This is a genomic window from Roseateles sp. GW835-FHT13E02, assembly GCF_058794035.1.
The window spans coordinates 56,504-113,140 of record NZ_JBXAGJ010000014.1 but is presented as its reverse complement, the minus strand read 5'-3'; the positions used below and the strand labels follow the sequence as shown (position 1 = coordinate 113,140).

The following is a 56,637-nucleotide window of genomic DNA, read 5'->3' as shown; positions in this document are numbered from 1 at the left end:
AAAGCGAACACCAACCCCTTTGCGCCCACGCCCGCCTACCCGCCCCTGGTCGCCATCTTGCGCGGGCTGCAGCCCGAAGAAGCGGCCGAAGTCGGCCTGGCCCTGTACGAGGCCGGCCTGCGCCTGATCGAAGTGCCGCTAAACCGCCCCGGCGCCTTGCAGGCCCTGAGCCTGATGCGCCAGGCCCTGCCGGCCGACGCCCACCTGGGCGCCGGCACGGTGCTGAGCCCCGAGCAGGCGGACGCTCTGCGCGAGGCGGGTGGTCAGTTGGCCATCTCCCCGCATCTGGACCCCGATCTGCTGCGCCACAGCGTGGCCCTGGGCCTGTGGACCATGCCCGGCGTGGCCACGGTCAGCGAGGCCTTTGCCGCGCTGCGCGCGGGCGCCCATGCGCTCAAGGCCTTTCCCAACGACGCTCTGCCGCCCGAGGCCTTGCGGGCCTGGCGCACGGTCTTGCCCGAGGCCCTGATCTACCCGGTCGGCGGCATGGGCCTGCACAACCTGGCGGCCTACCGCCGCGCCGGTGCCACGGGCGCCGGCCTGGGCTCGGCGATCTACCGCGCGGGTGACAGCGCAAGCATGGTGGGCGAACGCGCGAAAGAGTTGGTGCAAGCCTGGCAGGCGGCCGAGCGCTGAGCAGCCTGCAGCGCCAGCATCGCCGGCCCCAAAAGACAAAGCCCCGGCATGCCGGGGCTTTGCTACTTGCTTAGGCCTTCACCTGCAACACCCGAGGGTGCCGCAAGCGGAGGAGCTCATCAGGTACCGATGCGGCCGCCGTCGTTCTTGGTGATGACGATGGTGGCCGAGCGCGGACGCTTGCCGGCGCCGTAGCCGGCGTTGCTGGGCCACTGGCTCAGGTACTTGGTCGGATCAGCAGCGTCAGCGGACTTGATGGTTTCGCCCGGGTGCTGGATGTTGACGAACAGCGCCTTGCCATCAGGCGTCTCGCAGCAACCGGTCAGCTCGCAATCCACCGGACCGACCAGGAAGCGCTTCAACGTATCGGCCGTGGGCGTCTTGCCTGCGTAGGTGTCGACGGTCACGACGCTGCCGTCCTTCTTGGTGTAGCTCAGCGTCTTCTTGCTGCCGTCGCCCACCTTGCCGGGGATGCCAGCCAGCATCATGCAGTTGGTCTTGTCGGTGTAGGAGCCATCATCGGTCTGGATCCAGCACAGGCCGGTGGACTTGCTGAACCACAGGCCGTCCGGGCTGGACATGTCTTGGTCGGCGGTCAGTGCCGAGAGGTTGACGCTCGACGCATCGGCATCGGACTCAGCCGCGAACAGATAGACGTCCCACTTGAAGCCAACCGCGGCCGATTCGCCGCCCGTTTCAGCCAAGCGAAGGATGTGGCCGTTGATATTGCCAGGCTTGCTTTCGACGCCGGCACGCTTGTCGGTGTACGAACGGGGGTTGGCAGAGTCCACAGCGAAATCACCCGAAGCCGGCTCGACCTTGCGGTTGCTGTTGTTGGTCAGCGTGAAGTAGACCTCGCCCGTCGTCGGGTGGGTGGCGCACCACTCGGGGCGATCCATCTTGGTGGCGCCCACGGCGTCAGCCGCCAGGCGGGCATTCACGACCACATCGGCCTGATCCGCAAAGGCGTAGTTGGTGGCCGCCTTGATGGTCGGGTTGTCGATGGACAGCTCGATCCATTGACCGGCGCCATCGGCGTTGAACTTGGCAACGTAGAGCTTGCCCTTGTCCAGGTACTTGTCGCCGGTGGCGATGCGGTCGGCCGGGTTGGCATCTGCGGCCACCCAGGTGGCTTCAGACACCCACTTGTAGATGTACTCGCCACGTTGGTCATCGCCCATGTACACAGCCAGGGGCTTGCCGACCACCAGCGCGCTGAACGCTGCGCTCTCGTGCGCGAAGCGGCCCAGACCGGTGCGCTTCTTGATCGATGCAGCCTTGTCGTAGCCGTCCACTTCGACCAGGTAGCCGAAGGTGTTCAGCTCGTTGCGGTAGTCATCCGAACCGTCGGCCGACGTGCCCTTCTTGCTGATGTCCCAGCGGGCGTACTTGTCGTCGGCACCGCCGGTTTCCCAGCCGTGACGGCTGGCACCGCCTTGGCTGCGGCCATAACGCTTGAGCGAGGTCACGCTCTTGTCGTTGCCGCGCGCGGCATCGTCAGCTGCACCGCGCGTGAAGTAGCCGGCCCAGTTTTCTTCACCCGTCAGCACGGTGCCCCAGGGGGTGTAGCCGGTGCCGCAGTTGTTCAACGTGCCACGGGCGGTCTTGCCATCGGCGGCGTACTTGGTCTTCATCAGCGCGTTGCCGGCGGCGGGGCCCGACAGCACCACGGGGGTCAGCGGCGTGATGCGGCGGTTGAAGGCCGATTCCTTGACGTAGGCGAAGGTGGCGCCCGACTTCTTGACTTCGACCACCGACAGACCGTGCAGCGGCACTTCGCGGTCCACTTCAGCGGCAGGACGCGGCAGGGTGTTGGTGCCGCCATTGGCGTGAACGAAGGCCGAGGCACGCTCGCCGCTGTTGTGGCTGGTGGCTTCGTGGTTCATCACCAGGAGTGCGCGGTCGCTGCTGGTGCGGCTGGGTTTGCCGTCGGCCGACAGGCCGAGGTATTCCATGCCGTCGTGGTGGTCGCCCGCACGGCTGTCGAAGTCAGCGTCGGTGCCGTCGTTCTTGAAGGCGGTGGCCGTGGCGGTCAGCGGGTCACCCAGGGCGAACAGCACCGTGGCGGTGTAGCCAGCAGGCACCACCACAGCGTCAGCCAGGGACTTGGCCACGGCACCAAAGCCGAGCTTGTCCAGAGGGGCCGGAGCCGGCGCGGGGGCAGGAGCTGGAGCCGGTGCGGGCGCCGGATCGTCGCCACCACCGCAGGCGCTCAGGGAGGCGCCACCCAGCACGGCCGTGGCCACGCTGCCGATGGAGCCGCGCAGGATGTTGCGGCGGCTCAGGCGTGCGGCGAGCACGCTGTCGAAGCTCGGGTTGGCAGAGGTATTGGAGTCTTCTTCGTTGAAGTCACGAACGGAGACATCGTTGGATTTGGTCATGGCTTGCTTCGGCTTGCATCAGCTCAGGTTGAGGAATCCGCCAGAGCTTATGTAGCGGCCGTGAAACCCACGTGACTCGCAGATGACAGTCCAGTGACTCGTCCGGACTACGCACAAACCAGGGGTGCAGCCCCTTAACCAACCCACCAATCAATCAATCGGCGTCAACTTGGCCACCGACAGCGCCAGCCACTTCATGCCGTGGCGGCCGAAGTTGACCTGCGCGCGGGCATCGGCGCCACTGCCTTCCAGCGTTAGCAGAACACCCTCGCCGAACTTGGTGTGGAACACGCCCTTGCCGACCTTGAGGCCGCCGTGCTCGTCGGCCACCTTCTGGGCGGCGGCCTGCTTCATGCTCTTGGGCACCGGCGTGGTGTCGTAGGCGGGCTTCTCGACCCGGCCGGCGCCGACCACCGACTTCAGGCCCGAACCGCGCTCCCAGGCGCTTTGGTATTCCTTGGCGAAGCCGGAGCCGAAGCCCTGGTTGCGCGGGGTCAGCCACTTGAGCGCGTGCTCCGGCAGCTCATCGAAGAAGCGGCTCTTGACGTTGTAGCGGGTCTGGCCGTGCAGCATGCGGGTCTGACTGAAAGCCAAATAGAGCCGCTGGCGGGCGCGGGTGATGGCCACATACATCAGGCGGCGCTCTTCCTCCAGGCCGTCGCTGTCGGACATGGAGTTCTCGTGCGGGAACAGGCCTTCCTCCAGGCCGGTGATGAAGACGGCGTCGAACTCCAGGCCCTTGCTGGAGTGCACCGTCATCAGCTGCACGGCGTCCTGGCCGGCTTGCGCCTGGTTATCGCCGGCCTCCAGCGAGGCATGGGTCAGGAAGGCGGCCAGGGGCGACATGATCTCGCCGGTCTCTGCATCGGGCGTGAAGTTCGCCGGGGCCACGGCGGCAGGGAAGCCCTCCGAGATGGCGCCGGGCGAGAGTTCATCGACCGGCAGAGCCACGGCGTCCTTGCCGAAGCCCTCTTGCGTGACAAAGGCTTCGGCGGCGTTGATCAGTTCGCCCAAGTTCTCCAGGCGCTCGGCGCCGTCCTTGTCGTTGCGGTAGAACTCGTTGAGGCCGGAGATCTCCAGGATCTGCTCGATGATCTCGCGCAGGGTGTGGCCCTGGGTCAGGTTGCGGGTCGAGTCGATCAGGCCGGTGAAGGCCTGCAGATTGCTGCCCGCCTTGCCGGCCACCGCACCCACGCTCTGGTACAGGCTGCGGCCGGACACGCGGGCGGCGTCCTGCAGCAGCTCGATGGCGCGCGCGCCAATGCCGCGGGTCGGGAAATTGACCACGCGCAGAAAGCTGGTGTCGTCGTTGGGGTTCTCAAGCAGGCGCAAGTACGAGAGCGCATGCTTCACTTCCGCCCGCTCGAAGAAGCGCAGGCCGCCGTACACACGATACGGAATGCCGGCATTGAAGAGCGCCGACTCGATCACCCGTGACTGCGCATTGCTGCGGTAGAGCACGGCGATTTCCTTGCGATCGATGCCCGAGCGATGCAGGGCTTGCGCCTCTTCGATCAGCCACTGGGCCTCGGCGAAATCGCTGGCGGCTTCATACACCCGCACCGGCTCGCCCGGGCCGGCATCGGTGCGCAGGGTCTTGCCCAGGCGGCGGCTGTTGCGGCTGATCAGCTCGTTGGCGGAATCGAGGATGTTGGAGTAGCTGCGGTAGTTCTGCTCCAGCTTGATGACCTTTTTGACGCGGTACTCGCGCTCAAAATCAGCCATATTGCCGACCCGCGCGCCGCGGAAGGCATAGATGCTTTGGTCGTCGTCGCCCACGGCCATCACGCCCTGGCCACGGCCCGGGGGCGCGAACATCTTGAGCCAGGCGTATTGCAGCTTGTTGGTGTCCTGGAATTCATCGACCAGGATGTGGCTGAAGCGGCGCTGGTAATGGTCGCGCACGGCCGGGTTGTCGCGCATCAGCTCGTAGGAGCGCAGCATCAGCTCGGCGAAGTCGATCACGCCTTCGCGCTGGCACTGGTCTTCGTAGGCCTTGTAGATCTCGATCAGGGTCTTGGTCTGCTCGTCGCGCGGCTCGATGTCACCGGGGCGCTGCGCGTCTTCCTTGGCGCCGGCGATGAACCAACTGACCTGCTTGGGCACGAAGCGCTCTTCATCGAGCTTCATGGCCTTGATGACGCGCTTGATGGCCGAGACAGAGTCCGATGCATCGAGGATCTGGAAGCCTTGCGGCAGGCCGGCCAGCTTCCAGTGCGCGCGCAGGAAACGGTTGCACAGGCCGTGGAAGGTGCCGATCCACATGCCGCGCACATTGACCGGCAACATCGTGCCCAGGCGCGTCTGCATTTCCTTGGAGGCCTTGTTGGTGAAGGTCACGGCCATCACACTGCCCGGCGTCAGCTGGCCGGTCTGCATCAGCCAGGCGATGCGGGTGGTCAGCACCCGGGTCTTGCCCGAGCCGGCACCGGCCAGGATCAGGGCCGGCTCCTGCCCCAGCGTCACGGCGGCGTACTGCTCGGGGTTGAGGTTTTTGAGCAGGCCGCTGGAGGCCAGGGCCTGACCGGCGTCTTCCGCCGCCTCGGCGGCCAGCTGATGGGTGTCCGGGCCTTCGGCGGCGGCGAACAAGTCCTCGTTCAGTTCTTCGGGCGGGGCTTCGGGGCGCGGGTCATGAGGCAGGTTCATCGCCGCATTTTAGGTTTGCGGCATCATGCGGCCGATGAAAGCCACCGAAGACCTGCCCTGCCCCTGCGGCCGCGCCGCCTCCTACCGACGCTGCTGTGGCCGGCTGCACGCCCAGTTCGCCGCCAGCGGCGAGCTGCTGGCCGACAGCGCCGAGACCCTCATGCGCTCGCGCTACAGCGCCTATGTGCTCGATGAGCTGGCCTATCTGCAAGCGACTTGGCATGCCAGCACGCGGCCGGCCGAGCTGAGCCCCAATGAGCCGGGCCTGAAATGGCTGGGCCTGGAGGTGAAGAAGCATGGCCAGCTCGACGCCGACCATGCCTGGGTGGAGTTTGTGGCCCGCTGCAAGCTCGGCGGGCGGGCTCAGCGCCTGCAGGAGCGCAGCCGCTTTGTGCGTCAGAACGGAGCCTGGTTCTATCTGGACGGGGAGCTCAGCTGAGGGCTGAAGCCAAAACGCCAACGCGAATCAGGCGAACTCCTGGCGCACGCTGCGGGTGTTGAGCGTGTGCACCGTCCACAGGATGACGGCACTCCAGACCAGGCACAGGGCGGCCAGCAGCAGGTGCGAGCCGCTGACCCAGAGCAGCATGGGCGAAGCCAGAAGCAGGGCGACCAGCAGGCCGCGGCAGAGGCGGCGCGCCCACTCGTAGCGGCGCAGCAAGCCCTGACCCCCGGTGATGCACAAGCCCGAGGCCAGCAGCAGCGCCAGCATCAGGCCCAGGCCCCAGACGCTGCGCAAGCTGGGCAGGCCGGCGCCCACCCCACTGCCCAACCAGAAGCCCATCAGCCCCAACCCGGCCAGGCCCAGCGCCATCAAAACCCAGGCCACGGCACTGACCCAGGGTGAGCGATATCCGACGTGAAAGACTTGCGGCATGGTGGGGACTCCTTGACAGCGCCAAGCTGCGGCGCCTTCTTTTTCAGCAATCAAATGATGGGTTCTGGCGATGACAGGATTGTTTCGACCGTGGCGCCGCCCCACCATCCCCCCCGAAAGGTGGGGCGCGCTTGCACAGCGCACAGCCGCGAGGTTTTCCTCATGGCTACCGGAGAAAACAGCCCCATCCATGGGCTCGGACACCCTGCGGCAGCCGTGCCGGTTTCTGCCCGCACCCCGCGCCGCAGGTAATACTCACCCCCCACCATGTTGCAGATCATCCACATCGACGAACACCTCGTCGCCATCGCCAAGCCCGCCGGCCTGCTGGTCCACCGCAGCAGCATTGCCGCGCAGGAACAGGTCTTCGCCCTGCAGCTGCTGCGCGATCAGCTGGGCCGCCCCGTCTGGCCGGCGCACCGCCTGGACCGCGGCACCTCGGGCCTGCTGCTGTTTGCACTCGACGCCGACACCGCCTCGCAGCTGGGCCAGGCCTTTGAGCAAGGCCAGGCCCGCAAGCGCTACCTGGCCCTGGTGCGCGGCTGGCCGGCGGCAGCGGAAGGCCGCATCGAACACCCCCTGGCCCGTGACCCCGAGCTGCCCTCCGCCGGCCAGCCCCTCCTGGAATCACGCACCGACTGGCGCAGCCTGGCCCGGGTCGAATGGCCGCTGGCCCTGGACCCGCGCTTCCCCGCGAGCCGCTACAGCCTGCTCGAAGCCCGCCCGCTCACCGGCCGCCGCCACCAGATCCGCCGCCACCTCAAGCACATCGCCCACCCCATCATCGGCGACGCCACGCACGGCAAGGGCGCCCACAACCGAGCCGTCGCCGCCTTCCTGGGCACGCAGCGCCTGTGGCTGCACGCGCTGGAACTGAACATCCGGCACCCATGGACTGGAGAGGCGCTGCAGCTGCGCGCGGCGCCGGGTCCGGAGTGGGAGGCGATGTTGGGGCGCGGGGCGTGGCGGACGGGCGAGGGGGAGGATTGGGGGCAGGCAGTTTGGCGGGAGGCTCAAGGATTCGGATGAGTCAAAGAGTTGATGCCCGAAAACGGTGGCTGCTCCCCGAATAAGCTTGCGGTTTGCATGTCTAGGTATCCTGTCGCGACATCGCTGCCCGTAACGTCGCAGCTACTTGAACTGCTGCCAGACGCCCATTGCCGAAAAGTGCAATGCTTGACTCCACGAAAGGACACAAGCGTGATCCGAACATTGCTTCGATGCATCTTCCGCCGAAGTGGGGCTCGCTCGGGCTACAAGCTCGCGGCCAGCTGTGCGCTCATCGCTTGCGGCACAGTCCATGCGACGACTTGCGTCAATGAAGGCGGAACAACAGCCTACATAGATTCGAACACCAGCGATCTGCGCTTTGTCACTTGGCAACCAGAAGGCGACTACTACTTCGCCATCTTGAACGCTGCGGGATACCAAAGAATCGATCAACGCGAGCCCAACGAAGTCGTTTTTTTCGTGGAAGGCTTGAGGCTTGGATTTAAAACTCTCGAAGTCAGCCAGTTCGTCGACGCGGGCCAAACCAAACCGGCGACCGAACTTCTACCGGCCTACGTAGCCTGGCATGCCAATAGGGCTGCCGACTTAGGGCTGAGCCACACGAAATATACGGAGCTGAAACGAACCCAGCGTAAAGCCTATCGATCGACGCCAGTGACCTACTTCCTACGCTGGCGCCTCTTTGAAAATGATCCGCAGGACGTTCGCGGAATCTACTTTCTTTCCACCGTCACGGCCTCCGGCAAGAGCATCGCAACGATTGGCGCGCTCGTGAACGAGCCCGAACAGCTGCAGCAGGCGAATGCCCAGCTGGACCGATTTGCCACTAGCTTTAGATTGATGGAAGACGATGACCCATGCCCCAACAAAATGGGGAAATAGCATGTCTTCCCTGAATGATCATGCTTGATTAAATCGGTGAACGAAGCATGGCAGCCTTAGTCCAAAGCCAAGAGCTGATGTCTCCCCACAAAGGGCATCAACGCAAAGTTTGAGGAAGGCCGAGGCTTGGCTGAAGCACACCCGCCAAGCTGCCCCCTCCGGCCTTAAACGCACGCCTGATCAGTGCCCCTCAATCACCCGCATCTCCAGCTGCGACGCCCGATCACCCGCGCGGAACAGGGTCTGCGTGGCCGGCTGGAAGTCCTCAGGCGCGGCATCCTTGATGCGCACAAAGCGCTGGGGGTTGCGGTCCAGCAGGGGGAACCAGCTGCTTTGCACCTGGACCATCAGGCGGTGGCCGCGGCGGAAGTTGTGGTTGACGTCGGGCAGCTCGATGTCCAGGGCCATCACCTCGCCGGGCACCACGGCCTCGGGCTTGTCCAGGCCTTTGCGGAAGCGGGCGCGCAGCGGCTCGCCGCGGACCAGCTGCTGGTAGCTGTTGAGGGTCTGGCGCGGCGGCGGCACGTCGCTGGGCGGCGGGCCTGAAGGGCTTTCGTCTTCCATGTCGTGCGGGTAGACATCGATCAGCTTGACGATGAAGTCGCTGTCGCTGCCGGTGGTGGACACATACAGCCGGGCCTTGATCGGGCCGGCCACCGTCAGGTCGCGTTCCAGCACCTCGGTCTGATAGACCAGCACATCGGGCCGGGTGGCGGCAAAGCGCTGATCGCCCACCATGTACTCGGCCGGCATGCCTTGGGCGGCGTAGCTGGTGAAGGGCACGGGCTTGTTGGGGTCGCTGACGTAACGATCCACCGCCTCGGTGCCTGCGCTGGCCTCGGGCCGCTTCCAGTCGAGCTTGCCGCCGGCCTGGAAGTAGAGCTGGCGCGGCTTGGCCTCGGCCGGCGGCCAGGCCGGGTAGTGGCGCCAGACATTGCTGCCGGTCTCGAACATGGTGGCCTCGGCGATCTTGGCCTCTCCCTGACCGCGCAAATGCTGCTCGAAGAAGGGCAGCATCACCTGCTTCATGAAGTACTCGCTGTTGTTGCCGCCAAAGCTGACCGAGCCCATGGACTTGCCGGCGGTGCGGAACCAGCCGCCATGGCGCCAGGGGCCCATGACGATCTGGTTGCTGATGCCGGGGTTGCGGGTTTCGATGCTGCGGTAGATGGCCAGAGGGCCAGGCAGATCCTCGGCATCGAACCAGCCGCCCACGGTCAGCACGGCGGCGCGGATGCCCTTGAGGTGCGGGGTGATGGATTTCGGCTTCCAGTGCTCGTCGTAGTTGTCGTGCTCGATCAGGTCGTTGAAATAGGGGTTGCCCGGCGTGCCCAGGGTCTTGGCGATATTGCTGAGATTGCCGAGCTTGAGGAAGTAGTTGTAGGCGTCGCCGCTGCTGTAGCGGAACTCGCCCCAGCGTGAGGGCTCGGAGGTGGGGTTGGGCTGGGGCTTGAAGCTGGTGAAGAAGCCGTAGTTATGGGCCAGCATGAAGGCACCGCCGTGGTAGCCGTCGTCGCCCTTGTAGTAATCGGCAATCGGCGCTTGAGGCGATGCGGCCTTGATGGCCGGATGCGAATCGATGATGGACGCGGCGCTGTAGAAGCCGGGGTAGGAATTGCCCCAGATGCCGACCCGGCCGTTGTGGCCGGCCACATGGTCCAGCAGCCATTGCACGCTGTCGTGCATATCGCTGCTTTCGTCGACATCGTTCTTGCTCTTCTTGTTCGGCACATGGGGCGTCATCTCGACAAAGCGCCCCTCCGACATATTGCGGCCGCGCACGTCCTGGCAGACGAGGATGTAGCCGGCCTTGAGGAAATCCTCGCTGGGCGCCAGGCGGCCGCTGTAGCGGTCGGAGCCGTAGGGCGCGCAGCTGTAGGGCGTGCGCGTCATCAGGATGGGGTACTTCTTGCTGCTGTCCTTGGGCACGTAGACCGTGGTGGCCAGGCGCACACCGTCGCGCACCGGGATGCGGTACTCGTACTTGGTGTAGTTGGCCTTGAAGTCATAGGGCGCCGGGGCGGCGCTGCCCGAAGAAGCACCGGCTGCTTGAGCCAGCACCGCGCCAGAACCCAAGAGCAAGCAAGCAAACAGTGCGGCGGACGCCACCGGCGAAGAAGAGCGCATGGGCATGAAGAGACCTTGAGGTGTACAGAGTCACGAAGTCGGCGCCAGGAGCTGAGCCGACGTCCCGGGCCATTGGCAAGACCTGACCCTCAAGCCTTGCACGCCACAGGATTCGCGATTGGGCCATGCGCGCTGGCCCTTGCGAAGCACGTATTTGCCCGGCATGACTTTTGACATCCTTGGCACGCCTGACCGCTGCCCGCGCACCGGCCTGGGCCGACAATGCAGGCATGAACCGCAGCCCCGCCCCCTCCTCTTCAGCCGCCGCCTCGGCCAGCCGCGGGGTGCTTTTCGCCGCCCTGTCCTACACCCTCTGGGGCCTGTTCCCGCTCTATTTCAAGCAGATCGCCCAGGTGCCCTCGCTGGAGGTGGTGGCCCACCGCACGCTCTGGTGCCTGGTGTTCCTGCTGGGGGTGCTGACGGTGCTCAAGCGCTGGGCCTGGCTGGGCCAGGTGCTGCGCCAGCCCAAGGTGCTGGCGGCCTTTCTGCTCTCGGCCCTGCTCTTGTCGGTGAACTGGCTGACCTACGTCTGGGCGGTGCAGAACGACCATGTGCTCGATGCCAGCCTGGGCTACTTCATCAACCCCCTGGTCAATGTGGCCCTGGGCTTTGCGGTGCTGCATGAGCGCCCGCGGCCGCTGCAGTGGCTGGCCGTGGCCCTGGCGGCGGCGGGGGTGCTGTGGCTGACGCTGCAGACCGGCCGCCTGCCCTGGGTGGCCCTGGTGCTGGCGGCCAGCTTCGGCGTTTACGGCCTGCTGCGCAAGATCGCCAGCCTGGGTGCGCTGGAGGGCCTGACCCTGGAGACCTTGCTGCTGGCGCCGCTGGCGGCTGCAGCCATGGCCTGGTGGACCTGGCAGGGCCAGAGCGCCCTGTCCCATGGCGCCGAGGCGCCCTCCACCCTGCTCTGGCTGCTGTTTGCCGGCCCGCTGACCGCCGCGCCCCTGCTGCTGTTCGCAGCCGGTGCGCGGCGCATTCCCATGGCCACACTGGGCCTGCTGCAGTACATCTCGCCCAGCATCCAGTTCATGCTGGGTGTGTGGCTGTACCACGAGCCATTTGCCGCCACGCGCCTGGTGGGCTTTGGCCTGATCTGGGCGGCCCTGGCGATCTACAGCGTCGAAGGCCTGTTCCGCAGCAGGCAGGCTGCGGCCGCAGCGGCTTGAATCATGGCCGTGCGGCCCTCGGGCGTGTGATTCAGACGGCAGGCGCTCGGGCCATGAGCGCAGCAAGCCCGGTACTCAGCGCCGGCAGCAGCCCGATCAGCAGCGTGCCCACAAAGATGGCCAGCATGGCCGGCAAGACCGCCCGGCCCACATAGCGGATCGACTTGCCGAACATGGCGGCGGCGAAGTAGATGTTCATGCCCGCCGGCGGGCAAAGGAAGCCGACCTCCATCGCCGCCAGAAAGATGATGCCGAAGTGCACGGGGTCGATGCCGTAGCTCTGCGCCAGCGGCAGCAGCAAGGGCACCAGCACGGCGATGGCCGCAAAAATCTCCATCAAGGCGGCAGCCACAAACAGGAAGGCGCACAGCGCCAGCAAGAAGAGGTACTTGTTAGGAATCGCCCCCTGCACCCACTCCACGGCCAGATCGGGAATGCCCGCATCGACGAGGAAATTGGTCAGCGCCAGCGCCATGCCCAGGATCAACATCACGCCGCCGATCAGCTGCGCGCTTTCCGAAAGGCAGCGCCCGAGCAGGCGCCAGCTGAGCTCACGGTGCGCCACAGCCTGGGTCAGCAGCGCATAGGCGGCCGTCAATGCGGCGCTCTCGGTGGGGGTGGCCAGGCCGCCGGCCAGGGAGCCGATCGCCACCACCGGCGCCAGCAGCTCCCATTTGGACGTCCAGGCCGCCGCCAGCGCCTGACGCGCATTCGGGCGCGAGCTGAGCACCGGATCCGCCCTGGCATTGCCCCGCAGAAAGCCGCCGAACAGCAGCAGGCACACCACCATCACCAGCGCCGGCAGCAGGCCGGCCAGGAACATGTCCATGATGGGCACCCGGGCGATCACCGCATACATGATCAAGGGCACCGAGGGGGCCAGGAGCACACCCAGGGCGCTGGCACTGGTGACCAGGCCGATGCCGCGTTGCTCGGGGTAGCCGGCATTGCGCAGCAAGGGCAGCAGCAAGCCACCCAGCGCCAGAATGGTCACGCCGCTGCCACCGGTGAAGGCCGTGAAGGCCGAGCACAGCACCGCCGCCGCCAGCACCGTGCCGCGCGCGCCGCCGCCGAACAAGGCCACAAAGAGCGCGCCCAGGCGCTGCGCTGCGCCGGTGCGCGCCATCACCAAACCGGCCAGGGTGAACAAGGGCAGCGCCGGCAGCGAGGGGTTGACCGTGATCTGGTAGTGCGACAAGGCGATGGAAGCCAGCGGCAGGCCATCGCTCCAAAACAGAGCCATCGCCAAACCGCCGAGCACCGCAAACACCGGCGCGCCGGCCAGGAGCGCCAGCAAGAGCAGCACCAGCGCCGGCCACAGCCGGCCGCCCTGGCCATCCGCCACCGAGGCCAGCAACCAACCGCCCAGAGTCAGCAGCACAGCGCAGGCGATCTGAGGGAACGGACGGCTTGCGCAGCGCATGCCCAGCTTCAAACCCAGCCAGGCAAAGCCCAGAGGCATGCAGGCCTGCACCCACCAGACCGGCAGCCCATAGGCCAGCGGATGCGCGGTTTCGATCTCGCTGGCCACAAAGCGCCAGCTGGCCCAAGTCAACATGCCGCACAACAGGGCCGAGCCGCCTTTGGCGAAGGCCTGAACCCACCGCTGCTGGCGCTCGCCGCCCCGCTGGGCCAGGCTGCTGCCCAGGGTGCTCAGGTGGCCGTGGCGCTCGGCCGCGATGGCACCGAACATGGCCAGAAGCAGGCCCAGATGCTGCACCAGCACGGGCGCGTTCTCGATGCCCCGGCCCATCATGGGGCGCAGCGCCAGCTCGACCAGCGGCAGCAGCACCATCAGCGCCAGAGCCAGAGAAGCCAGGCCTTCGTCAAAGCGACTCAGGCTTTGAGTGAGAGGGTTGACCGTCGGCGGCGTGCGGGACAGGTTCGGCGCCACTTCCAAGCGCATGCTCACAGACCCCTGCTGGCGCGGTAGGCCTTGAGGTGCTGAAAGACCTCATCAAAGGTTTCGGCCGGCACCATGCTGCCGCGAATGCGCGGATAGAGGCGCTCGGCCAGCTCGCTCCACTCGCGCATCTGCTCGGGTGTGGGCTTGTTGACCTTGAGGCCGCGCTTCTTCATGGCCTCGACCGCTTCATCCACCTCGCGGCGCGCTTGCTGGCGCATGGCCAGACCGGCATTTTCACCGCCGACCTTGAGCGCCTGCTGGGCCGCCGGGCTCATGGCGTCCCAGGCCTTTTTGGTGACCACCAGGGCGCCGACGATGGGCGCCCAGTTGATGTCCAGCATGTTCGATGCCGTGTTGTAGATCTGGCTGGCCAGCGCGAAGTACGGGGTTGCAGGCACCACATGGATCATGCCGGTCTGCATGGCCGGCAGGATATCGGCGGTCTCCAGCGGCACCGGCGTGTAGCCGAGGTTCTTCATGATGGCCTGCTGCTCGGGCTCCGAGCCCCAGGCAAAGAACTTCATGCGCTTGAAGTCTTCGGGCCGCGACGCTGGCTCTTTGGAAAAGAAGCGCACCCAACCGGCATCGCCCCAGGCCACCACCACAAAGCCCCGCTCCAGAAACCGCTGCTCCATGGCGGGGCGCATCTTCTCGCGCACATGGTCGACCTCCTCCCAGCTGCGGAACAACAAAGGCAGGTTCTGCAAGGCCGCCACCGTGGGCTCGATCTCGCGCAAGCCCACCACCGACATCAGCGCGCCTTGCAGCTGACCGATGCGCATGCGGCGCGCCAGCTCGGCCTCGCCGCCCTGGCTGCCATCGGTGAAGACCGTGAACCGGGCTTGGCTGCCCTGCGCGGCGCGCCAGCCCTCGCCCATCTCCATCAGCTGCTGGTGGTACTGCGAGTTCTTGGGCACCAGGCTGCCGATGCGCAACTGCACCGGTGCTTGCGCCCAGCTCGCACCGGCGGTGCACAGGGCCAGGAGGCAGGCGGCGGCATGGCGACGGCGGATTCGGGTCATGGTGTTGTCGAAGTTAGGTGTTTTCAGTGCAAGATGGGGCGGCGAGCCGCCCCAGCCTCAGAACAAATCGTCGGCACTGTCGAGCAGCCACTGCGCGCGCTGGCGCATCAGCTGATTGCCCAGGCTGTTGCCGGGAACGGCCAGGGCCTGGCGCAGCAAGGCCTCAAAGGCCGGGCGGTCGCCAGCGGGCTGGGCCAGCGACTCGGCCTGGCCGACATACACGCCGGCATTGCGGCCGGCCGCGGCCGTCAACGCTTGCGCAAACAAGGCTTCGGCACGGCGGCTGCTGCCGCCGGGGCGCGCAGCCTCCAGCGTGCCCAGCAGCGCGGCCAATGCGCCCTCGCCATGCAGGGGCTGGGTGGCCCAGGCCAGTTCAGCCAGGCGCTGGGCCTGCGGCAGATCGGCCACGATGTCGGGGTTGTGCTTGGACAAGGAGATGTAGGCCGCCCAGGAGGCTGCGGCCCAGTAGGCCAGGCCCACCTGTTCGCTCGGCAGGGGCGGCAGCGGCTGTGCCATCTGCAAGGCCTGACGCAAGCCGCCGCCATGCCGGGCTTCCAAGGCCGCCATGGCATGGCGGTGGGCGCGCAAGTACAGGCGCGCAGCGCGCTGGCGCAGCTGCAACGCGGTGCGGGCGTCGCGGCTCTCCAGGCGCTCGGCCTCGAAGGCCACGAAGGCATAGGCGTACTGGGTGAAACCGCCGGCCACCGATTCGGCCAGGGCCAGATGGTCCGGCGTCTGGCGCAGCAGAGATTCCGAGAGCTTCAGGTAGAAGGCGGCGGATTCACGCGCCAACCCCAGGTCTTCCTCTTCCGCTTGGCCCTGGCTGGCCAGCTCGTCCGCCACGCTGCGCACCAGCATCAGCCGTGGCGAACAGGCGCTGAGCAAACTGGCCAGCAACAACAAGGCAATCAATCTGGCCATCAGGGCTTGGGGCGGTGTGGTCAAGTGACCGATGGCCGGCGAGTCTAGGCAGGCATGATGAAACCGGCGTGACGCCGTCAAGACAGGAGCAGGTCAGTTCACAGTCCGTGCATGAAGGCATGGCATGGCCGTCACACGGGCAGCCCAAACTAGGGGACCCATGACGACTGACCCTTCATCTTCGAACCCCCATGTGGCTTCGCCGCCCGGGGCCTTTCAGCCACCTCACCAGCGCTTGCGGGAAGCCGCAGCACGCTTGAACGCTGAAGCGGTGAGCCTGGCTGAGCTCGCGACGTTGCAAGGCTCTGCTGGATTGGGCTCGCTGCTGCTGGTGCTGGCCGCACCTTGTGTTTTGCCCGTGCCCGGCGTGGGCAACGTCATGGGCTTGGCGCTGATGATGCTGGCCGTGCCGATCTGGCGCGGCGACCCAGTCGGCGCCCTGCCCGCGCGCGTGGCAGCTTTTCAGATGCCGGCTCGCTGGGCACGCCGCGCATTGCTGATGATGGCTTGGCTTTATGAGCGAGCGGCCCGCTTTGCGCGCGGCCAGCACGGCCTCGGTTCGCTCACACAGGCCGGGCCGCGCCCTTGGATGGCCGCAATCGTGGCCTTGATGGGCGCCTTGATTTTCTTGCCCCTGCCGCTGGGCAATGTGCTGCCAGCCTTGTGCATGGCGCTGCTGGGCCTGGGGCTGGCCTTGCGGGATGGCTTGCTCTTGCTTTACGCATGGGCTGCAGGCCTGCTGGCCTGCATTTACAGCGCGGCCTTGGGCCTGGCCGCCTGGCACTGGGGCTTGGCCCCCGTGTGGCGCTACCTTGGGGCTGACGCGGGCTGATGCCCGTCTCACCAGCCCCAAGCGCCAGCCAGGCCCCTCGGGTTCACAGGACCGGCTGGCGCATCAGGTAGTCAAAGGCGCCGAGTGCCGCCTTGGCGCCCTCGCCCGTGGCGATGATGATCTGCTTGAAGGGCACGGTGGTCACGTCGCCGGCGGCAAATACGCCGGGCAGCGAGGTCTGGCCCCTGGCATCGACGATGATCTCGCCGTGCTTGCTCAGCTCCACCACGCCCTTGAGCCACTCGGTGTTGGGCACCAGGCCGATCTGCACGAACACACCTTCCAGCTCGATGCGATGGGCTTCACCGCTGTTGCGGTCGGTGTAGTTCAGGCCGTTGAGCTTGCCGCCTTCGCCAGTGAATTCGGTCGTTTGGGCCGAAGTGTGGATGGTGACGTTGGGCAGGCTCTTGAGCTTGTTGACCAGCACCGCATCGGCACGCAAGGCCTCGCCGAACTCGATCAGGGTGACATGGGCGACGATGCCGGCCAGGTCGATGGCCGCTTCCACGCCGGAGTTGCCACCGCCGATCACCGCCACGCGCTTGCCCTTGAACAGCGGGCCGTCGCAATGCGGGCAGTAGGCCACGCCCTTGTTCTTGTACTCCTGCTCGCCGGGCACATTGACATTGCGCCAGCGTGCGCCGGTGGACAGGATGACCGAGCGCGACTTGAGCGTGCCGCCATTGGCCAGCTGCACCTCGATCAGGCCGCCGGGCTCGGTCGCCGGGATCAGCTTCTCGGCGCGCTGCAGATTCATGATGTCCACGTCGTAGGCTTTGACATGGCCTTCCAGCGCGGCGGCGAACTTGGGGCCGTCGGTTTCGAGCACGGAGACATAGTTCTCGATCGCCAGGGTGTCGTTCACCTGGCCGCCAAAACGCTCGGCCGCCACACCGGTGCGGATGCCCTTACGGGCGGCGTACACGGCCGCGGCCGCGCCGGCCGGGCCGCCGCCGACGATCAGCATGTCGTAGGGTGCCTTCTCGCTGAGCTTGGCGGCATCGCGAGCGGCGGCACCGGTGTCCAGCTTGGCCACGATCTCTTCCACCGTCATGCGGCCCGAGCCGAAGAACTGGCCGTTCAGGTAGATGCTGGGCACGGCCATGATCTCGCGGGCATTGACCTCGTCCTGGAACAGGCCGCCGTCGATGACCACGGTCTTGACCCGCGGGTTCTGCACCGCCATCAGGCTCAGGGCTTGAACCACATCGGGGCAGTTGTGGCAGCTCAAGGACATATAGACCTCGAAGCTGAAATCGCCATCCAGGCCGCGGATCTGCTCGATCACCTCGGGCTCGACCTTGGGCGGATGGCCACCCACCCACAGCAGGGCCAGCACCAGGGAGGTGAACTCGTGGCCCAGGGGAATGGCGGCGAAACTGAGCTTCATGTCCGAGCCCGTGCGGTTCAGGCTGAAGGACGGGCGGCGTTCGGCTTGGCCGTCGGTCTTGAGCGTGATCTTGTCCGACATCGCCGCGATGTCCTGCAATAGGCCGAGCAACTCGCTCGAGGCCTCGCGCTCATCCAGGCTGGCGATGATTTCGAAAGGTTGGGTGACGCGCTCGAGGTAGGCCTTGAGCTGGGTCTTCAGTTGTGCGTCCAACATGGTGCTTCTCCGTTTTCGGGGTGTACAGGCGTGGCGCTGCGAAGCCACTCTGAAAACGCCCTGAGGTTCAGCCGGAGAGGCCGGGGCGCTTTCAGCGGAGCTTGAACAACAGATCTCGCTGAAGGGGAATCGCAAGCCCTCCCGGGCCTGCGAATTCAATCGTCATTCGATCCAGTCTGACGCAGACTTAGATCTTGCCGACCAGGTCCAGCGAAGGAGCGATGGTCTTGGCGCCTTCCTTCCACTTGGCCGGGCACACTTGGCCGGGGTTGGCGGCGGTGTACTGGGCGGCCTTCAGCTTGCGCAGGGTTTCCGACACGTCGCGGGCGATTTCGTTGGAGTGCACTTCGGCGGTCTTGATGATGCCGTCCGGGTTGATCACGAAGGTGCCGCGCAGCGACAGGCCTTCTTCTTCGATGTGCACGCCGAAAGCGCGGGTCAGCTTGTGGGTCGGGTCGCCAACCAGGGGGAACTTGGCCTTGCCCACGGCCGGCGAGGTTTCGTGCCAGACCTTGTGCGAGAAATGGGTGTCGGTGGTGACGATGTAGACCTCGGCACCAGCCTTTTGGAATTCAGCGTAGCTGTCGGCCGCGTCTTCGACTTCGGTCGGGCAGTTGAAGGTGAAAGCCGCCGGCATGAAGATCAGCACGGACCACTTGCCCTTCAGGCTCTCGTCGCTGACGGTGACGAACTTGCCGTTGTGGAAGGCTTCGGTCTTGAAAGGCTGGACTTGGGTGTTGATCAAGGACATGACATTTCCTTTGGGTTGATAGAGAGGGTGGCACAAGCTCGAAAACCTGCGATGGATGAATCATAAAAGCAAGCCCCGGCTTGCAGGTTTGATTAATCAAATCACTGTCATTGCTTGTGCCTATTGAGCTGGACTATCAAGAATCAGATCGAGGCGTCACGTCTTTGTCATCGGCTCACAGCCCCGCCTCCAGCGCCAGCAATTCCTCCACCGTCTGCCGGCGGCGGATCAGGCGCTGCTGCTCGCCATCCACCAGCACCTCAGCCGCGAGCGGCCGGCTGTTGTAGTTGCTGGACATGGAGGCACCGTAGGCGCCGGTGTCGTGAATCACCAGCAGATCACCGACCTGGGCGGCCGGCAGCAGGCGCGGCTCGACCACGCCACCGTCCACCTGCGTGAACACATCGCCCGATTCGCACAGCGGGCCGGCCACCACCGATGGCCGCTCGGCACCCGCCGCGCGGCCATCGGCCGGCAGCAGGCTCATGGCATGGAAGGCACCATACATGGCCGGGCGCATCAGCTCATTGAAGCCGGCATCCACCAGCACGAAATGGTTGCGGCCCACGTCCTTGCTGGCGCGCACCTCGGCCAGCAGCACACCGCTCTCGGCCACCAGGTAGCGGCCCGGCTCGATCTCCAGCTGCAAGGCGTGGCCCAGCAGGGTTTGCGCCTGCTGGCGCGCCTGATCCCAGAGGCCGAAGTAATGTTCGGTGTCGATGACGGGCTCGCCATCGCGGTAGGGAATCGACAAGCCGCCGCCGGCCGAGATCGCCTGCAAGTCCATGCCGGCCGCCTGCACCTGACGCACCAGGTCCACCATGGCCCCGCAGACCTCGGACAGATGGCGGTAGTCCACGCCCGAGCCTATGTGCATGTGCAGGCCGATCAGGCGCAGGCCCTGCGCCTGCACCGCCACCAGGGCGGCCGGCAGGTCGGCATGCCAGATGCCGTGCTTGCTGTGCTCGCCGCCGGTGTTGGTCTTGTTGCTGTGGCCATGGCCGAAACCGGGGTTGATGCGCAGCCAGACGCCGTGGCCGGGTGAGGCAGCGCCCAGTTGGTGCAGCATGTCGATGGAGCCGGCATTGACCGGCACCTGGTGCTCGATCACGGTCGCCAGGGTCTCGCGGTCCAGCAGATCGGCCGTGAAAACGATGTCCGAATGCACCGAGCCATCGGCGCGGTAGCCGGCCGCCAAGGCACGCAGCACCTCGCCGCGCGAGACGGCATCGACCTTGACGCCCTGCTCGCGCATCAGGCGCAGGATGTGGGTGTTGGAACAGGCTTTTTGCGCAAAGCGGATGGCATCGAAGGCCCGCAATGCGGCGATGCGCTCACGGATGGTGCCGGCGTCGTAGACCCACAAGGGCGTGCCGAAATTCTGGGCCAGGGCTTGCAGGCGGGTGGGGGTCAGGGTGGCAGCAGGCATGGGCGGGCTCTCTCGGGCAGGGTTCAGGGAATGGCTGAAGCATGCCTGCCCTGCGCCATTCATTCAAATATTGATTTATAAACACCCAATTCATTTTGGATATGCTCATCTCGTGAACCCGGACATCAGCCTGCGCCATATCGAAGTCTTCCGCGCCGTCATGACGGCCGGCAGCGTCACCGAAGCCGCCCAGCTGCTGCGCAGCTCGCAGCCGACACTGAGCCGTGAGCTGGCGCGGCTGGAGCAACTGCTGGGCTATGCCCTGTTCGAGCGCCAGCGCGGCCGCCTGCGCGCCACCGCGCGGGGCCTGGCCTTGTTCGACGAAGTGCAGCGCAGCTACCAGGGCCTGGACCGCATCCGCAGCCGCGCCGCGCAACTGGGCCGGGACGAGCAGGTGCAGTTGGCCGTGCTCTGCCTGCCTGCCCTCAGCCATGCCTTGCTGCCTGCCGCCTGTGCCGACTTTCTGGCCGCCCACCCGGCGGCGCAGCTGTCCATCACACCCCAGGAATCGCCCTTGCTCGAGGAATGGATGGGGGCGCAGCGCTTCGACCTGGGCCTGAGCGAGCAGCAGGCGCACAACGCCGAGGGCACACAGCGGGTGCCGGTGCTGACCCTGGATGAGGTGTGTGTATTGCCTGCAGGCCACCCGCTGCTGGCGCGTCAGGTGCTGCAGCCTTCGGACTTCGAGGGCCAGGATTTCATCAGCCTCTCGGCCGAGGACCCGTACCGGCTGCAGCTGGATGCCCTGTTCGCGGAGGCCGGCGTGCAACGCCGCTTGCGCGTGGAAACCCACAGCGCCGTGGCCGTGTGCGCGATGGTCCAGCAAGGCCTGGGCCTGGCCATCGTCAATCCCTTGACGGCGCTGGCCCTGGCCGGCCCGGGCCTACAGCTGAGACGCTTCAGCGTATCCGTGCCTTTTCAGGTCTCGGCCCTGCTGCCGATGTACCGGCCGGCGCAACCGCTGGCACAAAGCTTTCTGCAGGCCCTACAGCATCAAGCGAGCCGCATGAGCCAAGCGCTGGAACTCGCCCTTCGCTGATTTAGAGCCGCTCGATGCGCGCGTAAGCCGAATGGTTGTGGATGGACTCGAAGTTCTCGACGTCCACCGTGTAGCGACCGATGCGCGGATCGGCGTTCAGGCGGAGGGCCACATCGCGCACCAGATCCTCGACGAACTTGGGGTTCTCGTAGGCATGCTCGGTGATCCACTTCTCGTCGCTGCGCTTGAGCAAGGGCCAGATTTCGCTGGAGGCGCTTTCCTCGGCGAAGCGCACCAGTTCTTGCCAGCTGACCGCCTGGGCGCCGATTTCGGCGCGCACCGTCACCAGCGAGCGCTGGTTGTGGGCGCCGTAGTCGGAGATCTCTTTGGAACAGGGGCACAGGCTCTTGACCGGCACGGCCACCTCGGCCCAGACCGTGGTCTGGCCAGCTCGGGTTTCAGAGATCAGGCGGCCTTGGTAGTCCAGCAGGCTCTCGATGCCGGACACCGGCGCGCGCTTGCGGATGAAGAAGCTGAACGCCACTTCGATGCGGCCCTCGACCGCCTCCAGCTTGACCAGCATCTGACCATGCAGCTCACGCAGCGAGGCGGCATCCAGCGGCGCCTGCAAGGCGTCGAGCCAGGCGACGAAGCGGGACATGTGCGTGCCCTTCTTCTCGGCCGGCAAGCTGACATCCAGCGTCCAGGTGCCCACCGTGGGCTGCGCCTGCGTACCGACCTGGATCTGCAGCGGGTAGCGCACATCCTTGACGCCGACGCGCTGGATGACGAGGTGGCGCTCATCGCGCTCGCTCTGGGTGTCGGGAATGTGGAGGGCGCTGGTGACTTGGTTCATGCAATCGGGTGCGCGGCCCGTCGATGTGGCCGCAGAAATTACGGGATAACCCTGAAGCCCTCAGCTTGCCAGCAAGCCGCCAACCTTGCCGCGGCAAGGTCTTGGCGGCCATGCTTCACTGATTGGCGGCGGGGCGCAGCAGGCTGGGTCGGGCGCCGAAGCGCTTGAGAATGGCTTGTTCGATGCCGCTGGCGTCCAGGCCGCAAGCCGCCATCAGCTTGGGCACCTCGCCGTGCTCGATGAATTCATCGGGTAGGCCCAGCACCAGCACCGGCGGATTGAGCCCGGCCGCTTGCAAGACCTCCATCACGGCCGAGCCCGCGCCACCCATCAAACAGCCGTCTTCCACGGTGACGAGGGCATCGTGCGTGCGCGCCAACTCGGTGACCAGCTCGACATCGAGCGGCTTCACAAAACGCATATTGGCCACGGTCGCGTCGAGTTGCTCGGCCGCTTCCAAGGCCGGGTACAGCAAGGTACCGAAGGCCAGGATGGCGATGCGCGGCGCGCCGGCCGCGCCCGCGAGCTGCGGCTTGCTCGATTGCCGGCGCAGCTCGCCCTTGCCCCAGGGCAGCAGACTCATGGTCTTCTGGACTTCCACGCCCACACCGGCACCACGCGGGTAGCGCACGGTCACCGGGCCGCTGTGCTGGTAGCCGGTGTAGAGCGCCTGGCGGCATTCGTTCTCGTCCGCCGGGGTCAGGACCGCCATATTCGGGATGCAGCGAGTGAAGGCGATGTCGTAGTTGCCGGCGTGGGTGGCACCGTCGGCACCGACCAGACCGGCACGATCCAGGGCAAACAGCACCGGCAGGTTCTGCAGGGCCACGTCGTGGATCAATTGGTCATACGCACGCTGCAGGAAGGTGGAATAGATCGCCACCACCGGCTTCATGCCCTCGCAAGCCATGCCGCCGGCCACCGTCACCGCATGCTGCTCGGCGATGCCGACATCGTGGTAGCGAGTCGGGAAGCGCTTGTGGAACTCCACCATGCCCGAGCCTTCGCGCATGGCCGGCGTGATGCCAATCAGGCGGCTGTCGGCCTCGGCCATATCGCAGAGCCAGTCACCAAACACCTGGGTGAAGCTGACCTTGGCCGGCGCTGCCGATTTGACGAAACCGACCGATGGGTCGAACTTGCCCGGTGCGGCGTGGTACTTGACCGGATCGGCCTCGGCCAGCTTGTAGCCCTGGCCCTTCTTGGTGACCACATGGAGGAACTGCGGGCCTTTCTTGCCGCGCAGATTCTCCAGGGTCGGAATCAAGGCATCGAGGTCGTGGCCATCGATGGGGCCGACGTAGTTGAAGCCGAACTCTTCGAAGATGGTGCCGGGCACGACCATGCCCTTGGTGTGCTCTTCGAAGCGCTTGGCGAATTCGTACAGCGGCGTGTTCTTCAACACCGACTTAGCGCCCTCGCGCGCCGAGGCGTAGAAGCTGCCGCTCATCAGACGGGCCAGGTATTTGTTCAGCGCGCCGACCGGGGGGCTGATCGACATGTCGTTGTCGTTCAGGATCACCAGCACATCGCCCATCACGCCGCCGTGGGCGACGCCGGCATTGTTCAACGCTTCGAAAGCCATGCCGGCCGTCATCGCCCCGTCGCCGATGATGGCCACGGCCTTGCGGTCCTCACCCTTGAGTTTGGCAGCCATGGCCATGCCGTGGGCGGCCGAGATGGAGGTGCTCGAGTGGCCCGTTCCGAAGGTGTCGTATTCACTCTCGTCGCGGCGCGGAAAGCCGCTGATGCCGCCGAAATGGCGGATGGTGGCGAGCGCGTCGCGACGGCCGGTCAGCACCTTGTGCGGATAGGTCTGGTGACCCACATCCCAGACCATACGGTCATGCGGGGTGTTGAACACATAGTGCAGAGCCACGGTCAGCTCGACCGTGCCCAGATTGGAGCCCAGATGACCGCCGATGCGCGAATTGGACAAGGTGTCCAGCACATAGGCACGCAATTCACCGGCCAGCTTGGGCAGCTCGGTGCGAGGCAGGCGGCGCAGATCGGCCGGGCTGTTGATGGTGTGCAGCAGAGAGTCACTCATGGATGATGGTGCCGCGTTTGCTCAGTTGTCTCGTTCCACGACCATATCGGCCAACAGGCCCAACCAGGCAGTGTTGCGCAGGCCGGTGGCCGCCAGGGCCCGGTGGGCGTCGTCGCGGAGCTGGCGAGCCAGGGCGCGGGCAGGCTCCAGGCCCAGCACCGACACATAGGTCGGCTTGTTGGCGTCTTGGTCCTTGCCGGCGGTCTTGCCCAGCACGGTGGAATCTTGGGTTACATCGAGGATGTCATCGACCACCTGGAAGGCCAGGCCCAGAGCCGCGCCGTAATCCGACAAGGCCTGGCGCGCGGCCGGGCTGATGTCGCCGCAGGCGGCGCCCATCATCACGCTGGCTTGCAGCAAGACGCCGGTCTTGCGGCGGTGCATGTCACGCAGCGTGCATTCATCGAGCTGCTTGCCCACGCTGGCCAAGTCGATGGCCTGGCCGCCGGCCATGCCGGCATGGCCGGCCGAGCGGGCCAGCAGGCTGCACAAGCGGGCTTGCAAGGCCGGCGCCATATCGGAGTCCGCCTCGTCCGGCGTCAGCACCTCGAAGGCCAGAGCCTGCATGGCGTCGCCCGCCAGCATGGCCTGGGCCTCGCCGAACTTGACGTGCACGGTGGGTTTGCCACGGCGCAGCACATCGTCATCCATGCAGGGCATGTCGTCATGCACCAGAGAGTAGGCATGAATCAACTCCACCGCACAGGCCGCGCGCATGGCCGCGCCCGCATGACCGGCGACAGCTTCGCAGGTGGCCAGCACCAGCAAGGGGCGCAGGCGCTTGCCGCCGTCGAGCACCGCATAGCGCATGGCTTCGCCCAGACCTGCCGGGGCATTGACGGGGACAAATCCGTCCAGCGCTGATTCACACGCAGCGAGCGAGCGCTGCATCCATTGTTCAAACACACCAGCATCCACGCTCAGGACTCTCCCCATTGTTTCAATCCCTCGCCCTCCAGCACCTTGACTTGTTGTTCTACGGCCTGCAGTCGCGATCGGCACAGCCCCAACAGGCCGGCACCCCGCTTGTAACTCTCCAGCAACTGATCGAGCGGCAGCTGGCCACCCTCCATATCGGCCAGCAAACGCTCCAGCTCAGCGAGCGCCTGCTCGTAGCTAAGGTGTGCCAAATCCTCCTCCGCCTGGGAAGCGGCGGCTTTGGATGCGGCTTTGGACGCGCTGCTGGATCGGGTCATTGTTCGAGACAAGCAAACCGCGATTGTAGTCAGTGCGCCACGCCCGCCCGCAGCGGCAATGTCAGCCGGCCGCCACGACTGAAACGGCGGGTAACTTGACAGGCCGGGGCGCTTGAAGGCTGGCCTGGGTACAATCCCGCCTCCTTGCCTGCTCGCAGCACGGCAAGCCCCAGAGTAGAAACCCGCAGGGGGCGCCGATCGGCAGCGCCCCGGCTTGCTTCTCCTGGGCTGCATGCTTTTTCATCCTTTTCTTTCCCACAGCAGGCCTGCGCGCATCTGGCGCGGCCGGTGTCGGCATGGGCCGACACCCCGGTTCCTAGGAGACCCACTTGGATCATGTCCGACCTGAGCATCGCCCTCTCAGTGATTGAAACACCGCACAGCTCCGGCGCCAGCCCTGCCAACTCGGCAGACGCCAGCACCGTCACCCAGCTGCCCGTGACATCCTATTTCGATGAAGCCCTGTTCCAGCGCGAGCAGGCGCTGATCTTCCAGGCCGGCCCGCGCTACATCGGCCATGCCCTGGCCGTGCCGGAGGTGGGCGACTACTACGCCCTGCCACAGGAAAAAGAAGGCCGCGCCCTGGTGCGCACCCCCAAAGGCCTGGAGCTGATCTCCAACGTCTGCCGCCACCGCCAAGCCGTGATGCTGCGCGGCCGCGGCAACACCCGCAGCAACATCGTCTGCCCCCTGCACCGCTGGACCTACAGCCTGCAGGGCGAGCTGATCGGCGCGCCGCATTTCGACCACGATCCCTGCCTGAACCTGAACAACTACAAGCTGCGCGAGTGGAACGGCCTGCTGTTCGAAGACAACGGTCACGATGTCGCCGCCTCGCTGAAGAATCTAGGGGCAGCTGCCCAACTCGATTTCTCGGGCTATGTGCTGGACAAGGTCCATGTGCACGAGTGCGACTACAACTGGAAGACCTTCATCGAGGTCTACCTCGAGGACTACCACGTGGGCCCCTTCCACCCGGGCCTGGGTCAATTCGTCACCTGCGACGATCTCGCCTGGGAGTTCGGTGAGCACCATTCGGTGCAGACCGTGGGCATCCACAAGGATCTGGCCAAACCCGGCTCGCCGGTCTACCAGCGCTGGCATGAACAGTTGCTCAAGTACCGCGAAGGCCGCCCGCCCGAGTCCGGCGCCATCTGGCTGACCTACTACCCGCACATCATGGTCGAGTGGTACCCGCATGTGCTGGTCGTGTCCACGCTGTTCCCGCAAGGGCCGCAAAAGACCGCCAACATCGTCGAGTTCTACTACCCCGAGGAAATCGCCGCCTTCGAGCGCGACTTCGTCGAGGCCCACCAGGCCGCCTATATGGAAACCTGCGTGGAAGATGACGAAATCGCCCTGCGCATGGACCAGGGCCGGCGCGCCCTGATGGAGCGCGGCGACAACGAAGTCGGCCCCTACCAGAGCCCGATGGAAGACGGCATGCGCCATTTCCACCAGTGGTACCGGCGTGAGATGAAGCTGGATCGCTGAGCGCCAAGCCACCCTCTGCCCAAGCCCTCGCAACGCCCTGCGCAGCCGTCCTGCCGGGGCGTTGTCTTTTCTGAGCCCTGCCCTCGATTGCTCTGCCCGCCATGTCCGCCTCTTTGCTGATCGTCGCCGCCACGTTCTTGTTCGCCAGCATGGGCGTCTGCGTCAAGCTGGCCTCGGCCTACTACGACGCCAGCGAGATCGTCATGTACCGCAGCCTGATCGGCGTGCTGCTCGTCGGCGGCATGGCGCTGGCGCAAGGCAAAAGCCTGCGCACCTCCGTGCCGCTCAAGCATTTCGGTCGCAGCCTGGCGGGCGTGCTGGCCCTGTCGCTGTGGTTCTACTCGATCGGCCAGCTGCCACTGAGCACGGCCATGACGCTCAGCTATATGTCCTCGGTCTGGATGGCGGTGTTCATGATTCTGGGCGCCCTGCTGTTCAAGACGGCGCCGGTCCGCCCGCGTCTGGTGGCTGCGGTGCTGCTGGGCTTTGTCGGCGTGGCCCTGGTGCTGCGCCCGACCCTGGCGCAAGACCAGATCACGGCTGGCATGATCGGCCTGGTCGCCGGCATGCTCTCGGCCCTGGCCTATTTGCAGGTGGCTGGCCTGGGCCGGGCTGGCGAGCCCGAGTACCGCGTGGTGTTTTACTTTTCACTCGGCGGCGTGCTGGCCGGGGCGCTGATCACCTCCGGCATGCAGCAGCTCGGCCTCAGCCAGGGACTGCACCCGCACAGCCTGAAGGGCGCAGGCCTGCTGCTGGCCGTCGGCCTGCTGGCCACCGCGGCCCAGCTGATGATGACGCGCGCCTACGGCCGTGGCAAAGCCCTGGTCAACGCGGCGCTGCAGTATCTGGGCATCGTGTTTTCGGTCGGCTACGCCCTGCTGTTTTTTGGCGAGCAGGTCGATGCCGGTGCGCTGATCGGCATGGGCTTGATCGTGGCTGCCGGCGTGGGCGCCAGCTGGGCCCAAGCCGGTAGACAATCAACGCCGCAATCCACCGCAGCCCAGGAATCGCGCACGCCATGAACCCCGCTCGCTTTCAGACCCTGATCACCGCCACCGAACTGCAGCAGGCTCAGGCCGCCGGCCAGGCTCTGCTGCTGATCGACACCAGCTTCGACCTCGCCGACACATCCGCCGGCGAACGCAGCCATGCCCAGGGCCACCTGCCTGGCGCGCATTACCTGCACCTGGACCGTGACCTGAGCGCCGCCAAGACCGGGCCGGATGGCCGTTTCCGCGGCCGCCACCCCCTGCCCGATCGCGCCGAATTCGCGGCCCGCATGGCCGCACTTGGCCTGCGCCCGGGTCTGCAGGTCGTGGCCTACGACGGCCAAGGCGGCATGTATGCCGCCCGTCTGTGGTGGATGCTGCGCTGGATCGGCCATGCCGAAGTGGCGGTGCTGGACGGCGGCCATGCCGCCTGGGTGGCGGCCGGAGGCGCGCTGAGCACCGCCCCGGCGCTGACGGAAGCAAACCCCAGCACCGCGCCCCTCCCCCTGCCCGACAGCCTGGTGCCCCAGCTGGATGCCGATGCGCTGCAGCGTCAGCTCGGCCGCCTGCGCCTGATTGACGCGCGCGCGCCCGAGCGCTTCCGAGGCGAGGTAGAGCCGCTGGACGCCAAGGCCGGCCACATCCCCGGTGCCCGCAACCGCCTGTTCAAGACCAATCTGCAGGACGATGGCCGCTTCAAGCCGGCCGAGCAGCTGCGCCAGGAGTTTCACAGCCTGCTGGCGCCGTTCGCCCCGGCGGAGGTGGTGCATCAGTGCGGCTCGGGCGTCACCGCCTGCCACAACCTGCTGGCCATGGAGCATGCCGGCTTGAGCGGCTCGCGCCTTTACCCCGGCTCCTGGAGCGAATGGTCCTCGGAGCCAAGCCGGCCGGTGGCCCAGGGCTGAAAACCTGACTGGGCATTTCACTTGACATAGCGCAAGATGGGCGGGCGGTCCTGCCCTGAAACTGAACCCCACAACAACGGAGGTTTGCCATGTTCAAGCGCATTCTGGTGCCCACTGACGGTTCTGACATTTCCACCAAGGCCATCCACACTGCCATCGCCCTCGCCAAGGTGCATGGCGCCAAGATCTACGCCCTGAGCGTCAAGGAGCCCTTCCCCTACAGCGCCGTGTCGGAAATGCAGCCGACGCCGCCACAGGAGTTCTTCGACGCGCAGGAGCGCATCGCCAGCGCCCGCGTCAAGGCCGTGCTGACTCTGGCCGAGGCGGACGGCGTGCCCCACGAGGGCCACACCCTTGAAGCCTTGCACGCCTGGGAGGCCATCATCGAACACGCGGGCAAAAACAACTGCGATCTGGTCGTCATGGCCTCGCATGGCCGCCGCGGCGTGCAAGCACTGCTGCTGGGCAGCGAGACCCAGAAGGTGCTGACGCACTGCACGGTGCCGGTGCTGGTGGTTCGCTGAACCCTCACCCTCGCACAAAAAATCAAAGGCCGGGCTGCAAAGCGCAGCACCGGCCTTTTTCACGGGCGCCCGAGATCGCGCTCGACCTCTGTGATGCCCATCAGTGATGGCCTGACACCGCCACCACCACCAGCGGAATCGCCAAACCGGCGCTCAGCCACAAGAGCTGCAGCCAGGTCTCGCGCAGCGGCAGACGGCGCTGCAGCTGCGGGATCAAGTCAGCCACCGCCACGTAAATGAAGCTGCTGCTGGCCGCCACCAGCAGGAAGGGGAACAATCTTTCCCAGGGGCCGACCACAAAATAGCCCAGCACCCCGCCCAGCACCGCCGACAGGCCCGAGATAGCATTGAACAGAAGCGCCTTGCCGCGCGAGAAGCCCGCGTTGAGCAGCACGATGTAGTCGCCCACCTCTTGCGGGATCTCATGCGCAATGATGGCCAGCGAGGTGACCAAGCCCAGATGCGGGTCGGCCAGAAAAGCCGCAGCGATGATGATGCCGTCGCAGAAATTGTGGATGCTGTCACCCACCAGCACGCTCAGGCCGCCGCGCCCCGCCTGCTCGACATCGAAATGGTGATGGTGGTGGTGACCATCGCCCTCGTGGTGGTGGTTGTGGCGATAGAGCTCGGCCTTCTCCAGCAGGAAGAAGAACAGCAGGCCGCCCAGCAGGGTCATGAACAAGGCATGCGGGCTGGCCTGGCTCTCAAACGCCTCGGGCAAGACATGGAGCAAGGCTGTGCCCAGCAGCACGCCGGTGGACAGACCCACCAGATGCTTCACCACCCGCCCCAGCAAGGTGACGGTCACACTGGCCGCGATCAGCACCGAGAGCAGGCCGCCGCTGAAAGTGGCCAGCACGATATAAAACAGAGTCATGTCATTCCAGGTGATGGGTGCCGGCGGGTGCCCACACCGGCCGCGGCGCGAGGCAAGCGCCCGCCCACAACCGGTCATAAAAACAAAGGGGAGGCTGTTCAGCCTCCCTGCAGCTGCGGTGGCCCGGCCTGGACGGCCGCCACCTGAGCTCTGGCTTTCATCTTAGCAAGCCTGTCAAGCGCCATGATCACCACGCAGCGCCACGCAGCGCCACACCGATGGCGCGCCGACACAGAGCTGCCTCGGTTTGCGCCGACAATGCCGCCATGAATTTTCCTGCCGCCCCCCGCGCCGTCGAGCTTTCGCCGCCGGCCACCGCCCCACTCGCCGCCATCGACATGGGCTCCAACAGCTTCCGCCTGGAGATCGCCCACCTACCGCGCGGCCAGTACAAGCGCCTGGAGTACTTGAAAGAAACCGTGCGCCTGGGTGCCGGCCTGGACAGCGAAGGCATGCTGACCGAGGCGGCCATGCAGCGCGGCCTGGACTGCCTGCGCCGTTTCGCCAGCCGCCTGGAGGGCTTCCCGGCCGCGCGTGTGCGCGCCGTCGCCACCCAGACCCTACGCGAAGCGCGCAACCGCAATGCCTTCCTGGCCCGCGCCCGCGAGGCTCTGGGCTACCCGATCGAGGTGATCTCGGGCCGCGAGGAAGCACGCCTGATCTTCGTCGGCGTCGCACGCCTGCAGCCCTCCAACCTGCCGCGCCTGGTGATCGACATCGGCGGCCGCTCGACCGAGATGATTCTGGGCCGCGGCCGCAAGCCGCTGACGGCCGAATCCTTCCAGGTGGGCAGCGTCAGCCTGTCGCTGCGCTTTTTCCCTGACGGCCAGTTCACGCCCGAGGCCTTCCGCGCCGCTCAGGTGGCCGCGGGGGCCGAGCTCGAAGAAGCCTTCGCCCTGTTCAAACCCACCATGTGGCAGGAGGCCCTGGGCTCCTCGGGCACCGTGGGCGCCGTGGCGCAAATCCTGGCGGCCAGCGGCCAGACCGATGGCCGCATCACGCCCGAAGCCCTGCGCTGGTGCATCGAGCGCGCGCTGGAAGCCGGCAGCATGGACCGCCTGGACCTGCCCGGTCTCAAGGAAGACCGCCGCGCCGTGGTCGGCGGCGGCCTGTGCATCCTCTACACCTTGCTGACCCAATTCGGCATCCCCGAGCTACGGCCCGCCAAGGGCGCGCTGCGCCAGGGCGTGATCTTCGACCTGGTCGAACGCCTGGAAACCGAACGCGCCGGCGAGGGCGCCACCGTGCTGGACATGCGCGAGGCCTCAGTCGCCGCGCTTCAAAAGCGCTTCAGCGTCGACCTGCCCCAGGCTGCTCGCGTGCAAGACCTGGCCCTGCGCCTGCACAAGCAGCTGGCACCGCGCGCCAGCCGAGCCCTGCAGCGCGAGCTGGCCTGGGCCGCCGCCTTGCATGAGATTGGCATGATGGTCTCGCACCACGACCACCACCGCCACAGCGCCTACCTGCTCTCCCATGTGGACGCGGCCGGTTTCTCGCAAGACCAGCTGCGCCGCCTGGCCGACCTGGCCCTGGGCCAGCGGGGCGGCCTGCGCAAGCTGGAAGCGCAGATGGGCGACGAAAGCCTGCTCTGGCAACTCTTGAGCCTGCGCCTGGCGGTGATCGCCTGCCATGCTCGCGGCGTGACCGAGCCCAAGGCCCTGAGCCTGCGCCGCAACGGCCGCCAGATCACCCTGAGCCTGCCCAAAGCCCTGCCCAACACCCAGCCGCGTGCGCTCTACCTGCTGCAGGAAGAAGCGCAGGCCTGGGCCCGCTCGGGAGTGCTGGAATTGCTGCTGGCCTGAGGCCGCTGAGCGACGCCCGAGCCTGATCGGCTCAGAGCTGATCGGGCGCCAGCACCGTGTGCAGGGTCACCTCAGGGCTACCGTTGCGCTCGCGCGCACGCAGCCACCAGATGGCCCCTTTCTTGACCGCCCAGGCCTGATCCTGCGCGCTCAGCAAGAGCGCGGCCACGCGGCCCAGGGTCGGTTGATGACCGACCAGCAGCACCGGGGCTGCGTCGGCGCCCGGGCCCGGACCCCTCAATGACCAGCCCGCCGCCTCCAGCAGCGCCTGCGGCTGCGCATCGGGCAGCAAGGCCGGCAGCAGCTGCAGATCGCGCCCCAGGGCCAGGGCGGTGCGATGCGTGCGCACCGCCGGGCTGGCGATCACCCGGCAGTTCTCGGCCAGGCGGCTGTTCAGCCAGGCGGCCATGCGCTGAGCCTGGCGTTCACCCTTGGGCGTGAGCCGACGGGCCACATCCGTGCCGCCCTCAGGCAGCAACTCGGCCTCGGCATGGCGCCAGAGAATCAGATCCACGGCCCGCGCTCCACCTGCTCAGTTGTCGGACTGGTAGCGCTTCATCAGCGCCTGCTGGGCGCTGCAGCCCTGATCGGAGATGCGGCTGGAGCGGCCATCGGGGCCGAGCTGCCAGGCGTCCAGGCTGTCATGCAGATAGGGCAGCAGGCCCTCGTCGATGACGCGCTGGCGCAGGCGGGCGTCGACCACCGGCCAGGCGACCTCGATGCGACGGAACATATTCCGGCTCATCCAGTCGGCGCTGGAGAGGTAGAGCGCCTCATCTTCCTCGCCAGGGCCCCAGCGGAAGTAGCAGATGCGGGTGTGTTCCAGGAAGCGCCCCACCACCGAGCGCACGACGATGTTGTCGCTGACACCAGGCAGACCCGGCGGCAGCATGCAGGCGCCGCGCACGATCAGGTCCACCTTGACCCCGGCTTGCGAGACGCGCAGCAAGGCCTGGATCAACTCCAGATCGGTCAGCGCATTGATCTTGATCACCACCCGGGCGGGCTTGCCGGCCAGCGCCGCCTGCTCCACCTGAGCCAGGTACTCCAACATGCGGCTGTGCATATTGAAGGGCGCCAGCAGCAAGCGCTTGGGCGGCTTGATCTTGCCCAGCGAGGCGAGCTGGCGGAACACCGCATCGGCGTCCGAGGTCAGCTCCGGGTCGGCCGTGAGATAACCGAGATCGGTGTAAAAACGTGCCGTGCGCGGGTTGTAGTTGCCGGTGGACAGATGGGCATAACGCCGGAACCTGGCGCCCTCGCGGCGCGTCACCAGCAGCAGCTTGGCATGCGTCTTGTAGCCGACGATGCCGTAGACCACCTGCGCACCCACGGCCTCCAGGCGCTCGGCCCAGTTGATATTGGCCTCTTCGTCGAAGCGGGCCTTGAGCTCCACCACGGCCATCACTTCCTTGCCGCGCCGCGCCGCCTCGATCAGCAGATCCATCAGCACCGACTTGCTGCCGGTGCGGTAGATGGTCTGCTTGATGGCCAGCACATCCGGGTCCTCCACGGCCTGGCGCAGGAACTCCACCACCGGATCGAAGCTCTCGAAGGGGTGGTGCAAGAGCACATCGCCCTTGCGCAGGCGATCAAAGATGGACTTCTGACGCGGCAGGCGCCCCTGAGGCCAGATCGGCTCATGATCAGGAAAACGAAGATCCGGCGCCTCGGTCTGATCGATCAGCTCATTCAGGCGCACCAGATTGACGGGGCCGTTGACCCGGTACAGGGCCGCCGCAGGCAGGCCGAACTGCTCCAGCAGGAACTGCGACAACTCGGCCGGGCAGGTGTTCACCACCTCCAGGCGCACTGCCCGGCCGAAGTGGCGCGTGGTCAGGCCCGAGCGCAGGGCGTGGCGCAGATTGGCCACCTCTTCCTCATCGACCTCGAGGTCGGAGTCACGGGTGACGCGGAACTGCGAAAACGCTTCGACCTTGCGGCCCGAAAACAGCTCTTCCAGATGCGCGCGGATCACGCTGGTCAGCAGCACAAAGGCCTGCTGGCCATCGCTGATGGAGGCCGGCAGCTTGATCACCCGCGGCAGCACCCGTGGCACCTTGACGATGGCGATGCGGTTGTCGCGGCCAAAGGCATCCTTGCCCGAGAGCCGGGCAATGAAATGCAACGATTTGTTGGCCACCTGCGGGAAGGGGTGGGCCGGGTCCAGACCCACCGGCACCAGCAGCGGCCGCACCTCGCGCTCGAAGAACTTGGCCACCCACTGGCGCTGCGCCTCGTTGCGATCCGCATGGTTGAGCACGACGATGCGCTGGGCGCGCAGGGCCGGCATGACCAGGTCGTTGAAGACCGAATACTGCTCGTCGATCAGGGCGTGGGCGGCGCGCCCCACCCGCTCGACATCGCGGTTATTGACCAGGCTCTCGGGATCGCGCGCGGCGTCCAGCATGTCGGCGAAACGCACCTCGAAGAACTCATCGAGGTTGGACGAGACGATGCAGATGTAGCGCAGCTGCTCCAGCAAGGGCACGTCGGCACGCTGGGCCTGGGCCAGCACGCGCCGGTTGAATTCAAGAATGGCCTGCTCGCGATTGAGCAGCTGGACGGGCACTTGAGGGACGGTCATCGATTCATTCTATGGATGAAATATGACAGTTCCGTGAGCCGAACGGACTAGGTCAGCAGCCCTGCCGTGCAGGCATGTTCGGCTAGCGCCCCTGCGGCGCCAGTTCCGTGCGCGGCGGGGCCACGCTGCGGCCGGCCAGCACCGTGCTGTGGGCGCTCCAGTCCAGGATTTCCAGCTGCCCGTCGGCATGCTCGACCAGGGCGGTCAGGCTCTCGACCCAGTCGCCGTCGTTGGCGTAGAGGATGCCGTCGATCTCGCGCAGCTCGGCATGGTGGATGTGGCCGCACACCACGCCGTGCACGCCGCGCTTGCGCGCCTCGCGCGCCACCGCCACCTCGAAATCGGAAATGAAGCTCACCGCCCGCTTGACCTTGAGTTTCAGATACTTGGACAAGCTCCAGTAGGGCAGGCCCAGACGGGCGCGCAGGCTGTTGAGGTGGCGGTTGAGCTTGAGCGTCAGCTCGTACAAGGTGTCGCCCACATGGGCCAGCCACTTGGCGCACTGGATCACGCCGTCGAAGAGATCGCCGTGGGTGATCCAGAGCTTGCGACCATCGGCTGTCTCATGCACCCATTCCTTGGCCACCTCGATGCCGCCGAAGTTGTGGCCCAGGTATTTGCGCGCGAACTCGTCGTGGTTGCCCGGGATGAAGACCACGCGGCAGCCCTTGCGCGCCTTGCGCAGCAACTTCTGCACCACATCGTTGTGGGCCTGCGGCCAGTACCAGCTGCGGCGCAGCTGCCAGCCATCGATGATGTCGCCCACCAGGAAGAGCTGCTCGCACTCCACCTCGCGCAAGAACTCCAGCAGCGCCACCGCCTGGCAGCCCGGCGTGCCCAGGTGCAGGTCCGAGATCCAGACCGTGCGGTAACGCCGGCTGGGCGGCTCCGCCGGGCCGTCCTCGGCCTCGGGAGGGTGGGCGGCCAAGGCCCAGTCTGCGCGGGAGGTGGCGGGGTCGTGCGGCATGGCGGGCAGTCTCGACCGGGCCCATGTCGCGGCCATGGCAGGCCTGTGACGCTTCCATGACGCCAGCCCTGCGGCAGCGGCGCGCCCGCGCCTCGATAATCACGCCCATGCATCTGATGATTCCCCACGCCAGCGCCCTGGGCGAGGCCTGCCAGCACAGCCTGGGCGAGCTGAACCTGCCCCATTTGAGCGAACTGCTGGGCCGCCTGAGCCTTGACGGCGCGCCCATCGGCGAGGACGAGTACAGCCTCAACACCCCGCAGGAGCTGGCCCTGGCCCAGCTGCGCGGCAGCCAGGCCGCGCCGGGCGAGCTGCCCACCGCCGCCTGGCTGGCCCGCAGCCTGGGGCTGGACGAGCGCCTGGCCTGGGCACGCCTGACGCCCCTGCATCTGGCCGTGGGCGCTGACCACATCACCGCCTACAACCCCGAGGATCTGCAGCTCAGCGAGTTCGATTCGCGCGCCCTCTTCGAGGCCCTGGCCGAGCTCTGGCCCAGCCAGGAGGGCTGGGCGGCGCACTGGGTGGACAGCCAGACCTGGCTGATCGGCCATGCCAGCCTGCAAGGCCTGGCCAGCGCCAGCCTGGACCGCATCCTGGCCCGCAATGTGGCGGCCTGGATGCCCGAGGCCCGACTGCTGCGCCGCCTGCAAAACGAGATCCAGATGCTGCTGCACGAACACCCGCTCAACCAGGCACGCGAGCAGCGCGGGGTGCTTGCCGTCAATTCGGTCTGGATCAGCGGCTGCGGCCGCGCCGAGGGCGGCGAACTGCCCGCTCAGCTGCAATTGGACGAGCGCCTGCGCGCGCCTTTGCTGGCGGGTGACTGGGCCGCCTGGTCGGAAGCCTGGGTGGCCCTGGACGCCGGCCCGGTGGCGCGCGCGCTCGACCTGGCCCGCAAGTCCCACCCCTCGCTGCGCCTGACCCTGTGTGGCGAGCGCTTCGCGCAGTGCTACAGCCTGCGCCCCAGCGGCGCCCTGCAAGGCCTGTGGCAGCGCCTGAGCCCACCGCGCGCCAACACCTCCGAACTGCTGGGGGCCCTGTGAACGCGCCCCGCCTGCTAACGCGCGAGGTGCCACCTCGCACCGCCTGGGCGCTGGAACAAGCCGGCATCGCGCCGCTTCTGGCGCGCCTGTTCGCCTCGCGCGGCGTCAGCTCGGCCGAGGAGCTGGACGACGGCCTGGCCCGCCTGCTGCCCCCCGAGGATTTGAAAGGCATCCAGGAGGCCGCGCGATTGCTGGCCGACTGCATCGAGCAGCGCCAGCGCATCTGCCTGGTGGCCGATTACGACTGCGACGGCGCCACCGCCTGCAGCGTGGCCCTGCGCGGCCTGACCCTGCTGGGCGCGGCGCCCGAGCAGCTCTGCTATGTGGTGCCCGACCGCGCCATCCATGGCTACGGCCTGACGCCGGCCATCGTCGAGCTGGCCCTGCCGCAACGGCCGCAGCTCTTGATGACCGTGGACAACGGCATTGCCAGCATGGCCGGCGTGGCCCATGCCAAGGCCCTGGGCCTGCGCGTGCTGGTGACCGACCACCACCTGCCCGCCGTGGTTGAAGGCCGGATCGAGCTACCCGCGGCCGACGCCCTGGTCAACCCCAGCCAGCCCGGCTGCGGCTTTGCCAGCAAGAACCTGGCTGGCGTGGGCGTGGCTTTTTATGTGCTGCTGGCCCTGCGCAGCGAGCTGCGCCAACGTGGCCGCTACGACAACGCGCCACAGCCCAAGCTCGACGGCCTGCTGGACCTGGTGGCCCTGGGCACGGTGGCCGATGTGGTCAAGCTCGACGCCAACAACCGCCGCCTGGTCGCGCAAGGGCTCAAGCGCATGCGCGCCGGCCGGGTGCAGCCCGGCATCGCTGCCTTGTTCACCGCCGCCGGCCGCGATTGCAGCCGCGCCAATGCCTTCGACCTCGGCTTTGCCCTGGGCCCGCGCATCAATGCCGCCGGCCGGCTCTCTGACATGACCCTGGGCATCGAATGCCTGCTCAGCGACGACCCGACCCGTGCCCTGGAACTGGCGCGTCAGCTCGACGCCATCAACCGCGAGCGGCGCGAGATCGAAGCCGATATGCGCGAGCAGGCCGAGTTCAAGCTCGACGAACTGATGCAAGACCCGCGCCTCAAGGGTGAGCCCCCCGCCGCCCTGGCCCTGTTCGAACCCGAGTTCCACGAGGGCGTGGTCGGCATCATTGCCTCGCGCCTCAAGGACCGCATCCACCGGCCCACTTTCGTCTTCGCCCGTGGCGCCGACGGTCAACTCAAGGGCTCGGGCCGCTCCATCCCAGGCTTTCATCTGCGCGACGCCCTGGACCTGGTCAGCAAGCGCCACCCCGAGCTGCTCAAGAAGTTCGGCGGCCACGCCATGGCGGCCGGCTGCACCCTGGCCGACGACGGCTTCGAGCGCTTCGACCAGGCTTTGCAAGACGTGGCGGCCGAATGGCTGGACGCAGCCGCCCTGACCCGCACCTTGCGCACCGATGGCCCCCTGGCCCCGGAGCTGTTCACCGCCGACACCGTGCGCGCCCTGGACGCCCAGGTCTGGGGTCAGGCCTTCGAAGCGCCGCTGTTCTGCGACCGGGTCGAGGTGATCTCGCAGCGCATCGTCGGCGAGCGTCACCTCAAGCTGCGCCTGCGCCAGGGGGGTGCCCTGCGCGATGCGATCTGGTTCGGCCACATCGAGCCGGTGCCCGAGCGCGGCCTCTTGGCCTACCGCCTGAGCCTGGACGAATACCAGGGTCAGCAGCGGGTGCAGATGATCGTCGAGGCGATGACGGAAGAGGCCGGCGCCTAAAATGGCCCAGTGAATCCAAACCTCGACCGCCAACCCGTCCACCCGTGGGCCCTCCACCACCTCAGCAATGCCGATTTGCATTGCCACTCGCGGGTGTCCGACGGCACCTTGCAGCCCGAGGAACTGGCGGCGCGGGCCAAGGCCAATGGCGTCGAGCTCTGGGCCCTGACCGACCACGACGAGGTGGGCGGCCAGCAGCGCGCGCTGGAAGCTGCCCAGGCCCAGGGCCTGGCCTACCTGACCGGGGTGGAGATTTCGGTCAGCTTCGCAGGCCGCGTGGTGCACATCGTCGGCCTCGGTTTTGACCACCACAACGAGGCCTTGATCCAGGGTTTGCGCGCCACCCGCGGCGGCCGCGAGCCGCGTGCCCGAGAGATGGCGGCCGGTCTGGCAGCCGTGGGCATCCCCGGCGCCTTCGAAGGTGCGCTGCAGTATGTGGGCAACCCGGAGCTGATCTCGCGCACCCATTTCGCCCGTTTCCTGGTGGAAGCCGGCCATTGCAGCGACATCAGCGAGGTGTTCCGCCGCTTCCTCACCGAGGGCAAGCCCGGTTATGTCGAACACCGCTGGGCCGGCCTGGGCGACGCCGTGCGCTGGCTGCGCGAGGCCGGCGGCATGGCCGTGATCGCCCACCCGGCGCGCTATGGCTTCACGCCCACCGAGGAGTACGCGCTCTTCACCGAGTTCATCGCCCACGGCGGCCGCGGCGTCGAGGTGGTGACCGGCAGCCACACGGCCGCTGAGGCCGCCAAGTACACCGAGACGGCACTGGAGTTCGGCCTGCTGGCCTCGCGCGGCTCCGATTTCCATTCACCCGACGAGAGCCGCATCGACCTCGGCCGGCTGGACGCCCTGTCCGGCCGCCTGCAGCCGATCTGGCTGGAGCTGGCGGACCGGGTGCATCCGCCGCAGTGAGGGTGTGAACCCCGGCCGCGGGACACACGTGTCTTTTTCGCACCGCCCCGCGCACGCGCGCCGGAGCCAGCGCCACAATGGCCCATGGCTCAGTTCTTCGAAGTTCACCCGGACAACCCGCAGCCCCGCTTCCTCAAGCAGGTGGCGCAAATCCTGCACGGCGGCGGCATCGCCGCCATCCCCACCGACTCCAGCTATGCCCTGGTCTGCCATCTGGACGACAAGGCGGCGGCCGAAGCGCTGCGGCGCATTCGCGGCGTCGACGACAAGCACCACCTGACCCTGCTCTGCCGCGACCTCAGCGAGTTGGCCAGTTATGCGCGCGTGGACAACCGCCAGTACCGCCTGCTCAAGATGGCGACACCGGGGCCCTTCACCTTCATCCTGGAGGCGACCAAGGAAGTGCCGCGCCGCCTCTCCCACCCCTCGCGCCGCACCATCGGCCTGCGCGTGCCCGATCACCGGGTGACCCAGGACCTGCTGGCCATCTTTGGCCAGCCCCTGCTGGCCACCACCTTGATCGCCCCCGGCGACAGCGAGCCGCTGAATGACGCGCAAGAGATCTCCGATCGCCTGGACAAGCAGCTTCAGGTCATCCTGGACGCCGGCGCCTGCGCGCGAGAGCCCACGACCATCATCGACATGAGTCACGAAAACCCGGAATTGCTGCGCCAGGGGCGCGGAAATGCGGCAAGTCTGGGGCTTTTTTAACGTGACCGCCGGATGGGCTTTGCGATGATCCTTAAGTCTTCCAGCAGCCTGCCGAAGATCCACGGGTAGGCTGCACACACAAGAAATAACAGGGTGGCAGCGTCAGCCGTGGATGTTTGTTGTCATTAGGAAGAAAGCGCCCGCCATGAGTCTTCTCTCAAAACTGCGTATCAGCCAGCGCTTGGGTTTGAGCTATGCCGTCTTGATCATCTTGCTGATCATCATCGGCAGCTATGGCGCTTACAGCGCCAATCGCCTGGCCAAGGATCTGGACACCACGGCCAATCAGAGCCTGGTCAAGATCGCCGCAGCGAACTCGCTGGAAGGCAATGTCAATGTGATCGCCCGCGCCGCACGCGATCTGCTGCTGCTGGACGAAGCCCGCCAGATCAAAAAGCAGAAAGCCGCCATCGACGGCGCCGTGCAGGAGAGCGAGAAACAGCTCTCCAGCCTGCAAAGCAGTCTGGACGGCAGTGAGGAAACCGCTCAGGTCGAGAAGGTCAAGGAAGCCCAGGCCAAGTTCTTTGCCTCGGTCAACAAGTTCCGCAAGGTGCAGCAGGACGGCAGCCCCGATGAGGCGCGCGAGAGTCTGATCACCGATGTGCGCCCGGCCCAACAAGCCTATCAGGACGGCCTGAAGGGCCTGGTGGATATGCAGTTCGAGAACGCCCATGATCTGGCCGTGGCCGGTGGCGAGCTGGCCCGCAATTCGGTGCTGGTGACCGTGGTGCTGGTGATCGCCGCCGTGGTGATCGGAGGCGCTGGCGGCCTGGCGATCTCGCGCTCCATCATCAACCCGGTCAAACAGGCCCAGGCCGCGGCCGACGCCATCCGCAATGGCGACCTCACGCACAGCGTGGGCGCCGCCGGCAGTGATGAACTGGGGCAGATGCTGGAAGTGATGCAAGGCATGCAGGAGGCGCTGTCTGGCGTGGTCAGCAGCGTCAGCGCGGCCGCCGCCGATGTGGCCCAGAGCTCCAGCCAGATTGCCAGCGGCAACAACGATCTGTCCGATCGCACGGCGCGCTCGGCCTCCAGCCTGCAGACCACCGCCGCATCGGTGGAGCAGATCGCCGCCAACCTCAGCGGCGCCAGCGAACTGACCCGCAAGGCGGCCGGCATTGCCAGCAAGGCCCGCAATTCAGCCAGCGCCGGCGGCAAGGCCGTGGCCCAGGTGGTGGCGACGATGGAAGAGATCAGCGCCAGCTCGCGCAAAATCGGCGACATCATCGGCGTGATCGACGGCATCGCCTTCCAGACCAACATCCTGGCCCTGAATGCCGCCGTGGAAGCGGCGCGCGCCGGCGAGCATGGCCGCGGTTTCGCCGTGGTGGCCTCGGAAGTGCGCGCCCTGGCTTCGCGCGCCGCCTCCGCCGCCAAGGAAATCAAGGTGCTGATCCAGGAATCCACGGTCAAGGTGGAAACCGGCACCGATCTGGTGAACAACGCCGGCGTGACCATCAGCAGCGTGGTCAACGAAGTCAACGACATGGGCCAGCTGATCGAGGAAATCTCGCACTCGGCCCAGGAACAGGCTGCGGGCGTCGGCATCGTCAACAACGCCATGAACGAACTCGATCGCAGCACCCAGCAGAACGCCAGCCTGGTGAGTGAGCTGAGCCACTCGACCGAGGCGCTGACCAGCAGTTCCTCGCGCTTGCTGGAAGCGGTCGGCTTCTTCCGCACCCATCACTGAGTGCAGAGCGACACCCAGTTTTGCCACTCATTTCAAGACCACAGCAGAGGAAAGACATGACCCCTTCGAATCGACCCACGCTGCTCACCCAGATGCTGCGCGCATCGGCTGGCCTGCTCGGCGCCCTCCTGATCGCGACCAGCGCCACGGCCTCCCCCAAGGTCCTGAAGAAGGTACCGCCTGAGTTCCCCGCGGCTGCAACCAAGAAGAACATCAAGACCGGCTCGGTCAAGGCCAAGATGAACATCGGCCCCGATGGCAAGGTCATCGATGTGCAGATCCTGGAATCCGAACCGCCGCGCGTCTTCGACCGCGCCGTGACCGAAGCCCTCATGGAGTGGCGCTTCGAAGGCAACGGCGAAAAGCAAAGCCACGAAGTCAAACTCGTCTTCAGCAGCGAGGACTGAGTTCGCGCACAAGGTCCTGCCTGCGCAGGACCTTGTGGCTAACTCAGGACGGCCCGCATGCTTGCGGGACGGCTGAAGGTCTTGTATGGCCGCCTGCGCGGCTTTGCCTGCCTCGTTCAGGACGGCCCGCATGCTTGCGGGCCGGCTGAGTTCGCACACACCGGTGCCAGCGACAAAGCTAGCGCTGCACAGCCCCCGCCTGCTCCAGCAGCGCCACCATCCGCGCCCGATCCAGACCCACCATGACCTGACCTCGGACCAGGAAGGTGGGCGTGCCCTGCGCCTGGGTCTCGCGAAAACGTTGCGCGCACTGCGCATTGCTCTCGATGAAGCACTCGGCGTAGGGAATGCGCTCCGCTTCAAACCACTCGCGTGCCTGGCTGCAGTAGGCACAGCTGCGGCTGGACAGCATCACGATATCGCCCGGCTTTGCCCTCTCCCGAAGGCTTTGCGCCTGGCCCTCATGCAGGCCTTGGCGGGCCCACGTGCTCAGCCCCCACACCACGGCGACGATCGCCAGCAGCGGCCAGAGCTCGCGCCAGGCCACAGCCCCAAAAGACAAAAGGCGGCGTCGACTCATTTCGACCCCGCCTTCTTGTTGTCTTGAGAATAGCCGCTCAAACCGCAGCGGTCACAACAATCTCGACCTTCCACTCCGGCCGGGCCAGCTTGGCCTCGACCGTGGCGCGCGGCGGTGTGTGGCCGGGTACCACCCAAGCGTCCCAGGCGGCGTTCATGCCGGGGAAATCGGCCAGGTCGGCGATGTAGATCTGCGCACGCAGGATCTTGCTCTTGTCGCTGCCGGCACGGGCCAGCAGGGTGTCGATCATGGCCAGCACCTGGGCCGTCTGGCCGGTGATGTCCTGGCTGGCGTCTTCGGGCACCTGGCCGGCCAGGTAGACCACGCCGTTGTGCACGGCCATCTCGGACATGCGGGCGCCGACATCAAAACGTTGGATCGTCGTCATTTCGTTGCTTGCCTTTCCTTCTTCTTGGGATGCTTGTGCGAATGGCCGTGGGCATGGGCTGCCTCGGGACCATGCGGGTGTTTCTTGCTGCTGCCGGCGGGCGGTGCCACGGCCGCCTTCTGGCCCAGACGGCTCTCGGTGCCATTCATCAGCTTCTTGATGTTGGCGCTGTGACGCCAGACCAGCAGCAGGCCCATCAGCACCAGCACGCCGACATTGGGGCCGGTGCCCCAGCCGAACATCTCGTAGATGGGCGCGAACGCGGCAGAGACGATGGCGGCCAGGGACGAGTAGCGGGTGAAATAGGCGATCGCCAGCCAGGTCAACAGGGTGGCGGCGCCCAAGACCGGGTTCAGCGCCAGGATCACGCCGGCCGCTGTGGCCACGCCCTTGCCGCCTTCGAAGCGGAAGAACACCGGCCACAGATGGCCCAGGAATGCAGCGAGGCCGACCAGAGCCGCCGTGCCCTCGCCGAGACCGAAACGGGCGCCGAACTGCAGCACCAGCAGCACCGGCACATAGCCTTTCAGCGCGTCAAACACCAGGGTCAAAATCGCCGCGGCCTTGTTGCCCGAGCGCAGCACATTGGTGGCACCGGGGTTGCCCGAGCCGTAGCTGCGCGGATCGGACAAGCCCATGGCCCGGCTGACGATGACGGCAAAGGACAGGGAACCGACGAGGTAGCCGACAAGCGCGGCCAGGAGAGGGAAAAGAGTGTCTTGCATGGGACGCTATTCTGCACTGGCGCACTGCACCGCCCGCGCCTGCAGCAGCTCCGGCAGAACCCGCGGGTCCAAACCCACCAGGTAGCCACGCCGCCCGCCATTGATGCAGATGCGCTCCAGCGCCAGGATGCTGGCCTCGACGTATACCGGCATGGTCTTGCGCGTGCCAAAAGGCGAGGTGCCGCCGACCAGATAGCCGCTGTGACGCTGCGCCACCTCGGGCTTGCAGGGTTCGACCTTTTTGCAGGGGATCTGGCGTGCCAGCTCTTTCAGGCTGACCTTCTGGTCGCCATGCATCAGCACGATCAAGGGCTGGGCGCGTTCGTCCTGCATCACCAGGGTCTTGACGACCTGGTGCTCGGGCACACCGAGCTGACGCGAACTTTCAGCGGTACCGCCATGCTCGACATAGTCGTAGACATGTTCGCTGAAGGCGATCTGGCGCTGGCGCAGGAACTGCGTGGCCGGGGTCTCACTGACATGGGCTGTTTTCTTGGACATGCAGGGAATTTTCACCGAAGTCGAGCACGGCCCGCCGTCCGTGCCTGGCAAGCTAGAAGCTAGGGGTTGTGAGCCCAAGCGGTCGGCCTAGCATGTGCATCGGAGCGGTACGGGCCGCGGCAGTTGGAGCTGCCAAGCCCGCACAACAGCCGCCCGGCCAGCACCGCGATCTGCCTTCAGCCAGGGCAGCCACGGCCCGGCCTTCGCTGCGATGCCCAGCCCGATGCTGGCTGCACCACGGGCCCCACGCAGCGATTCTTCGCTTTGGATGCGAGATGCGCGCCCGCGTAGAGCTGCGTTGATTTCAACGCCCTCGCCATGTCATTTCACTCAACCCGGTCGGCCTCGCTCACCTCGAGCCGGCCTGCCTCTGGCCCTGCCCTGCGCGGGCCAATTCTTGGGAGTTGCACCATGGAAGAACATCTGGAACTGAGCCGCGAGTTTCCCGCCCCGAGCCTGCAAGAAGCGGTGCTCAAGCTCAAGTCACGCAAAGCCAGCGCCCGCCTGCCGGCCGGCCTCAGCGAAAAATTGCTGAGCCAGGCCCCAGCCATGATCGAAGTCGATGGGCGCAGCTATCCGCGCGGCACCGAAGCCGTGGAGATCAAGTCCCTGAGCAAGAGCGCCGCGCTCAGCGACAAGGGCATTGAAGCCGGCACCGAAGCCTTCATTCCCGAGCATGTCGATGTCGAGTTCACGGCCCGCCTGGAGCCGGCCAGCCTGCGTCGGCCCAAGTTCATCGAACGTCTGGACTACCTGCCCGAGCCGCAAGCCGGGGCCAAGACCATCTTTGGCGCCGACGGCCGGCGCGTGTTCTACAGCAACGCCTACCCCTGGCGCTGCAACGGACGGGTGGAGAGCCCGCTGGGCAATGGCAGCGGCGTGATGGTGGGCCCACGCCACCTGTTGACCTGTTCGCATGTGATTGACTGGCGACCCAACAACACCACGGGCTGGCTCAAGTTCACGCCCATGTACTACAACGGCAGCGCCCCCTACGGCACGGCCTACGGCGTGCGCACCTACTTCAAGGTCAAGGTGACGCCGCCCACCATCGACAGCAACGAGGCGAAGTTCGACTATGTCGTGGTGGTGCTGGATCGCAATGTCGGCAATGCCACCGGCTGGCTGGGCACCAAGTCCTACAGCGACAGCTGGGACGGCGGCGCTTACTGGACCCATGTCGGCTATCCCGGCGACCTGACGGGCGGCCAGCGCCCGATCTGGCAGGACGGCATCGCCCTGGACGGTGACTTCTGGAGCCCGGATTCACATGAAAGCATGAGCCATCGTGGCGATGTCTGGCCCGGCCAAAGCGGCGGCGCTTTCTGGGGCTACTGGGACGGCCAGCCCTATGCCGTCGCCGTGCAGAGCGCGCACAACGCCAGCAACAACTTCGCCAGCGGCGGCTCGGACCTGGTGGACCTGGTGATCCGCGCGCGCAATGAGCACCCCTGAGCCTGCGGCCTGCGCAGCCGCTTGAGCTGAGGTCGAAGGCGCGGCAGCGTTCTGGCCCGAGAATCGGGCCCAACGCTGCTGCCGGCCTAAGTGCCGAACCTGTCGACCATGAAGCCTTCTTCGCCCCAGCCTTCCTCGCCTCCGCCCGACGCGCCGCGCCAGGACATCACTCGCATCTTGCTGGCCGTGCTGGCCGTGGCCTTGCTGATCTTTGCCTCCTTGTGGGTCTTGCAGCCCTTTCTGGGCGCCAGCGTCTGGGCGACCATGGTGGTGGTGGCCACCTGGCCGCTGATGGAGAGCTTGCAGACCCGGCTCTGGGGCCGCCGCAGCCTGGCCACCAGCGTCATGGTGCTGGGCCTGCTGCTGCTGCTGTTTGTGCCCTTGTCGATTGCGCTGTCTACCGTCGTGACCCATGCCGATCAGGTCATGGCCTGGGCGCCCAAGCTGCTGGATGCGCAAATCCCCGAACCGCCGGCCTGGTTGGCCAGCCTGCCGGTGATCGGCGAGAACCTGGCAGCCTTCTGGCACAAGGTGGCGCAGGAGGGCTTGAGCTCGCTGCTGGCCATGATCAAGCCCTATGTGGGCAGCAGCCTCAAATGGACGGCCGCCCAGGCCGGCAATCTGGGCATGATCGGACTGCAATTCCTTCTCACCGTGGCCATCGCGGCCATCCTCTACAGCGAGGGCGAGAGCGCTGTGCTCCATGTGCGCCGCTTCGCCCGCCGCCTGGCCGGCGAGCAAGGCGACGCCGTCATCACCCTGGCCGGCCAAGCCATCCGCGGCGTGGCCCTGGGCATTGTGGTCACGGCCCTGGTGCAGACCGCGCTCGGTGGCCTGGGCCTGTGGATCAGCGGCGTGCCCTTCGCCGGCCTGCTCAGCGCCGTGATGCTGATGGCCTGCCTGGCCCAGATCGGCCCGGCCCTGGTGCTGGCGCCGGCCGTGGCCTGGCTGTACTGGAACGGCGACAACGTCTGGGCCACGGTGCTGCTGGTCTGGACTCTGCTGGTGACCACGCTGGACAACTTCCTGCGCCCCTGGCTGATTAAGAAAGGCGCCGACCTGCCCCTGCTGCTGATCTTCGCCGGAGTGATCGGCGGCCTCCTGGCCTTCGGCCTGGTGGGCCTGTTCATCGGCCCGGTGGTGCTGGCCGTGACCTACACCTTGCTGGAAGCCTGGGTCAGCGAAGGCCTGCCGGCGAAGGCGGAGGCGCTGCGCGAGCGGGCTGCGGCGGCGCGCCCGGCTTCAGCTGGGCGCCGCGCACCTCGAAACTGAGGCGCTGCAGCTCGCGCCCGCGCGCATCCAGCAGGCGCAGCTGATGGCGGCCGGGCCAGGGCGCCCAGTTCAGCTGGCGCCCGCGGCCGAGGATCCTGCCGTCCAGCTCCCACTGACCGGACTGGCCTTCGAAACGGATTTTTTGCGCCTGCGGCGGCATGTCGGGGTCGAGCGCGAAGACACTGCCATCCACCGGGCTGCGAATGCCCTGCACCTCAGCTGAAGCATGCAACTGGCTGCCCGCGCCCCAGCGCACCTGCTCGGTGCCGCGCACAAACCACTCGCGCCGCGCCGGCTCGGGCACCCCGTCGAACTGAACCGTCAGCGGCAACACGCTGGCCGGCGCCGCCGGCGCGCGCGAGGGCCGCCCTTGGTGCAGATAGCGCATCAAGCCGGCCCAGATCGGCGCCGCCCCGCTGATGCCACTGACGCCGTGCATGGGCGCACCGCTGGCATTTCCGACCCAGACGCCGACCGTGTAGCGATCGCTGAAACCCAGGCACCAGTTGTCGCGCATGTCCTTGCTGGTGCCGGTCTTGACCGCCGCGAAGCTGGCCAGGGCCAGCGGGCTGTCCAGGCCGAAGCTGATGGCGCGCGCGTTGTTGTCGGCCAGCATGTCGGCGACGATGAAACTGGCCCCGGCCTCGGCCACACGGCGGCGGCCGGTCTGCGCTGCCGGCGACTGTGACTGCGCCTGAGCCTGGGCCAGCATCTGCACCGGCCCCAGCACGCCACCATTGGCCAGGCTGCGGTAGGCATTGGCCAGATTGAGCAGCGTCACATCGGCGCTGCCCAAGGCCAGCGAGAGGCCGTAAAAGCCGGCCGTCTCGCTGAGCTGCAGGCCGAGCTGGTTCAGGCGCTCGAACACGGCATCGCTGCCCAGCATGGCCATCAGGCGCACGGCCGGCACATTGAGGCTGCTGCCCAGGGCGCTGCGCGCCGAGACGAAGCCCTTGAATTGCCGGTCGTAGTTCTGCGGGATGTAGAGGCCCGCCGGGGTGTTGATCTGCGCCGGGGAGTCCTCCAGCAGGCTGGCCGCCGTGATCACGCGCCGCTCCAGCGCCAGCTGGTAGATGAAGGGCTTGAGCGTGGAGCCCGGCTGGCGCCGCGCCAGCACGCCGTCCACCTGGGCCGCGGCCGAGAAGGCGCCGCTGCTGCCCACCCAGGCGCGCACCTGGCCGCTGGCGTTGTCCAGGACGACCACGGCGCCGTCCTCCACATTGCGCCCGCCCAGCTCGGCCAGCTGGTTCTTGAGCAGGCGGGCCGCCTGGCGCTGCAGGCCCGCATCCAGGCTGCTGCGCTGCTGGGCCGGCCCCTCCGCTCGCAAGACCTGGCGGGCGAAATGGGGCGCCAACTGCTCACCCAGCGGCATGCCGGCCGGGCGCAGCAAGGCCGCCTCGGCCTGGCCCGCCACGGCTTCGCAGCCCAGGCCCTGCAGCTTGAGCAGGCCGCAGGCGCGCTGGCTCCAGGCCGCCACGCCGGCATTGGGAGCGCGCAGCAGGGCGGCGGCCAGGGCGCCCTCGACCGCCGTCAGGCCCGCGGGGTGTTTGCCGAACAGCACCTGAGACAGCGCATGGATGCCGACCAGCTCGCCCCGGAAGGGCACGCTGTTGAGGTAGGCCTCCAGGATCTGCGCCTTGCTCCAGCGCCGCTCCAGCTGGGCCGCCAGCCAGACCTGGCCCAGCTTCTGGCCGGCGCTGCGGCCGCCCGCCGGGCGGGCCAGGCCGGCGTCGATCAAGCCAGCCAGTTGCATGGTTACGGTAGACGCGCCGCGCGTGCGCTGGTTCCACAAATTGGCCCAGGCGCTGCTGGCCACGGCACTCCAGTCCACACCGCTGTGCTCGTAAAAGCGCCGGTCCTCGCCCAGCAAGATCGCCTGCAGCAAGGCCGGCGAGAGCTGGCTCAAAGGCAGCCAGTCGAGCGCGCGCCGCTGTGGGTCCAGGCGCAGGGTCTGCAGCGGCTCGCCACGGCGGTCAAGCAAGGTGTAGTCCGACACCCGATGCGCGGCTTTGATCTCCAGAAAGCTGGGCTGCGCCCGGACCGGCGCGCTCGCGGCGAGCAGCAGGCCGGCCAGCAGCCAGGCCCTGCGAACGCATCCCCTCAAGGCGCCACCTCCAGCGAGGCCTGGGGCAGCTCGGCGAAGTTCTCGGGCGCGTACATGGCCTCGACTCGGGTGCCCGGCATCTGAAACCGGCCGACGTTGTTCAGGCGCACGGTGTACTCCAGCACATGCTTGCCGCGCGGCAGGCGCTCGAAATAGGCGCGCCAGGCCTCGTGGCTGCGCTCCTCAAACGTGGGCGGCACGCGCGCTTCATCGCCTGGCTTGGCATTGCGGCTGAGCTCGGCCACCCGTTCGGCGCCCAGCACGGCTGCGCCGCCGGGCAGCGGATCGGCCAGCACCACCCAGGCCATATCGCTGCCCGCCTCCAGCTCCAGGCGCACGCGCAGCACATCGCCCCGGCTCCAGCGCCCGGCCACCTTCTGTTCCACGGCCTGCACCGTGCGTTGCAGGCGGTAGCCGGCACTGGCCGCCTGCTTGAGCGGCACGGCCGCCAGCGATTGCACGGTCAGCCAGGGCTTGCCCGCGCCCTTGTGCTCCACGTTCAGATTGCCACTGTTCCAGGGCAGCAGCAGGCTGCCGCCCTCGGGCTGGCGAGACCAGTCCAGCGCTTGCAGCGGCGCCGGGCTCAGCGTCGCCTCGGTCTTGCCACCGGGCTTGACGCTTTCGAAACGCGCCGCGAACTTGTCCAGCGCCAGCACGCCCCAGAGATTGGCCGTGGTGCTGCTCCAGGCCCCGCGCGTCTGACGGCCCAGGCTGCCTTGCAGCAGGCGCGGCAGCTCCTCGGCCCAGCCGGCTTCATCCAGCACGGCCAGCATCAGGCGCGAAGCATTGGCATCGGCGTTGTCCATCAGCCACCACCAGGCATCGCTGTCCTCGGTGCTGAAGCGCAGCACCGTGCCCTGGTAGCTCAGGCGGCTGCGCAGCAAAGCCTGGGCTTCGGCCAGGCGCTGGGCGCGCTGCGGCGCCTGCGCCATGCGCTTGTGGATGTTGAGCCAGTCGATCACGGCGGCTGTCGGCCAGGACGCCAAAGCCTTGGCATTGACGGTGCTGAGCCCCGCCGGCGTCGCCCGGCCGTAACGCGACAAGGCCTCCAGCACCGCCAGGCGGCGCACATCGGCATCGATCTCGGCGCTGCGCGGTGACCAACTGCTGCGGCTGATGCGTCCGTCGATGTAAGCCGTCAGGCCTTGCAACAACTTCTCGCGCAGGGCCGGCGGGATGTCGCGCCCGGCCTCATGCGAAGCGGCCAGCAAATACGCCGTCAGGCGCTCGCTGCCACGTGAGGCTTCATCCGGCCGCGGCGGGAAGTAATGCGCCAGGCCGTCGCTGTCCAGATAGGACGGCATGGCCGCCAGCACCGACTGCCACAACGCCGCATCGTGCAGGCCCAGGGCCTTGGAGGTTTGCTGCTCCAGGCAGCTGTAGGGATAGGTCTCGAAGAAGCGCCGCGGCCCCGGCAGATCGCCGCCCAGGCGGCGCTGCAGCACCAGGTTGACGCCACCGCGCTTGGCGCCTGTTTCCGGCCAGGCACCGGCCGGCGGCGCCACGGGCAGGCTGAGGCGGCCATCGAGCTGGCTCAGGCTGGCTTGCCAGACCTGCACTGGCACGGCGGGCAAGACCCGTTGACTCACCCGCAGCTGATCACGCGCCGGGGCCTGGCCGCCACTGGCGCTGCCCTGCTCGCTGGCCGTGGCCTGCCACCGCAGCCCGGAGCTGCCTTCGGGCACCTTGAAACTCCAGCTCAGCTCTCGAGCCTCACCGGCGGCCAGCTTCAAGGTCTGGGCGGGCAGCGTCGTCTCGGGCAGCGCGGCCGTACCGGCCGCCACCTGCGGCAGCGCCTGCAGCTCAGCCCGCAGATTCATGGCCCGCGCACTGCTGTTGCGCAGGGTCAGATTGGCCTGGAATTCATCGCCCTCACGCACCAGCGGCGGCAGGCCGGACAGCACTTGCAGATCCTGCGTCACCCGCACCGTGGCCTGGCCCGTGCCGAACTGGTGGCTGCCGGCATCGGCCACGGCGACCAGGCGGAAGCTGGTCAGCGAATCGTTGAGCGGCACCTCGATCAGCGCTTCGCCGCGCGCATCGAGCTTGACCGTGCTGCGCCAGAGCAAAAGCGTGTCGAAGAGCTCACGGGTGGGCGCGCGGCCCCCGCCGCCGCCGGCCGCCACCGCCTTGCGGCCATAGTGGCGCCGGCCAATGATCTCGCTCTGCGCCGTGGCCGTGTCCACGCCCCAGCTGCGCTGCTGGATCATGGCCGGCAGCAGCTCCCAGCTGCTGTTGCCGCGCAGGGCCAGCAAACCTTCGTCCACGGCGGCAAATGCCAGCTCGGCCCCGGGCACGGGGCGGCCATCTTGCGTCACCTGCACACGGGTGCGTACGGTCTCGCGCACGCCGTACTGGCTGCGCTCCGGGCTGACCTTGACTTGCAGCTGGTGCTCGGCCAGACCCACCTGCAGGGCGGCCACGCCGAGCTTGAAGGACGGCTTGGCCATGTCCACCAGGGCCGTGGGCGCGGGCATGTTGCGGCTTTCGCGCCAGGCGGCCCACCAGTCGCGCGGCGCACGCCAGCCCCAGCTGAAGAAAGAGTACCAGGGCACATGCTGGATGCGCCCACGCAGGGCCAGCACGCTGACGTAGACATTGGGCGCCCAGGCGCGCTCGATCTTGAGCTCAAAACTGGGGTCGCGACCGGTCAGCTTGACGACGCGGGTGTCGATCACGCCCTCGCGCTCGATCGCCACCAGGGCCGTGGCTTCACGGAAGGGCATGCGCACCTGGAAACGGGCGGCCTCGCCCGGCTCATAACGCTTTTTCTCGGCGAGCACATCGATGCGGTCGTCGTTGTCCTGCGCAAACCAGAGCTCACCCTCCTGGCTCATCCAGGCGCTGGCTGCCGCCTGGCTGGGCCGGCCTTCGCTGTCCTTGGCGCTGAGCACCAGCTCCACCTCGCCCGAGACCTCGAGCTTGGCCTCGCAGGCCAGCAGGCCCTGGGCATCGCTGCTGCCGCTGCAGACCGTGCCCAGGTCCTTGAGCTCGGTGCGGTTGTCGTAGGCATAAAAGCCGCCCACCATGCGCTTGCGACTGCTGAGGGTCTGACGCAGCTGCGCCTTGACCTCCAGGCGCTGGCCGGCCACCGGCTTGCCGGCCGTGTCCAGGGCCAGGGCACTGAAGGCCAGGCTGCCGCGATTGTTGGACCAGCTGCGCGTGCGCAGACCCAGCACCAGCTTGGAGGGCCACAGCGCCACGGTCTGGTTGACGCTGCGCACCTCGCCGTTCGGGTCGCTGTAGCTGAGCTCGGCCAGCAGTTCGCTGGGCCGGCTCAGGGCCGGCAGATTCTTGATGACGGCCTCGGCTGCGCCCTGGCGGTCGGTGACGGCGGGCTGCTTGTCCAGCACCAGGCGGGTGTCGCGCGCCGGGCCGGCGCCCTCCTCGCCCTCGCCTTCGTCTTGGAAGCGCTCGGCTTCACCGAGGCCGCGCGGCGGCTCGAAGCTGAACTCCTCGTAGCCGGCAAAGTGCAGGCTGCGCGGGCGCAGCAAGGCGCTGAACTTGAGCGGCGCCTGGGCCATGGGGCCGCCGGACTGGTAGTTGAGCTGTGCCCCCAGGCGCAGCTCCTTGGGCGCCACCTGCACCGCCTTGGGCGCGCTCAAGGTGGCGCTGATCAGGGGCACGCGGAACTCTTCAACATGGAAGCTGCCGGCCATCCAGCTGCGGGCTTCGCCGTCGCCGGCGCCGCGACTTTCGCGCAGCAGCTCGATGCTGTAGCTGCCCAGCTTGGCGCCGGCGGGTATCACCCATTGCGAGCTGGCGCTGCGCGGGCTGGGCCAGCTGATCGGCAGCTCGACTTCGCTGCCGCTGCCCAGGTGGGTCAGCTTGAGCTTGGTGGGCAGTTGCTCGGGTGCCGCCAGCTTCAGACCCTGGCGGGTCTCCAGGCGGAAGAAATGCTTCATCGACACCGTCTCGCCGGCGCGCAGCAGGCTGCGGTCCAGCACCGTGTGAACGCGCACCTCGGGGCTGCCGGCGCCATAAATCGTCGGCAGATTGAATCGCCAGGGCTCGATGCCGCGGTTCCAGTTGCTGAAGACAAAGGCCATGTCGGGGGCAGCACCGGCCGCATCGGCTTTCTGAGCCGTCACGAAGAAGCCGCGCTCGGCCACGCAGCGCTTGTCGTCCCAACCCGGGGGCTGCAGCGCCTGCTGCACCAGAGCGCGGCCCTGGGCATCGGTGCGGCCGCTCCAGAGTGGCTTGCCGGCGCAATCGTGCACCACCACCTCGGCCCCCTCGACCGGCTGGCCGCGATCCAGGCGGGTCACCCAGACCAGGCTGTTCTCGCGCGACCATTTGAAATGCACGCCCAGATTGGTGACGAGCACGCCGGTGCGCACAAACATGGGCGCGGTCTTGTCCAGCAAGGCCTGGCCCAGGCGCGGCGAACGCAGTTCCACCACGTGGTAGCCCGGCTCATTCAGAGGCAGGCCGATGACTTCAAAAGGCCGCGGCTCGGCGCCTTGCGGCGGGGTCGGGGGCGGTGGCAGCTTGAGCGTTTGCGCCTGCGGGTCTTTGTCCAGCAAGGCCAGCTCGCGGCTGGCGATGTGGCGCATCTGCTTGCGCGCCACGGGCTGGCCGCGGCCATCGGTCTCTTGCAGGGTCTCGTACCACTGCCCCTCGGGCAGGCCGGCCTCACGCGCGCTGAGCTGGCTTTCGTGATAACGGCTGACCCGCGCATACCAGGCCAGCACCTCGGCGGGGCTGCTCAATCGCTTGACGCGAATCTCGCCGGGCGCCTGCGCAGCGCCGCCGCCGCCCCAATCGCTTTGCACATGGCGCATGGTGATGGGCAGCAGGGCCGGCTCTTTGCCCCCGGGCTCGCGCTCGATCACACCAAACGGTGCGGCTGCGAACTTGGCCAGCGGCGGCGATGCGCCAGTGGCCACTTGCAGTGGAAAGCTGGCCGCATTGGCCAGAGGCCGGCCGGTCATGTCCTTGATGCCGGCCGGCATCTGCAGGCTGAACGCGGCGTTCTCGGCCAGCGGAAAGGGAAACTCCAGCATCGACAGCTCGGCCGACTCCTCGCCCTTGGGCTTGAGCGGTTTCAGCAGCTGGCCCGAGGCCGATTTCAGCGTCAGCTGCAGAGCCTGCTCACGCGGCACCGGCGCACTGAAGAGCACCCGCATCGGCCGCACCGGCATGCAGGGCACATTGGCACGTTCGCGCTCGCAGGAGAACTCCGCTGTGAAGGGGCGCCGCACCTGGTAGGCATGGGTTTCGTCCGCGCGCCGCTTGGCGGCCGCCTGGGGCCCCGCCTCGCTGTTGGACCAGAGCAGACGCATCTTGGTGGCCTGCGGCAGCGGCCGCTGGCAGTGCAGCAGCCAATGGCTGCCAGGCAGCCGTGCCGCCGCCTGGCTAGGACCGCGCGACTTGAGCACGGCAGCCAGCGCCTCACCCTGCACCGCCTGCACTGGGATGCGCTCGCCCAGGCCCTCCACCTCGCACCAGGCGCGCTGGCGCAGCTGGGTTTCGCTGATGGCGCCGTTGAAACGCAGCAGGAAATGCTGGTCTTCCTCGATTTCGCTGCCCGGCCAGGGTTGCACCTGCTGCAAACGAACCGGGCCGGTTCGAAAGCTGAAACTCTGCGGTCCGCTGAGCGCGCCGCCCACGGCTTTGAAGCTGTCCAGCACGCGCACCTCGCAGCTTTGTTCCGGCCCCACGCCCGAGCCTGGGCTGACGGGACGCCAGACCCACTCACGCGCGTTGTTCCATCGGCCCTCGTCCAGCTTCAGGCTTTTGCCGCCGCAACTCAGGCTCACCGGCGCAGGCAGGCGCGGATCGCCTGCGGGCACCACAGGCTCGGAAAAGCTGACTCGCAGCTGATGAAACTCAGCCACCTCAGCGCTGGGCGACACACTCAAGGTGGCCGCAGACAGCGCCGGCAAGCTCAGGCTCAGCAGAAGCAAACCGGACAGCGATGGAGCCGCCCATGGCGACCGGCTCGCCCTCGGATCACGAGCCAGCCCCAAGTAGCGGCTGAACCTGTTCTTCTGTTGTCCCATGCACCCTCCCAGGCGATCTGCGTCAAAGCGAGGGGCAGTCTAGCCGCTCTACTCCGGGCCTCCGGACTCACGGCGGTGAACAAGATTGGGATTGAGCAACACCTCGTGACAAGCCCCTGGCGGTGCTGGCACAAGAACCAGCAGTCGAGCTCGAGAGGATGCGGGGACGGGGATGGGGGTGGAAATGACTGCGCAAGAACCGCAGACCCTCAGCGCTCAGGCCGATGGCAGAGTCCAAGCGGCAGTAGGAGCTGTAGCCGCGCTGAACACGAATGCCCGAGCCCAATGGAAAACGGGTCAGATGTTTTCACATCTGACCCGTCATCACTTTTTAAATGGTCGGAACGGTGGGATTCGAACTCACGACCCCTTGCACCCCATGCAAGTGCGCTACCAGGCTGCGCTACGCCCCGACTGAGCTTTGCATTATAGGAGCATTTTTATGCTCATGGCAAGAGAGTTTGTCGAATTGCCAATAATTCTTCTTTGACCTGGGCCAGAGTCAGCGGTTCAACCCCACCCAGCACGCCGCCGAGACGCAGCGACATGCCGGCCAACTCGTCCAGACCCGCGGTGCTGCGGGCGGCCGACGGTTGCGCGGCCAGGGCCGCCACGCCAGCGCTGGCGCCCGCGCCGCCGGGCAAGGCCGTGGCGCGCACGACGATGTCGCCATCGTCGAAGCCGGCTTCGTCCTCGAGGCGCTGGGCTTCGTCGGCTTCCTGCTTGAACACCAAAGCCGCAGCGTCGCTGCGGGCAGCGCCGCCTTCCATCAACTGGTTGCGAGCACCGCTGATGGTGAAGCCCTGGTCGTAGAGCAGGCCGCGGATGCGGCGGATCAGCAGCACCTCATGGTGCTGGTAGTAGCGCCGGTTGCCGCGCCGCTTCATGGGCTTGAGCTGGATGAACTCCTGCTCCCAGTAGCGCAGCACATAGGGCTTCACGCCGCACAACTCGCTGACCTCACCGATGGTGAAGTAACGTTTGGCAGGGATGGCGGGCAGCGCGTTTTCCATGCAAATCAAGGGCTTTCGGTGGGGAGGTCAGACTCTACTCGAAGTCATCTTCCCCGCCTACCTCGCCCTGGACCACGTCCTTGAGCTTGTGGCTGGCATGGAAAGTGACCACATCGCGGGCCTTGATAGGGATGGCTTCACCCGTGCGCGGGTTGCGGCCCGGGCGCGGCGCCTTGCGGCGGATGTTGAAATTGCCAAAACCGGACAGCTTCACATCCTGCCCGCGCACCAAAGTGCTGTGGATGATGTCGAAAAAGGCCTCAACCATGTCCTTGGACTCGCGCTTGTTCAGGCCCAGCTTGTCGAACAGCAGTTCGGCCAGCTCGGCCTTGGTCAAGGTCGGGGTCTCAAGCGTGGGCAGCAGAACGCGGGCCGCGGCGATCAGAGCCTGATCGCCGAGCGCGTCATCGTCCCGGGTGTCGTGTGCAGTCATCAGCGTCTTGCCTTGCTTGCAGTGGTTGCGGCACTCAGCCGCGCAGGCGGGCGCCCAGTTGTTCAGCCAGTGCTGCCACCACAGCCGACACCGTCTGCTCGATGCGCTCGTCGGTCAAGGTGGCCTCGTCGTCCAGCAGCTCCAAGCGCACGGCCATGCTGCGCTCGCCTTCCTTCAGCTCGGCATTGGCTTGCGTGGGCTTGAAGACGTCGAACAAACGGGCCGAAC

At 67.0% G+C, this 56,637-nt stretch carries 46 protein-coding genes, 1 tRNA gene and 1 pseudogene (2 of these 48 only partly in view); 20 read left to right on the top strand and 28 right to left on the bottom strand.

Annotated elements, in window-relative coordinates; all coding sequences use genetic code 11:
* Nucleotides 1–636 carry the 3' portion of a 2-dehydro-3-deoxy-6-phosphogalactonate aldolase gene (locus tag AC1Q6P_RS15070; protein ID WP_492664686.1) on the top strand. 3 nt of this gene lie to the left of the window's left edge, so the window shows 636 of its 639 coding nt (coding positions 4–639); the start codon falls outside the window, past its left edge; the stop codon is at nt 634–636.
* Between the two features lie 119 nt (nt 637–755).
* On the opposite strand, the gene AC1Q6P_RS15065 is transcribed toward AC1Q6P_RS15070, so the two are convergent.
* Together AC1Q6P_RS15065 and AC1Q6P_RS15060 are read right to left on the bottom strand one after the other, a co-directional pair.
* A complete protein-coding gene (locus AC1Q6P_RS15065; RefSeq protein ID WP_492664687.1) occupies nt 756–3,017 on the bottom strand; it encodes a PhoX family protein in 2,262 nt (753 codons plus the stop codon).
* A gap of 150 nt (nt 3,018–3,167) precedes the next feature.
* Nucleotides 3,168–5,663, bottom strand: coding sequence for a UvrD-helicase domain-containing protein (locus AC1Q6P_RS15060; protein ID WP_492664688.1), 2,496 nt, complete (start codon nt 5,661–5,663; stop codon nt 3,168–3,170).
* 34 nt (nt 5,664–5,697) lie between these two features.
* Between AC1Q6P_RS15060 and AC1Q6P_RS15055 the strand changes: the two genes are divergently transcribed.
* Nucleotides 5,698–6,102: a YchJ family protein gene (locus AC1Q6P_RS15055; protein WP_492664689.1), complete on the top strand. Its 405-nt coding sequence runs from the start codon at nt 5,698–5,700 to the stop codon at nt 6,100–6,102.
* Between the two features lie 27 nt (nt 6,103–6,129).
* On the opposite strand, the gene AC1Q6P_RS15050 is transcribed toward AC1Q6P_RS15055, so the two are convergent.
* The gene (locus tag AC1Q6P_RS15050) at nt 6,130–6,540 is read right to left on the bottom strand and encodes a hypothetical protein (RefSeq protein ID WP_492664690.1); all 411 of its coding nucleotides are present in this window, start codon (nt 6,538–6,540) and stop codon (nt 6,130–6,132) included.
* 267 nt (nt 6,541–6,807) lie between these two features.
* On the opposite strand from AC1Q6P_RS15050, the gene AC1Q6P_RS15045 reads away from it, so the two are divergent.
* Complete coding sequence (locus AC1Q6P_RS15045; RefSeq protein WP_492664691.1) at nt 6,808–7,569, top strand: pseudouridine synthase; 762 nt, start codon at nt 6,808–6,810, stop codon at nt 7,567–7,569.
* 171 nt (nt 7,570–7,740) lie between these two features.
* Nucleotides 7,741–8,433 carry a hypothetical protein gene (locus AC1Q6P_RS15040; RefSeq protein ID WP_492664692.1) on the top strand — a complete coding sequence of 231 codons (693 nt, stop codon included), beginning with the start codon at nt 7,741–7,743 and terminating at the stop codon, nt 8,431–8,433.
* 180 nt (nt 8,434–8,613) lie between these two features.
* Here AC1Q6P_RS15040 and AC1Q6P_RS15035 read toward each other — a convergent pair whose 3' ends face one another.
* A complete protein-coding gene (locus AC1Q6P_RS15035) occupies nt 8,614–10,560 on the bottom strand; it encodes a CocE/NonD family hydrolase (protein WP_492703240.1) in 1,947 nt (648 codons plus the stop codon).
* A 230-nt stretch (nt 10,561–10,790) separates the two neighbouring features.
* Between AC1Q6P_RS15035 and rarD the strand changes: the two genes are divergently transcribed.
* A complete protein-coding gene (rarD, locus tag AC1Q6P_RS15030; RefSeq protein WP_492664694.1) occupies nt 10,791–11,723 on the top strand; it encodes an EamA family transporter RarD in 933 nt (310 codons plus the stop codon).
* A 31-nt stretch (nt 11,724–11,754) separates the two neighbouring features.
* Here the strand turns inward: rarD and AC1Q6P_RS15025 are convergent, their stop codons facing one another.
* The 3 genes from AC1Q6P_RS15025 to AC1Q6P_RS15015 are packed head-to-tail and all read right to left on the bottom strand — an operon-like array spanning nt 11,755 to nt 15,572.
* Nucleotides 11,755–13,629, bottom strand: coding sequence for a TRAP transporter large permease (locus AC1Q6P_RS15025; protein ID WP_492664750.1), 1,875 nt, complete (start codon nt 13,627–13,629; stop codon nt 11,755–11,757).
* A gap of 2 nt (nt 13,630–13,631) precedes the next feature.
* Nucleotides 13,632–14,651, bottom strand: coding sequence for a TRAP transporter substrate-binding protein (locus AC1Q6P_RS15020; protein ID WP_492664695.1), 1,020 nt, complete (start codon nt 14,649–14,651; stop codon nt 13,632–13,634).
* Nucleotides 14,652–14,708: 57 nt separating this feature from the next.
* Nucleotides 14,709–15,572, bottom strand: a complete 864-nt coding sequence (locus AC1Q6P_RS15015; protein WP_492664696.1) for a TRAP transporter TatT component family protein — start codon at nt 15,570–15,572, stop codon at nt 14,709–14,711.
* A gap of 124 nt (nt 15,573–15,696) precedes the next feature.
* Here AC1Q6P_RS15015 and AC1Q6P_RS15010 point away from each other — a divergent pair, with 124 nt between their 5' ends.
* Entirely contained in the window at nt 15,697–16,404 is a 708-nt protein-coding gene (locus AC1Q6P_RS15010; protein WP_492703238.1) for an exopolysaccharide biosynthesis protein, read from the top strand.
* Between the two features lie 43 nt (nt 16,405–16,447).
* On the opposite strand, the gene ahpF is transcribed toward AC1Q6P_RS15010, so the two are convergent.
* From ahpF to lysA, 3 genes are all read right to left on the bottom strand, one after another.
* On the bottom strand, nt 16,448–18,010 hold the full coding sequence (gene ahpF, locus AC1Q6P_RS15005) for an alkyl hydroperoxide reductase subunit F (RefSeq protein WP_492664698.1): 1,563 nt from the start codon (nt 18,008–18,010) through the stop codon (nt 16,448–16,450).
* A 187-nt stretch (nt 18,011–18,197) separates the two neighbouring features.
* Complete coding sequence (gene ahpC, locus AC1Q6P_RS15000) at nt 18,198–18,761, bottom strand: alkyl hydroperoxide reductase subunit C (RefSeq protein WP_102766505.1); 564 nt, start codon at nt 18,759–18,761, stop codon at nt 18,198–18,200.
* A 175-nt stretch (nt 18,762–18,936) separates the two neighbouring features.
* Complete coding sequence (gene lysA / locus AC1Q6P_RS14995) at nt 18,937–20,190, bottom strand: diaminopimelate decarboxylase (RefSeq protein WP_492664699.1); 1,254 nt, start codon at nt 20,188–20,190, stop codon at nt 18,937–18,939.
* 160 nt (nt 20,191–20,350) lie between these two features.
* Here lysA and AC1Q6P_RS14990 point away from each other — a divergent pair, with 160 nt between their 5' ends.
* Nucleotides 20,351–21,229: a LysR family transcriptional regulator gene (locus tag AC1Q6P_RS14990; RefSeq protein ID WP_492664751.1), complete on the top strand. Its 879-nt coding sequence runs from the start codon at nt 20,351–20,353 to the stop codon at nt 21,227–21,229.
* Nucleotide 21,230: 1 nt separating this feature from the next.
* Here the strand turns inward: AC1Q6P_RS14990 and folE2 are convergent, their stop codons facing one another.
* The 4 genes from folE2 to xseB form a co-directional block, all read right to left on the bottom strand.
* A complete protein-coding gene (gene folE2, locus AC1Q6P_RS14985; RefSeq protein ID WP_492664700.1) occupies nt 21,231–22,025 on the bottom strand; it encodes a GTP cyclohydrolase FolE2 in 795 nt (264 codons plus the stop codon).
* A gap of 115 nt (nt 22,026–22,140) precedes the next feature.
* Nucleotides 22,141–24,075: a 1-deoxy-D-xylulose-5-phosphate synthase gene (gene dxs / locus AC1Q6P_RS14980; RefSeq protein ID WP_492664701.1), complete on the bottom strand. Its 1,935-nt coding sequence runs from the start codon at nt 24,073–24,075 to the stop codon at nt 22,141–22,143.
* Nucleotides 24,076–24,096: 21 nt separating this feature from the next.
* A complete protein-coding gene (locus AC1Q6P_RS14975) occupies nt 24,097–25,011 on the bottom strand; it encodes a polyprenyl synthetase family protein (RefSeq protein ID WP_492664702.1) in 915 nt (304 codons plus the stop codon).
* The gene (gene xseB / locus AC1Q6P_RS14970) at nt 24,996–25,271 is read right to left on the bottom strand and encodes an exodeoxyribonuclease VII small subunit (RefSeq protein WP_102766499.1); all 276 of its coding nucleotides are present in this window, start codon (nt 25,269–25,271) and stop codon (nt 24,996–24,998) included. The genes AC1Q6P_RS14975 and xseB overlap by 16 nt, the downstream gene beginning before the upstream one ends.
* Before the next feature lie 336 nt (nt 25,272–25,607).
* Here xseB and AC1Q6P_RS14965 point away from each other — a divergent pair, with 336 nt between their 5' ends.
* The 4 genes from AC1Q6P_RS14965 (at nt 25,608) to AC1Q6P_RS14950 (ending at nt 29,183) form a co-directional block, all read left to right on the top strand.
* Nucleotides 25,608–26,765, top strand: a complete 1,158-nt coding sequence (locus tag AC1Q6P_RS14965; protein WP_102766498.1) for an aromatic ring-hydroxylating oxygenase subunit alpha — start codon at nt 25,608–25,610, stop codon at nt 26,763–26,765.
* 101 nt (nt 26,766–26,866) lie between these two features.
* Nucleotides 26,867–27,787, top strand: a complete 921-nt coding sequence (locus AC1Q6P_RS14960; RefSeq protein WP_492664703.1) for a DMT family transporter — start codon at nt 26,867–26,869, stop codon at nt 27,785–27,787.
* Entirely contained in the window at nt 27,784–28,659 is an 876-nt protein-coding gene (locus tag AC1Q6P_RS14955) for a sulfurtransferase (protein ID WP_492664704.1), read from the top strand. The genes AC1Q6P_RS14960 and AC1Q6P_RS14955 overlap by 4 nt, the downstream gene beginning before the upstream one ends.
* An 89-nt stretch (nt 28,660–28,748) precedes the next feature.
* Nucleotides 28,749–29,183, top strand: coding sequence for a universal stress protein (locus AC1Q6P_RS14950; protein ID WP_102766495.1), 435 nt, complete (start codon nt 28,749–28,751; stop codon nt 29,181–29,183).
* Between the two features lie 100 nt (nt 29,184–29,283).
* On the opposite strand, the gene AC1Q6P_RS14945 is transcribed toward AC1Q6P_RS14950, so the two are convergent.
* Nucleotides 29,284–30,060 carry a ZIP family metal transporter gene (locus AC1Q6P_RS14945; RefSeq protein WP_492664705.1) on the bottom strand — a complete coding sequence of 259 codons (777 nt, stop codon included), beginning with the start codon at nt 30,058–30,060 and terminating at the stop codon, nt 29,284–29,286.
* A gap of 266 nt (nt 30,061–30,326) precedes the next feature.
* Between AC1Q6P_RS14945 and ppx the strand changes: the two genes are divergently transcribed.
* A complete protein-coding gene (gene ppx / locus AC1Q6P_RS14940; RefSeq protein WP_492664706.1) occupies nt 30,327–31,862 on the top strand; it encodes an exopolyphosphatase in 1,536 nt (511 codons plus the stop codon).
* A 31-nt stretch (nt 31,863–31,893) separates the two neighbouring features.
* Here the strand turns inward: ppx and AC1Q6P_RS14935 are convergent, their stop codons facing one another.
* The 3 genes from AC1Q6P_RS14935 to AC1Q6P_RS14925 all read right to left on the bottom strand — a co-directional run bounded on the left by AC1Q6P_RS14935 (nt 31,894) and on the right by AC1Q6P_RS14925 (nt 35,416).
* On the bottom strand, nt 31,894–32,376 hold the full coding sequence (locus AC1Q6P_RS14935) for a SixA phosphatase family protein (protein WP_492664707.1): 483 nt from the start codon (nt 32,374–32,376) through the stop codon (nt 31,894–31,896).
* An 18-nt stretch (nt 32,377–32,394) separates the two neighbouring features.
* Entirely contained in the window at nt 32,395–34,449 is a 2,055-nt protein-coding gene (gene ppk1, locus AC1Q6P_RS14930; protein WP_171826993.1) for a polyphosphate kinase 1, read from the bottom strand.
* Nucleotides 34,450–34,531: 82 nt separating this feature from the next.
* A complete protein-coding gene (locus AC1Q6P_RS14925; protein WP_171826992.1) occupies nt 34,532–35,416 on the bottom strand; it encodes a UDP-2,3-diacylglucosamine diphosphatase in 885 nt (294 codons plus the stop codon).
* 107 nt (nt 35,417–35,523) lie between these two features.
* On the opposite strand from AC1Q6P_RS14925, the gene AC1Q6P_RS14920 reads away from it, so the two are divergent.
* The 6 genes from AC1Q6P_RS14920 (at nt 35,524) to AC1Q6P_RS14895 (ending at nt 41,933) form a co-directional block, all read left to right on the top strand.
* Nucleotides 35,524–36,459, top strand: a complete 936-nt coding sequence (locus AC1Q6P_RS14920; protein WP_492664708.1) for a hypothetical protein — start codon at nt 35,524–35,526, stop codon at nt 36,457–36,459.
* Between the two features lie 26 nt (nt 36,460–36,485).
* Nucleotides 36,486–38,204, top strand: coding sequence for a single-stranded-DNA-specific exonuclease RecJ (recJ, locus tag AC1Q6P_RS14915; protein ID WP_492664709.1), 1,719 nt, complete (start codon nt 36,486–36,488; stop codon nt 38,202–38,204).
* A 9-nt stretch (nt 38,205–38,213) separates the two neighbouring features.
* Nucleotides 38,214–39,119 carry a 3',5'-nucleoside bisphosphate phosphatase gene (locus tag AC1Q6P_RS14910; RefSeq protein WP_171826989.1) on the top strand — a complete coding sequence of 302 codons (906 nt, stop codon included), beginning with the start codon at nt 38,214–38,216 and terminating at the stop codon, nt 39,117–39,119.
* Between the two features lie 84 nt (nt 39,120–39,203).
* Entirely contained in the window at nt 39,204–39,830 is a 627-nt protein-coding gene (locus tag AC1Q6P_RS14905; RefSeq protein WP_102766486.1) for an L-threonylcarbamoyladenylate synthase, read from the top strand.
* A gap of 145 nt (nt 39,831–39,975) precedes the next feature.
* Entirely contained in the window at nt 39,976–41,526 is a 1,551-nt protein-coding gene (locus tag AC1Q6P_RS14900; RefSeq protein WP_171826988.1) for a methyl-accepting chemotaxis protein, read from the top strand.
* 56 nt (nt 41,527–41,582) lie between these two features.
* Nucleotides 41,583–41,933, top strand: coding sequence for an energy transducer TonB (locus tag AC1Q6P_RS14895; protein ID WP_171826987.1), 351 nt, complete (start codon nt 41,583–41,585; stop codon nt 41,931–41,933).
* Between the two features lie 178 nt (nt 41,934–42,111).
* Here the strand turns inward: AC1Q6P_RS14895 and AC1Q6P_RS14890 are convergent, their stop codons facing one another.
* Genes AC1Q6P_RS14890 through ybaK form a run of 4 tightly spaced genes read right to left on the bottom strand, consistent with a single transcriptional unit; the run spans nt 42,112 to nt 44,127 of the window.
* Nucleotides 42,112–42,513: a glutaredoxin family protein gene (locus tag AC1Q6P_RS14890; RefSeq protein WP_492664710.1), complete on the bottom strand. Its 402-nt coding sequence runs from the start codon at nt 42,511–42,513 to the stop codon at nt 42,112–42,114.
* 37 nt (nt 42,514–42,550) lie between these two features.
* A complete protein-coding gene (locus AC1Q6P_RS14885) occupies nt 42,551–42,901 on the bottom strand; it encodes a RidA family protein (RefSeq protein ID WP_492664711.1) in 351 nt (116 codons plus the stop codon).
* Entirely contained in the window at nt 42,898–43,626 is a 729-nt protein-coding gene (plsY, locus tag AC1Q6P_RS14880; protein ID WP_171826985.1) for a glycerol-3-phosphate 1-O-acyltransferase PlsY, read from the bottom strand. Before plsY ends, AC1Q6P_RS14885 begins: the two co-directional genes overlap by 4 nt.
* 6 nt (nt 43,627–43,632) lie before the next feature.
* Entirely contained in the window at nt 43,633–44,127 is a 495-nt protein-coding gene (gene ybaK, locus AC1Q6P_RS14875; RefSeq protein WP_102766480.1) for a Cys-tRNA(Pro) deacylase, read from the bottom strand.
* A gap of 411 nt (nt 44,128–44,538) precedes the next feature.
* Here ybaK and AC1Q6P_RS14870 point away from each other — a divergent pair, with 411 nt between their 5' ends.
* Nucleotides 44,539–45,582: a trypsin-like serine peptidase gene (locus AC1Q6P_RS14870; RefSeq protein ID WP_102766479.1), complete on the top strand. Its 1,044-nt coding sequence runs from the start codon at nt 44,539–44,541 to the stop codon at nt 45,580–45,582.
* Between the two features lie 108 nt (nt 45,583–45,690).
* A complete protein-coding gene (ydiK, locus tag AC1Q6P_RS14865) occupies nt 45,691–46,854 on the top strand; it encodes an AI-2E family transporter YdiK (RefSeq protein ID WP_492664712.1) in 1,164 nt (387 codons plus the stop codon).
* Here the strand turns inward: ydiK and pbpC are convergent.
* The 6 genes and pseudogenes from pbpC to pheT form a co-directional block, all read right to left on the bottom strand.
* Entirely contained in the window at nt 46,760–48,958 is a 2,199-nt protein-coding gene (pbpC, locus tag AC1Q6P_RS14860) for a penicillin-binding protein 1C (RefSeq protein ID WP_492664713.1), read from the bottom strand. The genes ydiK and pbpC overlap by 95 nt on opposite strands.
* Nucleotides 48,955–54,867, bottom strand: a complete 5,913-nt coding sequence (locus AC1Q6P_RS14855) for an alpha-2-macroglobulin family protein (protein WP_492703235.1) — start codon at nt 54,865–54,867, stop codon at nt 48,955–48,957. Before AC1Q6P_RS14855 ends, pbpC begins: the two co-directional genes overlap by 4 nt.
* Before the next feature lie 432 nt (nt 54,868–55,299).
* Nucleotides 55,300–55,376 (bottom strand) — tRNA-Pro (locus tag AC1Q6P_RS14850).
* Nucleotides 55,377–55,643: 267 nt separating this feature from the next.
* Nucleotides 55,644–55,976 (bottom strand): annotated as a pseudogene (locus AC1Q6P_RS14845) (MerR family transcriptional regulator); the annotation flags it as partial.
* Between the two features lie 34 nt (nt 55,977–56,010).
* Nucleotides 56,011–56,409, bottom strand: coding sequence for an integration host factor subunit alpha (locus AC1Q6P_RS14840; RefSeq protein ID WP_492664715.1), 399 nt, complete (start codon nt 56,407–56,409; stop codon nt 56,011–56,013).
* A 34-nt stretch (nt 56,410–56,443) separates the two neighbouring features.
* Nucleotides 56,444–56,637, bottom strand: partial view of a phenylalanine--tRNA ligase subunit beta gene (gene pheT / locus AC1Q6P_RS14835; RefSeq protein WP_492664716.1) — the end only. Its footprint extends 2,233 nt past the window's final position; only the last 194 of its 2,427 coding nucleotides appear in the window; its start codon lies off the right edge, out of view; the stop codon is at nt 56,444–56,446.

Excerpts from the sequence above, each read along its gene's own strand:
- AC1Q6P_RS15065 (WP_492664687.1), bottom strand. The coding sequence starts at position 3,017 with ATGACCAAATCCAACGATGTCTCCGTTCGTGACTTCAACGAAGAAGAC.
- AC1Q6P_RS15060 (WP_492664688.1), bottom strand. The coding sequence starts at position 5,663 with ATGAACCTGCCTCATGACCCGCGCCCCGAAGCCCCGCCCGAAGAACTG.
- AC1Q6P_RS15055 (WP_492664689.1), top strand. The coding sequence starts at position 5,698 with ATGAAAGCCACCGAAGACCTGCCCTGCCCCTGCGGCCGCGCCGCCTCC.
- AC1Q6P_RS15050 (WP_492664690.1), bottom strand. The coding sequence starts at position 6,540 with ATGCCGCAAGTCTTTCACGTCGGATATCGCTCACCCTGGGTCAGTGCC.
- AC1Q6P_RS15045 (WP_492664691.1), top strand. The coding sequence starts at position 6,808 with ATGTTGCAGATCATCCACATCGACGAACACCTCGTCGCCATCGCCAAG.
- AC1Q6P_RS15035 (WP_492703240.1), bottom strand. The coding sequence starts at position 10,560 with ATGCGCTCTTCTTCGCCGGTGGCGTCCGCCGCACTGTTTGCTTGCTTG.
- rarD (WP_492664694.1), top strand. The coding sequence starts at position 10,791 with ATGAACCGCAGCCCCGCCCCCTCCTCTTCAGCCGCCGCCTCGGCCAGC.
- AC1Q6P_RS15025 (WP_492664750.1), bottom strand. The coding sequence starts at position 13,629 with ATGCGCTTGGAAGTGGCGCCGAACCTGTCCCGCACGCCGCCGACGGTC.
- AC1Q6P_RS15020 (WP_492664695.1), bottom strand. The coding sequence starts at position 14,651 with ATGACCCGAATCCGCCGTCGCCATGCCGCCGCCTGCCTCCTGGCCCTG.
- AC1Q6P_RS15015 (WP_492664696.1), bottom strand. The coding sequence starts at position 15,572 with ATGGCCAGATTGATTGCCTTGTTGTTGCTGGCCAGTTTGCTCAGCGCC.
- AC1Q6P_RS15010 (WP_492703238.1), top strand. The coding sequence starts at position 15,697 with ATGGCCGTCACACGGGCAGCCCAAACTAGGGGACCCATGACGACTGAC.
- ahpF (WP_492664698.1), bottom strand. The coding sequence starts at position 18,010 with ATGTTGGACGCACAACTGAAGACCCAGCTCAAGGCCTACCTCGAGCGC.
- ahpC (WP_102766505.1), bottom strand. The coding sequence starts at position 18,761 with ATGTCCTTGATCAACACCCAAGTCCAGCCTTTCAAGACCGAAGCCTTC.
- lysA (WP_492664699.1), bottom strand. The coding sequence starts at position 20,190 with ATGCCTGCTGCCACCCTGACCCCCACCCGCCTGCAAGCCCTGGCCCAG.
- AC1Q6P_RS14990 (WP_492664751.1), top strand. The coding sequence starts at position 20,351 with ATGACGGCCGGCAGCGTCACCGAAGCCGCCCAGCTGCTGCGCAGCTCG.
- folE2 (WP_492664700.1), bottom strand. The coding sequence starts at position 22,025 with ATGAACCAAGTCACCAGCGCCCTCCACATTCCCGACACCCAGAGCGAG.
- dxs (WP_492664701.1), bottom strand. The coding sequence starts at position 24,075 with ATGAGTGACTCTCTGCTGCACACCATCAACAGCCCGGCCGATCTGCGC.
- AC1Q6P_RS14975 (WP_492664702.1), bottom strand. The coding sequence starts at position 25,011 with ATGGGGAGAGTCCTGAGCGTGGATGCTGGTGTGTTTGAACAATGGATG.
- xseB (WP_102766499.1), bottom strand. The coding sequence starts at position 25,271 with ATGACCCGATCCAGCAGCGCGTCCAAAGCCGCATCCAAAGCCGCCGCT.
- AC1Q6P_RS14965 (WP_102766498.1), top strand. The coding sequence starts at position 25,608 with ATGTCCGACCTGAGCATCGCCCTCTCAGTGATTGAAACACCGCACAGC.
- AC1Q6P_RS14960 (WP_492664703.1), top strand. The coding sequence starts at position 26,867 with ATGTCCGCCTCTTTGCTGATCGTCGCCGCCACGTTCTTGTTCGCCAGC.
- AC1Q6P_RS14955 (WP_492664704.1), top strand. The coding sequence starts at position 27,784 with ATGAACCCCGCTCGCTTTCAGACCCTGATCACCGCCACCGAACTGCAG.
- AC1Q6P_RS14950 (WP_102766495.1), top strand. The coding sequence starts at position 28,749 with ATGTTCAAGCGCATTCTGGTGCCCACTGACGGTTCTGACATTTCCACC.
- AC1Q6P_RS14945 (WP_492664705.1), bottom strand. The coding sequence starts at position 30,060 with ATGACTCTGTTTTATATCGTGCTGGCCACTTTCAGCGGCGGCCTGCTC.
- ppx (WP_492664706.1), top strand. The coding sequence starts at position 30,327 with ATGAATTTTCCTGCCGCCCCCCGCGCCGTCGAGCTTTCGCCGCCGGCC.
- ppk1 (WP_171826993.1), bottom strand. The coding sequence starts at position 34,449 with ATGACCGTCCCTCAAGTGCCCGTCCAGCTGCTCAATCGCGAGCAGGCC.
- AC1Q6P_RS14925 (WP_171826992.1), bottom strand. The coding sequence starts at position 35,416 with ATGCCGCACGACCCCGCCACCTCCCGCGCAGACTGGGCCTTGGCCGCC.
- AC1Q6P_RS14920 (WP_492664708.1), top strand. The coding sequence starts at position 35,524 with ATGCATCTGATGATTCCCCACGCCAGCGCCCTGGGCGAGGCCTGCCAG.
- AC1Q6P_RS14905 (WP_102766486.1), top strand. The coding sequence starts at position 39,204 with ATGGCTCAGTTCTTCGAAGTTCACCCGGACAACCCGCAGCCCCGCTTC.
- AC1Q6P_RS14900 (WP_171826988.1), top strand. The coding sequence starts at position 39,976 with ATGAGTCTTCTCTCAAAACTGCGTATCAGCCAGCGCTTGGGTTTGAGC.
- AC1Q6P_RS14895 (WP_171826987.1), top strand. The coding sequence starts at position 41,583 with ATGACCCCTTCGAATCGACCCACGCTGCTCACCCAGATGCTGCGCGCA.
- AC1Q6P_RS14890 (WP_492664710.1), bottom strand. The coding sequence starts at position 42,513 with ATGAGTCGACGCCGCCTTTTGTCTTTTGGGGCTGTGGCCTGGCGCGAG.
- AC1Q6P_RS14885 (WP_492664711.1), bottom strand. The coding sequence starts at position 42,901 with ATGACGACGATCCAACGTTTTGATGTCGGCGCCCGCATGTCCGAGATG.
- plsY (WP_171826985.1), bottom strand. The coding sequence starts at position 43,626 with ATGCAAGACACTCTTTTCCCTCTCCTGGCCGCGCTTGTCGGCTACCTC.
- ybaK (WP_102766480.1), bottom strand. The coding sequence starts at position 44,127 with ATGTCCAAGAAAACAGCCCATGTCAGTGAGACCCCGGCCACGCAGTTC.
- AC1Q6P_RS14870 (WP_102766479.1), top strand. The coding sequence starts at position 44,539 with ATGGAAGAACATCTGGAACTGAGCCGCGAGTTTCCCGCCCCGAGCCTG.
- ydiK (WP_492664712.1), top strand. The coding sequence starts at position 45,691 with ATGAAGCCTTCTTCGCCCCAGCCTTCCTCGCCTCCGCCCGACGCGCCG.
- AC1Q6P_RS14840 (WP_492664715.1), bottom strand. The coding sequence starts at position 56,409 with ATGACTGCACACGACACCCGGGACGATGACGCGCTCGGCGATCAGGCT.